Consider the following 57,130-nt stretch of genomic DNA (forward strand, 5'->3'; position numbering starts at 1 on the left):
TCGCCGGAGGCGGCGCGGCTGCAGTTCGAGCGACGCCATACGACATGGCAGCCGATCGATGCCAGCCTCGTCGCCATCCAGCAGCAGACCGCCGACTTCTACCTCAAATCCGGATTGCTGAAGCAGCGGCTCGAAGTGGCATCGACGTTCGACACCCGCTTCGGACTGCCCGCCTGACAGCGATCCGGGGCAGCGCCCTACTTCGTCGGCCGCTTGGCGAGCAAGGGCTCGCTCACGCCTTCCACGCCGACCAGCCCGAGCACCGTGGTGAGTGCCCACTGCGCACCCTCATGGGCATTGGTCGGATCGAACCATTCGTCGCGCGAGTGGGAACCGCCCGACTTGCCGCCGCTGCCGAGGATAACCGCCGGAATGCCGAGCGACATCGGCACATTGGCATCGGTGCTGCCGCCGCGCAGGCTGGGCGCTTCCTTGCTGTTAGCCTTGATCACGCGCACGGCCGACTGCACGATGACCGAGTCCGTGGCGGTCTGGCCTGCCGGCCGGTCGCCGATCTGCTTTGCCTGGAAGGTGATCTCATTGCCCTTGGTGGGCGACCAGCGGCCGTTCTCGTCAGCCACACCCGATGCGATGGCGGACATGATGTGCTTCTCGGTTTCGAGCAGGGCCGGCGTGCCGTTGGAGCGGATGTCGATGGCCATCTTGGCGTCTCCGGCAATGGCGTTGACCGATGTGCCACCCCCCACCGTGCCGACCGTGAACGTGGTCTTGGGGTCCGTCGGCGTGCGGACATCGCTGACCTTGCCGATCGCGCGGCCCATCGCGTGGATGGCACTCGGCAGGCCGAACGCGCCGAAGCTATGGCCGCCCGGGCCACGGAACGTAATTTCGTAGCGATGGCTGCCGGTGCCTTGCGTCAGCACGCGCTCGCCGGTGCCCGGTTCGAGGCCGATCATGCCGTCGATATCGGGATGATCGCGGAACACTGCCTTCATGCCGCGCAGGTTGCCGAGTTCCTCCTCGCCGACGTTGCCCACGAACACGATGTCCCCCACCGTGCGGACGTTGTTCTCGTTGAGCACCTTGAGCCAGGACAGCAGCACGGCCAGGCCGCGCGTGTCATCGCCGATACCGGGCGCATAGAGCTTGCCGTCGCGCGATTTCACGGTGACGTCGGTGCCCTGCGGGAACACGGTGTCGAGGTGGGCGGAGATCAGCAGCTTGGGCCCGTTGCCAGTGCCCTTGCGGATACCGATGGCATTGCCCTCGGCGTCGATGCGCGCATCGGTCAGCCCCAGCGCCTTCAGGCGCGATACGAAATACTGCGCGCGCGCGGACTCCTTGAACGGCGGCGCGGGAATCTCCGTCATCGTCTTCAGTTCGGTCAGCGCGCGGGCGTCGTCTGCCTTCACGTCGTCGAGCAGCTTCTTCACCACCGGCGAGGCCTCGAGGCGCGTATAGGTGCTGTCAACCTGGGGCGAGACCTGCGGCACCGTCAGCGTTTGTGCGGAGGCGACCCCGACGAAGGCCAGCGTGGCGAACGGGACGACGTGACGGGCGAAGACGGTACGGCAACGGGCTGGCATGGCGACAGTATCCTCTGGCAGTGATACGACACAAAAACCCGGCCCGGGACCTGCTCGGTACCGCGAAGCCGGGGAGCGATCACATTCTGCCAGCGAATGCGGCGATGTGCTCGCGGGACCGTCTCCAAAAACAAACGGGACAATCGCCCGACGCGATTGTCCCGTTGCATCCTGCCATGACCTGATGTGGCTTCAGAAGCCCAGGCTTGCCAGCAGATCGTCCACCTGCGACTGGTCCGACACCACGTCGGCCTTGCCCTCGGGGTTGATCTGCGGACCGTTCATCAGCGTGGGCGGAGCTTCCACGCGACGATCGGCCGGTACGTTGTCGATCAGTACCTGCAGCAGTTCCTGCTCCAGCGAGCGGATCATGTCCATCATCTTCTTGATGACCTGACCCGTCAGATCCTGGAAGTCCTGGGCCATCATGATCTCGAGCAGGTGGCTGCCCGTGGCCTTGGCCTTCTGCGGCACCTCGGTCAGGAACTCGCGCGTGTCGAGCACCAGGGCCCGGGCATCGCCCAGTTCCACCGGCGTCTCGAACCACGCGTCCCAGCGCTTGTCCAGCGCGTTGGCGCGGGCTTCGAGGTCTTCCTGCAGCGGCTGCGCCAGTTCCACGGCCGTGAGCGTACGCTCGGCGGCCTGCTCGGTCATGGCGGCGATGTAGCTCAGGCGGTCGCGCGCGTCAGGAATGGCCTGTGCGGCCCGCTCGATTTCCTTGTCGAGCCCCAGCTCCCGCATGTTATCGCGCAGCATCCGCGTGAGGTTGCCGATGCGATGGATGATCTGATCGGCTGATTCATTGCTGAAAGTCTGAGTCGTCGACATGTCGTGCCCCTCTTACTGACCCAGCTTCTCGAAGATCTTGGTGATCTTCTCGTCCAGCGTCGCCGCGGTGAACGGCTTCACCACATAGCCATTGGCGCCAGCCTGCGCTGCAGCAATGATGTTTTCCTTCTTGGCCTCGGCGGTCACCATCAGCACCGGCGTCTTGGCGATCTCGGGAATCGCGCGGATCGACTGCAGCATGGTCAGGCCGTCCATGTTCGGCATGTTCCAGTCGGACACGACGAAATTGAAGCTGCCGTCCTTCACCTTCTCCAGGCCGGCGGCGCCGTCCTCGGCTTCTTCCACGTTGGTGAAACCGAGTTCCTTGAGCAGGTTACGGATGATCCGACGCATGGTCGGGAAGTCGTCGACCACGAGGATCTTGATGTTCTTGTCCACTATACGGCTCCAATACGGTTGTGGATAACAAATACGAAAACTGCGCCCGGCGCGTGCCCAGGGTCGGTGCCCTACACGCGCTGCGCCCGCGCACCGAAGGTGGCCAGGTGCGCCATGACGCGCTGGCTCATCGAATGCAAGGGCACTACTTCATGCACGCCGCCGGTGGCGATGGCCTCCTTCGGCATGCCAAACACGATGCAGGACTGCTCGTCCTGCGCAAGGTTGTAGGACCCGGCCTCGCGCATGCGCAGCATGCCGCGCGCGCCGTCCTTGCCCATCCCGGTCAGGATCACGCCCGTGACGTTCTTGCCGCCATGCACGGCGGCGGAGTCGAACAGCACGTCGACTGACGGGCGGTGCCGGTTCACCGGCGCTTCCTGCGACAGGTGCGCCACGTAGTTGGCGCCGCTGCGCGCCAGCAACAGGTGCGAGTCACCCGGCGCGATGTACGCATAGCCCGGCAGCACGCGCTCGCCGTGCTCGGCCTCCTTGACCGTGATGCGGCACAGGCCGTTCAGCCGTTGCGCGAACGACTTCGTGAAGCCGGCCGGCATATGCTGGACGATCATCACGGCCGGGCAGTCCGGCGGCAGCGGCATCAGGAATTCCTTGATGGCCTCGGTGCCGCCCGTGGACGCGCCCACGATGATCAGCTTTTCCGTCGACAGCAACGGCGTGCGCAGCAGCGGCGCCGGCGAGGCGCCTTCGGCCGCGCCCTCGGCGCGGGGGGCCCGCACCCGGGCGCGCGACGCCGCGCGGATCTTGTCGGCGATGGTGTCCGTGTACTCCATCAGCCCGTCGCGGATGCCCAGCTTGGGCTTGGTGACGAAATCCACCGCGCCCAGCTCCAGCGCGCGCATGGTGATTTCGGACCCGCGCTCGGTCAGCGACGACACCATCAGCACCGGCATGGGCCGCAGGCGCATCAGGCGCTCGAGGAAGTCGAGGCCGTCCATGCGCGGCATTTCCACGTCCAGCGTCAGCACGTCCGGGTTCAGGCGCTTGATGAGGTCGCGCGCCACCAGCGGGTCGGGGGCGGTGCCCACCACTTCCATGTCTGGCTGGCTGTTGATGATCTCGGTCATCAGGCTGCGGATAAGCGCGGAATCATCCACGCACAGCACCTTGATCTTCGCGGCGGTCATATCTGGTCTCTACGTCTCATTTTCAGGTCGGCACCCTTGCCGTGGCCTGCCGCGTGAACAATTCCACTGCGCCTCGTACGGGCGCCTTCGTGGAGGTGGAAATCGCGCGTGCCAGCGCACGCTCCTCGCGTTCCACGCCTACCGTATCGTCTTGTCGTGTCAGCCGGCGCACCAGCGCCAGGCCACTGCGCGGGAAATAACTCACCCGTCGCGCGTGCGGGCCACGCAGATCCTGCGCCGCCAGTCGAATCTCTTCGGTCTTCAGGTACTTCAATACAAAATCGGCATTCCGATCCCCAATATTGAGGGTCGTCATGTTCGCCAGCACCGCGCCGCCGCCAAAAACCTTGGCTTCCAGGCGCTCGCGTCGGGCGCCCATCTTCAGGAGTTCATTGATCAGCACTTCCAGCGCGTAGCAGCCGTAGCGCATCGAGGCGGACAGCATGCGGTCCGGCCCGGCGTTCTCGTCGTCCGGCAGCATGAAATGGTTCATGCCGCCCACGCCCGCCACTTCGTCACGGATACAGGCGGCCACGCAAGAGCCGAGCACCGTGGTCAGCACCACGTCCTCGCCGCTCACGTAGTACTCGTTCGGCAGCAGCTTGATGGCCTGCTTGCCGAACTCGCGGTCGAAATACTTGCGCGTGGCAATGGCTTCCGGCATCTGGGGCGTACGCATCATGCACCTCCGCTGCCGCCCTTGCCGGCCAGTTCGTATACCGTCTGCCCACGCAGCTGGAACGCGCGCGTGACATACGAGAAATTCTCGGAATGGCCGGCGAACAGCAGGCCATTCGGCTTGAGCAACGGGGCAAACCGTTCCAGGATGCGGCCCTGGGTCGGCTTGTCGAAGTAGATCATCACGTTGCGGCAGAAGATGGCGTCGAACTTCTCGCGCAATCCCCATTCCGGCGCCAGCAGGTTCAGCGGCTCGAACGCGATCGTCGACGCCAGGTCCGGCTTGACCTTGACCGAGCCCGAACGTGCGCCGGTGCCCTTCAGGAAGAAGCGCTTCAGCCGTTCCTGCGAGAGCCGACCCACCTGCTCGGCCGTGTACACGCCGGCGCGGGCCTTGGCCAGCACCTGTGTGTCGATGTCGGTGGCCAGCACCGAACCGGCGCGGTCACCGAGTGCCTCGGCCAGGGTGATGGCGATCGAGTACGGCTCCTCGCCCGTCGAGGCCGCCGCGCACCACACGCTGTAGGGCCGGCCAACCTTCTTGGCATGCTCGGCCAGCAGCGGGAAGTGGTGCGCCTCGCGGAAGAACGAGGTCAGGTTCGTGGTCAGCGCGTTGGTGAAGAACTCCCATTCCTGGGAGCGATCATCGGACTCGAGCAGGGCCAGGTAGCTGCCGAAATCGGCGAGCCCCAGCGAGCGCAGGCGCCGCGCGAGCCGGCTGTAGACCATCTCGCGCTTGTGACTGCCGAGCGAGATGCCCGCGCGCTTGTGAATCAGCGCGCGCACCTTCTCGAAATCATGCTCGGTGAGCAGGAAGTCACGCATGTCGTCGCGCAGCGGCGCCAGCACCGGCGCGGCGGGGGCGGCAACCGCGCCTGGCTTCCCGATGGCGCTGGAGGAAGAACGGAGCGGCGTCATGGTGTGTATCTTCGTGGAGTGCCGGGTCGCGGCGGGTAAATCTAATGAGACTTCGGGGGCGATCTGCCGGCTGGCCCGATCAGGCCAGTTCGGCTTCCACCAGCTCCATCTCGGAACTGGTCATCATGCGTTCGATATCGATCAGGATCAGCATGCGCCCTTCCACCGAGCCTAGGCCGGTCAGGTGCTCGTTCGACACCGACACGCCGAACTCCGGCGCCGGCTTGATATCGTCACCGGTCAGCGTGAGCACGTCCGAGACGCCATCCACCACGATGCCGACCACACGGCCCGCCACGTTGAGGATGATCACCACGGTCTGGTGGTCATAGCGCACGTTGCCGAGGTCGAACTTCAGGCGCAGGTCCACGATCGGGACGATCACGCCGCGCAGGTTGGTCACGCCCTTGATGAAGCCGGGGGCGTTCGCGATGCGGGTGACGGTCTCGTAACTGCGGATCTCCTGCACCTTCAGGATATCGATGCCGTATTCCTCGGTGCCGAGCGTGAAGACCAGGTATTCCTGGCCAGAGGCTTCGCCCGCCTGGGTATCGATGTGTCCGATGCCGGCCATGTCAGTGCTCCTTTGCTGTCGCTATGCTGTCAGTTACTGTGCAACCGCGTCCTGGCGGCGCACGCCGGTGCGCTGCAGCGCGCCCACGTCCACGATCAGCGCCACGCTGCCGTCGCCGAGGATCGTGGCGGCCGAGATGCAGGGCACCTTGCGATAGTTCGTTTCGAGGTTCTTCAGCACCACCTGGTGCTGGCCGATCAGCTGGTCCACCAGCAGCGCGAAGCGCTTGCCCTCGGCGGCCAGGATCACGGCGATGCCCTGCGTCGGCTCCTGCAGCGCGCCGGTCACGTTGAAGACCTTGTGCAGCTCCAGCAGCGGCAGGTATTCGCCACGCACGTTCATCACGCGCTCGCCGTTGGCGGCGGTGTGCACGTCCTCGGACTTCGGCTGCAGGGACTCCATCACGCAGTTCAGCGGCAGGATGAAGGTTTCCTCGCCCACGCGCACCGACATGCCGTCCAGAATCGCCAGCGTCAGCGGCAGCACGATGCGGGTGGTGGTGCCATTGCCCGGGCGCGACGCGATTTCCACGTGCCCGCCCATTTCCTGGATGTTCCGCTTGACCACGTCCATGCCCACGCCGCGGCCGGACACATCGGTGACCACCTCGGCCGTCGAGAAGCCCGGCGCGAAGATCAGCTGCCAGACTTCCTCGTCGCTGATGTTCTCGGACACCGGCAGGCCGTTCTGGATCGCCTTGGCCAGGATGCGCTCGCGGTTCAGGCCGCCACCGTCGTCGCTCACTTCGATGACGATGTTGCCGCCCGCGTGCTGCGCGGAGAGGATCAGCTGGCCCGTCGGCTCCTTGCCGGCGGCCACGCGCTTTTCGGGGGTCTCGATGCCGTGATCCAGGCTGTTACGGACCAGGTGGGTCAGCGGGTCGATGATCCGTTCGATCAGGCTCTTGTCGAGTTCCGTCGCCTTGCCGAACGTGACCAGGTCGATCTGCTTGCCGAGCTTGCTGGCCAGGTCGCGCACCAGGCGCGGGAAGCGCGAGAACACGTAGTCCATCGGCATCATGCGGATGGACATCACCGCTTCCTGCAGGTCACGCGCATTGCGCTCCAGCTGGCCCATGCCCGAGAACAGGCGGTCGAACAGCACCGGGTCCAGCGACGAAGCGGTCTGTGCCAGCATCGACTGCGTGATGACCAGTTCGCCCACGAGGTTGATGATCTGGTCGACCTTCTCGGTCGGCACGCGAATCGAGCCGGAATCCGGCGCGGCGGCGCCGGCGGCCGGCTTGGCCTTCTCTTTTTCTTTGTCCTTGGCAGGCGCGGCGGCGGCCGGCGCAGCGGCTACAGGTGCCGGCGCGGCCACCGGGGCCGGGGCGGGTGCTGCGGCGGCGGCCGGCGCAGCACCAGCAGCCACGGTTTCTACGGTGATCTGCTTGTCGTCGATCACGAAGCAGCAGACCGCGATGATGTCGTCGGCGCTGCACTGGCTGTTCAGCCAGATGACGAGGTCGCCATCGGCTTCCTGCTGGCCGGTGATCTCGCCCAGGTTGGCGATTTCCTCGCGCAGCAGCGCCTGGTCGCCGGCCGATACCTTGAGCAGGCTGATCTTCAGGTTACCAGCGCCACCACCGGCAGCGGGTGCGGCGGCCACGGGGGCCGGAGCGGCAGCGGCCACCGGCGCATGGCCCGGCTCGCCGCCGGCTTCCTCGGCCAGCTGCTGCAGGACGGCGCAGATGCGCGCCAGCGTTTCCGGATCGGGTTCGGTGCCGTTGCGGTAGGCGTTGAGCTGATCTTGCAACACGTCCTTGGTTTCCAAAAAGGTGTCGATGATGACCCGGTTGAGGGCCAGTTCCCGCCGACGCGTACGGTCAAGCAGGTTCTCGAAAATATGGGTGGTCGCGGTCAGTGCCGCGAAGCCGAAGGTGGCGGCGCCGCCCTTGATGGAGTGCGCGGCACGGAAAATGGCGTTCAGCTCTTCCGAATCGGGGGACTCGATGTCCAGCCCGAGCAGCAGCTGCTCCATTTCCACGAGCAGTTCTTCCGCCTCTTCAAAGAAGGTCTGATAAAACTGCGTGATATCGATATCGACAGACATGACCGTCCTGACTCGCTAAATTGCTCTGGAAGATGTGCCGCCCTGTGACGGGCGGCACGCCTCATTCGATCTTGCCCTTGCCTGCAGCGCCGCTGCCGGACGGCCTGGCCGCCGGCGCGGATGCTGCCTGCGCCTGCTCCACCTGTGCCTGCAACTCCTCTGCGGCACGGCCCTTCTGCGCCTGCACGGACACTTCGGCCGCGCTCGCGTTTTCGGATTCGAACTGCGCCTGGGCCCGCTTGTTCAGCACCACGATGCTGATGCGGCGGTTCACCGGGGCCAGCACGTCTTTCTTCTCCAGCGGCATGGTGTCCGCCAGGCCCAGCACGCGCAGCACCTTGCCTTCCTGCATGCCGCCGGCAATCAGCTCCTGGCGGGAGGCGTTGGCACGGTCCGCCGACAGCTCCCAGTTGCTGTACGCGCGCTCGCCCATCATGTACGTGGCCGAGTCGGTGTGGCCGGACAGGCTCACCTTGTTCGGCATCTCGTTCAGCACCGGGCCGATCTCGCGCAGGATGGTGCGCATGTACGGCTCCACCGCGGCGCTGCCGGTGCGGAACATCGGCCGGTTCTGCGTATCCAGGATCTGGATGCGCAGCCCTTCGCTCGTGATGTCCAGCAGCAGCTGCGGACGGAACTGGCGCAGCACCGGGTTGTTCTCGATGATCTGTTCGAGACGGCCCTTCAGGGCGCGCAGGCGCTCGGTGTCCATCTGGTCGCGCCGGCGCTGGGCGTCGGACGGATCGTTGGTCTGCGCGCGCATCACCTCGCCGTCCTTGGCCTGCACGTCCTTGCCGCCGCCGGGAATGACGCTCTTCGACATGCTGCTCTTGTCGCCGCCGGCAATCGCCACCTTCAGCGGCGTGCGGAAGTACTCCGCTACGCCTTCCAGCGTCTTCGGCGAGACCGAGCTCAGCAGCCACATCACCATGAAGAAGGCCATCATCGCCGTCATGAAGTCGGCGTAGGCAATCTTCCAGCTGTGGTTGCCATGCGGCTTGGCGTGCGACTTGGCCTTGCGGATGATGATCGGACGCAGATCCTGGGCGCTGCTCATGACGTCTCTCCGGTCAGGTCAGGCTCTTGACTTCGCGGACGTGGTCATCGAGCTCGAGGAACGACGGCCGCACCGTGGAGTACAGGACCTTGCGGCCGAATTCCACCGCCACCAGCGGCGCGTAGCCATTGAGCGAGGCGAGCAGCGTGACCTTGATGCACTCGTACATCTTCACGCTCTCGGACACCTGGTGCTCCACGCGGGAGGCCAGCGGCGAGACGAAGCCGTACGCCAGCAGAATGCCGAGGAACGTGCCGACCATGGCGTGGGCCACGAGGGCGCCCAGCTCGGCCGGCGGCAGGTCTGCCGAGGCCAGTGCGTGCACCACGCCCATCACCGCGGCCACGATGCCGAAGGCCGGCAGGCCGTCGCCAACGCGCGACAGCGCATGGGCGGGAATCTCGGCCTCGTGGCGGTACGTTTCGATTTCGTGGTCCATGAGCGCCTCGATCTCGAAGGCGTTCATGTTGCCGTTGACCATCATGCGCAGATAGTCGGTGAGGAATTCCATCATCACCGCATCGGCCAGGATGCGCGGATACTGGCTGAACACGCTGCTGGCCGCCGGGTCGGCGATTTCCTTCTCGAGGAACAGGATGCCCTCGCGGCGGGCCTTGGAGAGCAGCACGTACAGCAGTGCCATGATGTCGAGGTACAACTCCTTGTTGTACTTCGAGCCACGCAGCAGCATCGGCATGGCCTTCATGGTGGCCTTGATGGCCTTGCCGCTGTTGGAGCTCACGAAGGCGCCCAAGGCGGCACCGCCGATAATGATGAGCTCCGCCGGTTGATAAAGCGCGCCCATGTGGCCGCCGGTGATGGCATAACCGCCCAGCACCGATGCCACCACGACGACATAGCCAATAACTACTAGCACGATCGGATCCCCGTCTGAAAAACACGCGTCAGGCACGCACGGGCATCCTGTAGGGGCGAGCGGGGTCACCGCTCACCCGTCCCGGGGAGCCCGATTGCCGCGCGGACGTCTGGCCCGATGGATCAGGCTTCAGTCTGCGTGGCTGCGGCGTCCTTCGAGAGCTTCTTCACTTTCCCAGCACGCGACGGCGGACGGCACAGGCTGCACACGAAGTTCGCGTGCGGCTCATAAGCGTGCGTGACGAACTGTCCGCCGCAACATGTGCACGAGGAAAGCTGCAGCATATTGCTCTCGAAAAACCGTACTAACGTCCAGGCACGGGTGAAACTTAAGACAATTTCGCCGCCCAGCAGCGAAACGTGCTCGAGGTACAGACGGTAAGCGGCCACTACTGCACGAATGCCCGACGTCTCGCCTTCCTGCACCATGAACTGGTACGCGGAGAAGAACAGGGACGAATGGATATTCGGCAGCCAGGTGGTGAACCAGTCTGTCGAGAACGGGAGCATGCCCTTGGGCGGCGAGGCGCCCCGCAGCTCCTTGTAGAGGCGGATCAACCGGTCGCGCGAGAGCGTAGTCTCGGCTTCCAGCACCTGCAGGCGCGCGCCCAGGCCAATCAGCTCGATGGCGAGCTGGGTCTGGTTCGCGTCCTGCAGGACGCTTTTCCGGTTAGGTGCCGGTGTGGCCGTAAAGCTGCGGGCCGGCTGGGCCTGTAGGAGCGCGGTCAATTGAGCGACTCCACAGGTTGCCGGGCAAGCAGGATAGCAGCGTGGATCTGCTGCATATCATGGCTCTTGGCCGTGTGGGTGAGCGTGGACAGCAGCGCATGATCGTCAAAGCGGAAACGGCACAGCACCATGTTCGATGCTGCCAGCTTGACGAGTTGCGCCGAGGTCAGTTTGGCAAGAATGTCGGCAATTTCCTTGCTGACGCCAAGCCTGAACATGGCTTCCACCTGGTTTTCGCGCACCAGTCTTTGCGCGAGCAGAAGATAGGCGAGATTGACCTCCCTGATCTCCTGGAGAACTTCACTGCTTTCCAATTTTTCCCCGCTACCAAAACCCTTCGACCGCTTGTCCGGCGCTTACCAGCTTCGTGTCCGTGAGGACCCTTGCCGGCGACCAGATCGTTTAGTGCGTGTTCGATGGGTACGACGTACTACGAAAGAACTTCGCCCGGTTACACCTTCTCTCAGAAACGTTACATCTGTTACAGAGTGTAAGTGAAACTGTTACGTTTATATCGGCAATCGGCCCGGAATGCCAATCCCTACTTGAGTTGGGGTCCAGCAAATGTCGCATGGAAAAGACATGGCCCGCCGAATTTGTAACACCAGCACACGCCTGCTTGTGGTTTACATCAAGCGTGCTCAAGCACGTAACGCATCGTGTACCAAACGGATACACGCCTTGTGCGGTGGACATGACATGGCCAAACAGCGCCCCGCAGATTCCACTATTGACGAACCATCGCGCCTTGGCTAAACACGCGCCGCAACCATGCGGCAAGCCGCGCGAAGACGTCGTCAGGCGCCTCGCGGAACAGCTGGGGTCGCGCACGCTCCACTTGCTCGAGCATGCGTGCGGCCTCATCGGCACTGACCGAGCCGTACTCCAACGCAAGGCCCAGCAGCGCGCGCATCTCGCCCACCTTGCTGCGGCCCAGCGCCTCGCTCTGCTCAGTCTGCAACGCGTACATGACGTCATACGCGCGTTGGCGAAGACTGTCGGATATCCGCCACGCCGGGGTGCGCATGCGTTCCTCCAGCGTGCGGATGTCGATGGCGGAGGCAGAAATCTGCGCGGCCAGCGCTTCGGTGAAGGCGGCGTCGGCGCCGGCCTCGGTGAGGATCTGCGTGGCCCACTCGCGCGCGTGCTCCACGCGCTGCTGCGGCGTCCAGTCGGGCTGGATGGCCAGGCCGAAGCCGAAGCGCTGCGCGTCGCGCATCAGCGCCGCCAGCGCGTTGGGGAGCTGCTTGTCGAAGACCTTCTTGGCCCAGCCGTACTCGCCGCTGGCCAGCAGCCGCATCACGGCGCGCTCGGTCAGCGGGCCGTCCTGCTGCATCAGCCGCGCCCGCAGGAAGTCATCGAACGCGGGCGGCACGAACTGCGGATCGATGCCGGTGGAAACTTTTACAAAGGCGTCGAAGTCCGCGCGCAGCCTTGCCGTGGCTTCGGCCGACAGCGACAGGTTGATATCGGTAGTCATGATGTCATCGCATGCAAACGCGCCCCGGCGCAGCTTTTACAACGCTGCAGCCGGGGCGCACGGCGCGACTGGGCACGGCAATCAGAGCGGCGTGGCGCCGGTCAGAATGCGCTCCAGTCGCCGTTGTCGGATCCATTACCGGCCGCCGTGGCGGACGGACGCAACAGCTTCGGCTCGGTCGCTGCCGTGTCGTCGGCGGCTTCCGCTGCCGCCGCACCGGCACCGGCCACGACCAGCGCCGTGCCAGCGGCCTTGTTACGCGCGCCACGGGCCTTGGCACCCTTCAGCGCCGAGGTCACCGCCTTGACGCCGGGCCGGACCGCCGAACGCGCCGCAGGGGCGGCCGACAGGCCAAGCGCGGGCGCCGACGGCGCCACATCGTCATGCGACAGCTTGTAGCCCGACACCGAATCCTGGAGCTTCGACGCCTGATCCTGCAGCGAGCCGGCCGCCGCAGCGGCCTGCTCCACGAGCGCCGCATTCTGCTGCGTCACCTCGTCCATCTGCGCCACGGCCTGGTTCACCTGTTCGATGCCCGAGCTTTGCTCGGCGGAGGCCGCGCTGATCTCGCCCATGATGTCGGTCACGCGCTTCACGGCCTGGACGATCTCGCCCATGGTCGTGCCCGCCTGGCCCACCAGCGCTGCGCCGTTGTCCACGCGCGCCACGGTGTCGCCGATCAGGCCCTTGATTTCCTTGGCCGCATTGGCGCTACGCTGCGCCAGGCTGCGCACCTCGCCAGCCACCACGGCAAAGCCGCGGCCCTGTTCGCCGGCACGCGCCGCTTCCACGGCGGCGTTCAGCGCCAGGATGTTGGTCTGGAAGGCGATGCCTTCGATCACGCCGATGATGTCGACGATCTTGCGCGAGGCCTCGTTGATCTCGTCCATCGTCTTCACCACGCGACCCACCACCTCGCCACCGCGCACGGCGGTCTCCGAGGCATTGGCGGCCAGCCCGCTGGCCTGACGCGCGTTGTCGGCGTTCTGGCGGACCGTGCTGGTCAGCTCTTCCATGCTCGATGCGGTTTCCTCGAGCGAGGCCGCCTGCTGCTCGGTACGCTGCGACAGGTCGTTGTTGCCGGCCGCGATCTCGCGCGATGCCGTGCCAATCGATTCCGCCGATTCCTTGAACTCGCGCACCATCGACGACAGCTGCTCCTGCATCTGGCTCATCGCCAGCAGCAGGCTGCCACGGTCGCCGTTGCGCAGCGCCACCTTGCCCGAGAAGTCGCCATCGGCGATCTGCGAGGCGATCGACGCTGCGTAATCGGGCTCCCCGCCCAGCTGCTTCGACAGCTGACGCGCCAGGAACCAGCCCAGCAGCACGGAAAGCGCCAGACCGCCGACCACCAGGATCAGCATCAGCACGCGCGAGCTGTTATAGACGCTGGTCGATTCGTCCATGTTGAGCTTGGCGCGCTCGTCGCGGCGCTTGACCATCTTGAACAGCACGTCTTCCAGCGCGCGGCTGTCCTTGAGCAGGTCCGCGCTCTCGGTGAACACGGTGGATTCGAACTGCGACGTGTCCAGCGGCTGCTTGCCGACCAGCGCCACGTACTTCTCCATGCGTTCACGGAAGGCCGGCACCAGCGTTTCATACTGCTTGACCATCGCCTGGCCTTCCGGCGAGGTGAACGAGTCCTTGGCGGCCTTCACGCGCGCTTCCATGGCGGCCAGCGATTTCTCGATGGTCTCGCGCTCGGTGGCGCGCTCGCCCATCGTCGAGGCGGACAGCAGCGCGATCTGCGAGCGGCTGGCGTAGACGAGGTTGATATTGCCGTCCTGCACGGCCTTCAGGGCCTGCAGATCGCTGTTGTAGATCTTGCCGGTCCATTCCGCCATGCGCCCCATATTGACAACGCCCAGCAGGCCGATGATGGCGCCGATCACGGAAACGACCAGGAAGCCGGCAATAAGCCTGGTCGTAACGCGCAGTTGATTGAACCACTGCATAGAACTACCCCCTTCTGTCAAAAAAGACCGGGATGGGCATCGGTTGCCGCCTCCCGCGTTGTTATCGCGGCCGCTAGGCCGCTCTTACCCCGTTCCTGGCGCCACGTTGTGCCCGCGGCGTCTTGACGTTCAGATACTTGCGTACCCGGCTCCGCTTCCCACTTCCGGCGCCGGCAAACCCTTGCGCGGGCGCGCCGGCCGGACTTCGGCCTGCATGCTGACGCGGAAGGTGGATACCGACTCGCGCAACCGGTTGGCCTGTTCTTCCAGTGCGCCGGCCGCGGCAGCGGCCTGCTCCACCAGCGCAGCGTTCTGCTGCGTCACCTCGTCCATCTGCGCCACGGCCTGGTTCACCTGTTCGATGCCAGAACTCTGCTCCGCCGATGCCGAACTGATCTCGCCCATGATGTCGGTCACGCGGCGCACGGCCTGCACGATCTCGTCCATGGTCGCGCCTGCGTCGCTCACCTGCGCCGCGCCGTTCTCCACGCGCGCCACGGTGTCGCCGATCAGGCCCTTGATTTCCTTGGCCGCGTTGGCGCTGCGCTGCGCCAGGCTGCGCACCTCGCCCGCCACCACGGCAAACCCCCGACCCTGCTCCCCGGCCCGCGCCGCTTCCACGGCGGCATTCAGGGCCAGGATGTTGGTCTGGAAGGCGATGCCTTCGATCACGCCGATGATGTCGACGATCTTGCGCGAGGCTTCGTTGATCTCGTCCATCGTCTGCACCACGCGGCCCACGGCGTCACCGCCGCGCACGGCGGTGTCCGAGGCATTGGCGGCCAGTCCGGTCGCCTGGCGGGCGTTGTCCGCGTTCTGGCGGACCGTGCTGGTCAGCTGCTCCATGCTCGAGGCGGTCTCTTCGAGCGAGGCCGCCTGCTGCTCGGTACGCTGCGACAGGTCGTTGTTGCCGGCCGCCACCTCGTGCGTGGCCGTGGAAATGCTCGCCATGCCTTCGTGGATGTCGTGCACCACGGACAGCAGGCTGCGCTGCATCGTGCGCATGGCCCGCGCCAGCGCGCCGATTTCATCGTTCGATTCGTGGTCGAAGCCAGTGGTCAGGTCGCCCGCGCCCATGCGCAGGGCGAAGTCGAGCATCTCGCCGACCGGGCGCTCCACCCGCGTCACCAGCATCGAGCCCGCCGCGAACGAGGACAGCACGGCCAGCCCGAAGGCGCCCCACAGCCACGGCCACAGTTGCGCAGCGGCCTCCGGCGCGAGCCAGTGCGCGCCGCCCGCAGCCGCCAGGAACCAGACCAGTCCGGCCAGCTGGGCCCAGAGGATGCGGCGCTTGAGGTCCACGCGCGTCAGGCGGCCCAGCAGCCCGGCGAGGCCCGTGCGCACCACCGCGCCATCGCGAATCGCCAGCCCGCGCGCCCGGTTCTCCCGGAAGCGCTGGTACAGCGCGGCGGTGGCGTCGATCTGCTCCCGGCTGGCCATCGCCCGGACCGAGGTGTAGCCCACCACACGATCTGCCACGCGCGTGGGCGTGACGGTGGCCAGCACCCAGTAGTGGTCGCCGTCCTTGCGGCGGTTCTTGACCACGCCGGTCCAGGACTGGCCGGCCTCCAGGGCGCGCCAGAGATCGGCGAACGCTTCCGGCGGCATGTCGGGATGGCGCACGAGGTTATGCGCCGCGCCAAGCAGCTCCTCCGCCGTGAAGCCGCTGGTCTCGATGAACGCCCGGTTCGCGAACGTGATCCGTCCCTTGAGATCGGTTCGCGAAATCAGGTAGTCGTTCGGCGAGAGCAGGTGCTCGCGTTGGGTTACAGGCTGGTTGTTGCGCATGTCTCGTTGCTGCGTGAAAGCCGTGGGCGCCAGCGCGCTTTGTCAGGCGTACGCGCCGTGGGCCGGTGTGAAGTGGGGATCAGTGGCTGCTGGCCGCGGCGTCGATGGCGGCGAGGTCGTCGATGTTCATCAACTTCTCGATGTCCGCCAGGATCAGCATGCGGCCTTCGAGCGAGCCCAGCCCGCGGATGTATTCGGTGTCCACGCCGCCGGAGAGTGCCGGGGCGGGCTTGATCTGCGCCGGCGCCAGCGTCAGCACGTCTGACACGCCGTCAACCACGATGCCGGTGGTGCGTTGATGGAGATCAACGATGATCACCACGGTGTACTGGTCGTAGCTGACCTCGGCCTGATTGAACTTGATGCGCAGGTCGATGATGGGAACGATGATGCCGCGCAGGTTGATCACGCCCTTCAGATAGGCGGGCGCGTTGGCGATCTGCGTCACCGATTCGTAGCCGCGAATCTCCTGCACCTTCAGGATGTCGATGCCGTATTCTTCGCGACCGAGGCGGAACGCGAGGAATTCTTCACCCGCGCCGTCTGCCTTGTTGATGCTCGTATTCATGGTTGCCCCCGCTGGCTGGATGGGTCGAGGCCGGGGTTCCGTGCCCCTTGGCTTGTGGCGACCCGCGATTTGCGACCCACAATATGCGGCCAGAGGCAGCCGGCGCGCGCCGGACACCTGCTATGGCCCTCCAGTATTTACGGCAGCAAACGGGGTGAATGAAGGGCGACATGGCCCACGACATTACCCCTCCGTGGGAGGGGTCGGCAAGGCCAGCAAGGCTTCCACCGACGCCATCAGTTCTTCCGGATCGAACGGCTTGGCCAGGAAACCGGACGCGCCAGCCTCGCGGGCCTGATCGCGGATGCGGTCGTCGTGCTCGGTGGAAAGCATCAGGATCGGCACGCCGGCATAGTCCGGCAGCGCCCGCAGCGCGCGGATCAGCGCCAGGCCGTCCATGCCGGGCATCACCTGATCGGTCACCAGCATCCCGAAGCGCCCTTCCAGCGCCACCTCGTGGGCCTCCTTGCCGTCGGCGGCCTCCGTCACCGTGTAGCCGCCAGCCCGCAGGCAGGCGCCGATCATGCGGCGAAGGGAAGGCGAATCGTCGACGACGAGAATGCTCGGGAGGGACATGGGGGGACTCCGGGGTAAAAGTTGGTCCGCCTGCGTGCGTGCAAGAGGCGCGCGCGCGCCCAGGCTGCTGGCGACGGACGGGCCAGCCGTGTGCACGCGGTACGCGTGCCACTGCCTGTCTTCAGCATATCGACCCGTTCGTGCCCGGATTTGAGGCAACAACGCGTCGATTAGAGGAAAACTTCTAATCCGGGGATCCCGGCGCGAGGTCAGGCGCGCAGCGGTTCAGCGCCGTGCAGGGTGTCGGCGAACGCCGACGGCTCCAGCGGCAGCGCCATCAGGAAGCCCTGCACTTCGTCGCAGCCCATGCCGTGCAGGATGTCCAGCTGCGAGTTCGACTCCACGCCCTCCGCCACCACCTTCATGCGCAGTTCGTGCGCCAGCGCCACCATGGAGCCGACGATCGCGCGGCCCTGCGGGTCCGTATCGAGCCCGCCGATCAGCGTCCGGTCGATCTTGAGCGTGCCTACGCGCAGCCGCTTCAGGTAACCCAGGCTTGAATAGCCGCTGCCGAAGTCGTCCAGCGCCACCTGAATGCCCAGCGCCTGCAGTTCCGCCAGCGTCTCCAGCGACTTGCCGATGTCCTTCATCGCCGCCGTCTCGGTAATCTCCAGCGTGATGGCCGAAGGCGGAATGTCGTGCTGGTGGATCTGTTCCAGCAGGTACTGCGGGAAATTCCGGCTCGCGAAGCGCAACCCGGACACATTGATCGCCACCGGCACGATGGGCAGCCCGGCATCGTGCCACTGGCGCACCTGCGCGCAGACCGTGGCGATCACCCAGTCGTCGAGCTTGTCGATCTGGCCCGACTGCTCGGCCACCATGATGAATTCGGCCGGATTGACCGCGCCCAGCGTGGGATGGCGCCAGCGGCACAACGCCTCGGCGCCCACCACGCGGCGGGTCTTCACATCGAACTTGGGCTGGTACATCAGCCGCAGGCCGTCGTCCTGGATGGCCAGCCAGAGGTCGCGCCGGATCACGCGCATACGGCGCGCGCGCTCGCCGGCGGCGGAATTGAACACGCGCACCTGGTTGGAGCCGCTCTCGCGCGCCTCCGCCAGGCTCACGCGGGCGGCCTGCATCAGCGCCTCGGAGGTCTGCGCGTCGCGCGGATAGATGGCGATGCCGATATTCACGCCGATCTGCATCTGCAAGCCCCGCGCCGCCACGAACTCCGCCAGAGAGCCGAGCACGCGCGAGCCCAGTTCATGCGCCCGGCTGTGTTGCACCAGTTCCGGCACGCCCACGGCGAATTCGTCGCGCGCCAGTCGGGCCAGGAAGTCGTGCGGCTCCAGCGCGGCCTGCGCCAGCGCGCCGGCATCCTGGGCGAGGATGTCGTCGGCGCGCACCTCGAATACTTCGTCCACCTCGCGGAAATCGGCGATATGGATCAGCAGCACCGCGCAGCCGGTGTCGGAGAGCCGCGCATGGGCGATGGTCTGGTCGAGCCACCGCGCGAACGCGTTGCGGTCCGGGAGGTCGGTCGTCACGCTGTACTCGCCGACCGGTGCCTGTCCACGCGCGGCGGGCCGCACGGTCAGGCCGGGAATGCGCGACAGGCCGCGCCGCCCTGCCCGCTGCTCCTGGCGCGAGACCATGCCGGCAGGCAGTTCGTCGATGCCATCGCCCGCCAGAACCGGCTCGACGCCAGCCGGCAGCCAGCCGCGCGACTGCGCGCGGTGCACCGCGAACATCGCCGCGCAGAGCAGCGCCAACCCGCCGGCCAGCCAGGCCGGTGCGGGCAGCCCGGTCGCTTCCACGCAGGCGCGGGCGCTCAAGCCCGTGCCGCCGCACACGCCTCCCAGGCGCGCGCCAGCCACGGCCACCAGGCCGGCGCCGGACGCCATCGCCAGCGCCACGGCCACACCCCAGCCGCGTCGGCCTTGGCGGAACCAATGGAAGATGGGCGGAATCACTTGCGCGACGATGGCCGTCGCCGCCAGCGTCGCCACGAACGTGGCGGCCATCTTCACGCCGTCATTGGCGGCGGTGAGCGTGCCGGAGGCGATGGCCACCCAGACCGGCATGCCGAGCGTGGCCTGCGACATCAATGCCGCCGACCACGTCAGGCTGCGCGCGGCCTTGCGGCCCGGCGTGCGGTCGCCCGATGCCGTGCGGCGCGCGCGCGCGGCGGCAAGGCCGAGCACGGACGCAAGCATCAGGAGGCTGTAAGTCGTGGCAGTCATGGGGGCGGCGCGTTTGTGGCGGGCACGGATGCCGGCATACCCTCGATGCGGGCCATCGGGCGGCCCGTATCACGGCATCGTGTCTCCGCCATGGGAACAGTCAAGCGCTTACTTCAAACGATGATTGGGCGATCAGAACGCGGCCCAGTCGTCGTCCGCGCGCGAGGCAGGGGCCGCCCCCGACGCCGACAACTGCGGGCGCACCAGCTGCGACTCGCGTGACTTGCGCACCACCGGCGGCCGTGCGCTGGCGGGGCGGGCGGCAGCGCGTGCCGGGCCCGACGCGGGCGACGACATGGCCAGCTTCGGCGCGGCATGCACCGGGGCCGGCGCGGCGGCGCGACGACCGTCCTCGCCACCCAGCGTGAACACCGACACCACGTTCTTGAGCTTCTGCGCCTGTTCCTCGAGCGCACCGGCGGCAGCCGCCGCTTCCTCGACCAGCGCCGCGTTCTGCTGCGTCACCTGGTCCATCTGGTTCACCGCCTGATTCACCTGCTCGATGCCGGTGGTCTGCTCCTGCGACGCCGCGCCGATCTCGTTCATGATGTCCGTCACGCGACGCACGGCCTGGACGATCTCGCCCATGGTCTGGCCGGCCTCGGCCACCAGACGCGTACCGCTTTCCACGCGCTGGCCCGATTCGCCGATCAGCGTCTCGATTTCCTTGGCGGCGTTGGCGCTGCGCTGCGCCAGGCTGCGCACCTCGCCGGCCACCACGGCAAAGCCACGGCCCTGTTCACCGGCCCGCGCCGCTTCCACGGCGGCATTCAGCGCCAGGATGTTGGTCTGGAAGGCGATGCCTTCAATCACGCCGATGATCTCGACCACCTTGCGCGACGCGCCGTTGATCTCGTTCATCGTATCCACCACGCGGCCCACCACGTCGCCACCCTTCATGGCGATCTGCGACGCCTCGCCAGCCAGCACGCCAGCCTGGCGCGCGTTGTCGGCGTTCTGGCGCACCACCGTGGTCAGTTCCTCCATGCTCGCCGCGGTCTGCTCCAGCGACGACGCCTGTTCCTCGGTGCGCTGCGACAGGTCGGTGTTGCCGGCGGCAATCTGCTGCGTGGCCGAGGCAATCGAATCGGTACCGCCGCGCACTTCGGCGACGATGCCCGACAGGCTCTCCTGCATCTTCGCCAGCGCCTGCATCATCCGGCCGATCTCGTTCTTCGACATGCTGACGATGCGCGAGGTCAGGTCACCGCGCGCCATGCGCTCGAACACGTCGAGCGCTTCCTCCACCGGGCGCACGATCGCACGTTGCAGCATCACGGCCGCCAGGATGGCAACGACGGTTCCGGCCACAATCAGGACGATCGACAACAGGCGAATGCTCTCAAAACGGGCCTGGGCGCCTTCGAAGCTGCCCTTGGCCACGTTCATCTGGAATTTCTCGAGCTTCTCGTGGGCCGTGGCCATCGTGCGCTGGAGGTCGGGCAGCACGTCGCGGGCCAGGCGCAGGGACTCTTCGCGGTTACCGGCGACCAGCGCCTGCTGGAGCGGCGTCACGCCCTTCTCGAAGAAAGCCTGGCGCGCGACGCCCAGCGGGGTGGCGAGCGCCTTTTCCTCATCGCCCTGGGGCAGCGCCGAATAGCGCTTCCAGCCGGCGTTGGACGACTCGACGAAGATCATGGAGCGGTCCACGTTCTTCTTCATGTCGTCGCTTTCGCTGCCGGGCATGACGCCACGGTCCAGCGCCAGGCGCACGCGGGTGGTGCCCAGCATCGCCTCGCTCAGCGCAAGCGCCGAGGCAAGCTGGTTCGAATAGGTTTCCTTCAGCGCATCATTGGTTTGCGAGATGCCATGCAGCCCGGCCCCGCCCACCAGCAGCAGGATGGCGGTGAGCACGACCATGGCGCCCCGCAAAAGGGTCTTGATCTGAATATCGTTGTGAAAGGACATGATTCGCTGAATGAATAGGAGGAAACCCGGCGCCCTCCCGGCACCGGTCCGGCAGGCGGACACCCCTGGCAGCCTGCTCAAGACACGATAACGGCGCGGTCTCAACCATCCTTGAGGCAACCGGCAAATCGAATTCACTGTGCGGATAAGGCACCCGAGGCAAATGCGCAAAATGCGGTGGCATACACCGCACATATGCCCCGGATGCACTGCACAAAACGGCCGACTCAAACAGGCGAATCGTCTCAAATGCGGCAGAATCCGAAACGCGTCGGCAGGCCAGTTCAGCGTCCGCCGAATATCGCGCCGTTTTGCATCTACGGGCCGCGCGCTGCCGTGCCGAATCGATGGTTATCCTGACCACCCGGGTATTCGCGCTGGCGTTACTCGATTGCCCCGGCAAATGCCGGCGGCGACAGCCCTCCCTGATAAAAGTTCAGGAGATTAAGTGATTTGAGACTTTTCGCAAATTGGCCCCTGGCGCGGAAAAGGGATTTGCAGGGCGGGGTGCAGCGGTTATAATGCCCTCGACAATTCGCGGACCCATCTATAAATAGAGGCTTGGAAATGGCGACCTATCAGGAAATCGTTCAGAAAATCAGCGAACTGCAGAAGCAGGCGGAAGAGATCAAGTCGCGCGAGCAGGCGACTGTGATTGCCGATATTCGCGAAAAAATCGAACAATATGGCCTGACCGCCGACGATCTCGGATTTGGCAGCGGCAAGGCCGTGGCCAGCAAGAAGGCCGCGCGCAAGGTGCCGGTGCGCTATCGCGACAGCGCCGGCAATACCTGGACCGGCCGCGGCAAGCGCCCGGGCTGGCTGACCCAGGCCCTGGCCAACGGCAAAACGGTGGAAGATTTCCTGATCCGCTGATCGCCGCGTCACCGCACCAACAAAAAACCGGGCCAAGGCCCGGTTTTTTGTTGCGCGTCGGTTATCCCGCTGCCGCAGAAACGGGTACGCGCCCCGTCATCGCTCAGCCGGTAAACCCGTTCGGATTCATTGACTGCCAGCGCCACGAGTCCTCGCACATGCGGTCGATGTCATGCTGGGCGCGCCAGCCAAGCAACTCCTGGGCAAGCGCCGGATCGGCATAGCAGGAAGCGATATCGCCGGGCCGCCGCGCCACGATTTCATAAGGAACAGGCCGGCCGCTCGCACGTTCGTAAGCCTTCACCACCTCCAGGACGCTGTAGCCACGGCCGGTGCCAAGGTTCACGGTCATGCCGCGCGGCTGCTCGCGCAAGTATTTCAGCGCAGCCACATGGCCGTCGGCCAGGTCGCAGACGTGGATATAGTCGCGCACGCCGGTGCCATCCACGGTGGGGTAGTCGCCGCCATAGACGCTCAGTTTCTGCCGGCGCCCGCCCGCCACCTGGGCCACATACGGCATCAGGTTGTTGGGAATGCCGCCCGGGTCCTCGCCAATCAGCCCGCTGTCATGGGCACCAACCGGATTGAAATACCGGAGATATCCGATTCGCCAACTCGCATCCGAAATCTCGATATCGCGCAGAATCTGCTCGCCCATCAGCTTGGTCTGGCCGTACGGATTGGTCGCGGACAGCGGAAAATCCTCGAGGATCGGCACGGCATGCGGATTCCCGTAAACCGTGGCCGACGAACTGAATACCAGTTGTTTCACGTTGGCCGACTGCATCGCGGCGCAAAGCGTCAACAATCCGTTGAGATTGTTGCTGTAATACTCGATCGGCTGGCTCACCGACTCGCCCACCGCCTTCAACGCGGCAAAATGGATCGCACCGGAAATCTTGTGTTCGGCGAACAGCTTGTCCAGCAGCGCGCGGTCACGCACGTCGCCTACGACGAAATTGGGCGTCGCGCCGGTAATCTGCGCCAGGCGTTCGACAACTGCACGGTTGCTGTTACAGAGATTATCGATACCGACAACGTTGTAGCCTGCTTCGTGCAGTGCCACCCAAGTGTGGGAAGCAATATAGCCGGTGGCACCGGTCAGCAGTAAGGTCTCAGCCATGGAAAGGATCAGGGTCAGAAATAGGAATTCGGGGGCGATGCCACGCGCCGGATCGGGCGCATTTGCGCGGGGCGCTCATCATAGCCGGCGCGGGTTACGCCCAACATATCACGGCTGCGTCACAGCGCCATCGTCAAGACGGCTGAGGCGCGGCGGACCGGGTCGGCGGCAGGCCGGCACGTGCCTGCCACGCCTCATAGGCGGCGTGCAGCCGCCAGCCGGACTCCAGATCGCGCATGCCGAGCACCTGGGCCACCTTGGCCGGTGCAGTACCGGCATCGAAGTGCATCGCACCGCACGTATTGCGCAGCGTCTGCGGCGACGCCCGCTCGCGCCGCCCGGCCAGCACGCCGGCCTCTTCTAATAGAAGCTCCACGCGACGGTAGATCGAAGCCGCATGCATCGGCCGGCCATTGGCCATCGCCGGAAAGACCAGTTCGCCGAGCGTGCCGGCGGCCGCGCGCAGCGCCAGCCAGTGGCGCAGCGGCACCTCGGCGAACGGGAACAGCGGCACGGTATAGGCGCGACCGTTGTCCGGGCGCACCATGCGCAGGGCCAGCACGGCGCCCTCTCCACCATCGCCAGCCCCTTCCTCCAAGCCGTCGATGGTTTCCACGCGCAGCGCGCGCACCTCTGCCACTTTCAGGCCGCCACCCAGCAGCACGGCGATCAGCGCCACGTCGCGCGCGCGCTTCCACTGCGTAGGCGAAATGCCGCGCGACAGGTCCGGCCGCTCGAGCCCATCGGGCGACAGCACGCGCGCCACCAGCAGATCGCGCTCGCCCGGCAGCAGGAATGCCGTGGGGTCGTTATCCCCCTCCGTCAGATGATTCTTCACCGCCTGACTCGCGGGATTGTGCAAGTTCTGTTGCAGCAGCGAGAGATGGTGGAACACGCGCTCGATCAGCCGCGCATAACGATAACGATGGCGCTTGTGCAGGTCCTGGGCATCGAGAAACGCGCCAATCTGGCCCGCCGACCACGTCAGCGGCGGCAAACCCTGCTCGCCGGACCAGCGCAGCAGCTTGCCCCACATCGCCCGATAGACAACGGCGGTGCCGTGCCGGAAACCATGGCTGGCCAGCCAGCCATCGAAGGCGCGCTCGGGTTGGCGGCGCCAGGCGTCGAGGTCGGCGTCGAACAGGGCATCGGGTTGCGGGTCGGCCCCGGAAGGCGTGGTCAAGAGTGCTCCTGGATGACGCGCCGCGAAAAACGGCGATGCGTGCATTGTAGACAACCCGGCACACGAAGCTGCCTGCCGCTTGCAAAACGCCTCCGCGTCGTGATACCTTGCCACTCACTATGCAACCAGTTGCATAGAGCAGATTCCACTACGACTTTCGACGTGATCGGAGGAGACCCGATGCGAAACCTCTCACTCGCGCCCGCCGCGGCGCAATCGCTGGACACGTGGCACACGATGATCGCCACCCACAATATGGACGCGCTCGATAGCATCGTCGCCGACGAAGTGGTGTTTCGTTCACCCGTGGCGCACACGCCCTACCCAGGCCGCGCCGCCATCCAGCTGGTGCTGACCACGGTGAACGAGGTCTTCGAGGACTTCCGCTACCACCGCAGCTTCGTCGGCGACGACCAGGCGAGCGTGGTGCTCGAATTCAGTGCCAATGTGGCCGGCAAGGCGCTGAAGGGCATCGACATGATCCGTTTCGATGCCACCGGCAAGATCGTCGAATTCGAAGTCATGGTGCGCCCGCTGAGCGCATTGCAGGCGCTGGGCGAGGCCATGGGCGCCCGCCTCGGCGCCCAGAAACACATCTTGCGGGGCGCCTGAGCGACTCGTATTTCCACGCCCCATCTATTAGAGATCAGAGGAATCCCATCATGGCCCTTCCCGCCCTGCTCCAGAACCTGTCACTGCCGGCCGTCTGCTCGCCGCTGTTCATCATTTCCAATCCCGACCTCGTGATCGCCCAGTGCAAGGCCGGCGTGGTCGGCTCGTTCCCGGCGCTGAACGCACGCCCGGCCGAGAAGCTCGAGGTATGGCTGGACCGCATCACCACGGAACTGGCCGAGCACGACGCCAGGCACCCAGACCGTCCTTCCGCCCCGTTCGCGGTGAACCAGATCGTGCACAAGTCCAACGACCGCCTGGAGCACGACCTGGAACTGTGCGTGCGCTACAAGGTGCCCATCGTCATCACCTCGCTCGGCGCGCGCAAGGAAGTCAATGACGCCGTGCATTCCTACGGCGGCATCGTGCTGCATGACGTCATCAACAACACCTTCGCGCGCAAGGCGATCGAGAAGGGCGCGGACGGGCTGGTCGCCGTGGCGGCCGGCGCGGGCGGCCATGCCGGCACACTGTCGCCGTTCGCGCTGCTGCATGAAATCCGGGAATGGTTCGATGGCCCGCTGCTGCTGTCCGGCGCCATCGCCAGTGGCAACGCCGTGCTGGCCGCGCAGGCCGCCGGGGCGGACCTTGCCTATATCGGCTCGGCCTTCATCGCCACCCAGGAAGCGAACGCGCAGGACGCCTACAAGCAGATGATCGTCGACAGCTCGGCGGACGATATCGTCTATTCCAACCTGTTCACGGGCGTACACGGCAATTACCTGCGCAACAGCATCGTGCGCGCGGGGTTGGACCCGGAAGCCCTGCCGACCTCCGATGCCTCGAAGATGAATTTCGGCTCGGCGAGCGTCAAGGCGTGGAAGGACATCTGGGGCGCAGGCCAGGGCGTGGGCGCGATCAAGCGCGTGGTGCCGGCCGGTGAACTGGTGCGTCGATTTGTGGAGGAGTATGCACTCGCTCGCCGTCGCCTCGGTCTGGCCGAAGCCGCCCCGGCCAGCGCGGCCTCCGCGCTCGACGTGGCCTGACGGTAGCAGTTACGTGTTGTCGCTGGCGGCGGGAGCCGCTAGCAGCGGCAGCAGGTCCTTGGCCCACTTCACCCAGTCTTCCTCATAGCGGATGCCGCGCCTGAGCAGCGCATGATGAATCTGCCGCGTGCGGTCGGCCTGCCCGGCCGCGAAGTCCTTCTGCTCGATCTTGAGAAACGTCTCAAGCCGCGCCTCATGCAGCGCGATCAGCCGTGCCATCTCGTCGGCCAGTCCCAGTGGCCCGATTGCAGCATCTGCACGTAGCTTCACCAGAATTTCCTCACGCTGATCGATCCCCAGCCCGGGGGCGAGCACCCAGCGCGCCAGTTCGTCGCGACCAGCCGGCAACACGCGATACACCTTCTTGCGACTCTTCTTCTCCACGCCATCGGCCTCGGCGGGCTCGCCGCCGTTGGTGCCATTGCTCGCGCCATTGCCCTGCTCATCGGCCGCAATCCAGCCGTGATCGGCCATGCGGCCCAGTTCCCGATAGATCTGCTGGTGCGTGGCGTGCCAGAAATAGCCGATGGACCTGTCGAACCGGCGCGCGAGGTCGTAGCCGGAGGACGGCTTTTCGATCAGCGAAATCAACAGGGCGTGCTGGGTAGACATGAGGCGGGATCTGGGTGCGGGAGCCTGGCATGAAGGTTGCGACCCTGCCCCGCGATGAGCGGGTGAGGTCGCGGCGAAGCTGCCCGGTATGGTAACGCGCAAGTCACGCGGCGTCATGCCGTTAACCCATGGGATACGCGCTTGTTGCGCCCCAGGCATCGGCAATGCGCGCCGGCGTCTATTTATGACAATTTAGTCAATTGTCTCGAAACAGATCTAAAAAAAACGAAATGGCATTTCCCGACCGCTTGCAATACATTCCAGACATTGCCACCCGCATGCGCGCGCCCCTTTGCCGGCCCAACGTTCCGCGTCATGCGTCTCCCGGGAGTTGTCTATGAACGCAAGACCGGAATTCACCGAAGGCTCCGCCGCTGGCGAGGCCGCCGCGCCTGTCCTCGCGGCCCGCGCCCGCGCCGGTTCGGCCCCGATCTACTACCGGCTGCCCGACACGCCGGAAGGGCATCACATCAAGGAATACGCGAGCGGGCTGCGCCAGCTCGTGCGCTTTGTCGGTGTCGAGGAACAAGTGGTCAAGTACAGCCTGGCCTGATTTCCCGCACACCGGCCCGTGTCGGTTGTCTCCTCCTGTCCCTCCGGGACCTGGGATTTCTGCCCGCAACTGGTTTGCGGGCTTTTTCTTGGGCATAAAAAAACCGGCCCATCGGGCCGGTTCCCAGTACTGCTTACTGCGTACTGCGTGCTTCAGTGCTGCAACGATCAGTCCACCGTCGCGCCGGAGGCCTTCACGACCTTGGCCCACTTGGCGGACTCGGACTTCATGAAGGCGGCGAGCTGGGCCGGCTTTTCCGGGTTCGGCTCGGCGCCTTGTTCGGCCATCTGCTTCTTCACTTCCGGCATGGCGAGGATCTTCACCACTTCGGCGTTCAGGCGGTCGACGATCGGCTGCGGCGTGCCGCCCGTGGCGTACAGCGCGAACCACGACGTGGCTTCATAGCCGGGCACGCCGGCTTCGGCCACCGTCGGCACGTCCGGCAGGGCCGGCGAGCGCTTGCCCGAGGTCACGGCGATGGCGCGCAGCTTGCCGGCCTTCACGTGCGGGTACGACGACGGCATGTTGTCGAACATCAGGCCGATCTGGTTGCCCAGCAGGTCGTTCACGGCCGGGGCGCTGCCCTTGTACGGAATGTGCTGGATGTGCAGGTTGGTCATCGAGTTGAACAGCTCACCCGAGAGGTGCATCGACGAGCCGCTGCCCGACGAGCCGTACGACAGCTTGTCCGGGTTGGCCTTCACGTAGGCGATCAGTTCCTTCACGTTGTGCACCGGCACCTTCGGGTTCACCACGACGATGTTCGGCACCATGGCCACGCGCGTGATCGGCGCGAAATCCTTCACCGGATCGTACGGCAGCTTGGAGTACAGCGACTGGTTGATGGCGTGCGTGCCGATGGTGCCCATGAACAGCGTGTAGCCGTCGCCCGGGGCCTTGGCGGCCAGCGAAGCGCCGATGTTGCCGCCCGCGCCCGGACGGTTGTCCACCACCACGGGCTGGCCCAGGGCCTTGCCCAGCTGCAGGCTGACGATACGCGCCAGGATGTCGGTGGTGCCACCGGCCGAGAACGGCACGATCATCGTGATCGGCTTGGTCGGATAGGTGCCCTGTGCCTGCGCGCCGCCCACGGCGGCAATGCCGGCGGCCAGTGCCACGCCAGCGGCCAGCAGGCGTCTGCGCGCCTTCGAAGGTTGATTGGTCATGCTCATCTTGTGCTCCAGGAATGAAATGCTCGCCAGCGGCTGGGATAGGTGCCGCCGACGCCAAGCTTTGAATCGCTATTTCCGCCCCGTGCCAGGGCGGGCATCTTTCTTATACGGGCGCCACGCCCAGCGTGGTTCCGCCGCAGACGTACAGCACCTGTCCGGTCACGAAACCATTCTCGGGCGAGAGGAAGAAGAGCGAGGCACGCGCCACGTCTTCCGGCGTTCCCATTCGTTTCACGGCGATGCTTGCCAGGATGCGCCGTGTTTGTTCGCTGCCCTCCGGATTGCTCCGGCGGAACAGCTCGGTGGCGATGGGACCCGGTGCCACGGCGTTGACGGTGATGCCGTCGCCGCCCAGCTCCATCGCCAGCGTTCGGGTCATGCCAACCAGCCCGGCCTTGACCGCGGAATACACCACGCGGTCGGGCTTGCCCAGCGCCGCGCGCGAGGCCATGTTGACGATGCGGCCAAAGCCGGCCGCACGCATCGCGGGCAGGCAGGCCTGGGTGAGCAGCATGGTGGCCTGCAGCGTCAGGCCCACTACGTAGTCTAGGTCGGCCGTGGTGGCCGTGTCGGCGGTACCGGGGCGGGTGGCGCCGGCGTTGTTCACCAGCCGCGTCACGGCGAAGCGCGACGTCACCTGCGCCGCCGCCGCGCGCGTGGCGTCGGCGTTGGTCAGGTCGGCCTGGAAGAACGTCATGTTGGGGTGCGACCACGCGGGTTCCGCGTAATCGACATTGACCACCTGGGTCACGCCATCGGCAAGCAGCATTTCGGCGATGGCGCGGCCGATACCGGAACTGGCGCCGGTGATAAGCGTGGCAACGGGAAGGGACATCTCGGTACTCCGTACCGGCAACTTCAGCCGGGTCCGTCAGAAAAAGATGCGGCCAGCCGGCGAGCCCGTCGGCCCGGCCGCATTGCTCTACCTCGTTGGGGAAGAGACACCACTGAAACTTCCCATCCGGGTAAACGGCAGGAAGCGGACGAAACTTGAGGGGCGCCCGGCGCCCCTCAAGCCCGTCAGGACACGTTCAGCAACGGTCAGACGCGTTCGATCACCATGGCGATGCCCTGGCCCACGCCGATGCACATCGTGCACAGCGCGTAGCGGCCGCCGGTGCGATGCAGCTGGTACATCGCCGTGGTCACCAGGCGGGCACCGCTCATGCCGAGCGGGTGGCCCAGCGCGATGGCGCCGCCGTTGGGGTTCACGCGCTTGTCATCGTCGGCGATGCCGAGCTGGCGCAGCACGGCCAGCCCTTGTGCAGCAAACGCCTCATTCAGTTCGATCACGTCGATCTGGTCCAGCGACATGCCCAACTGCTTCATCAGCTTCTGGGTAGCCGGGGCCGGGCCGATGCCCATCACGCGCGGCGCCACGCCGGCAGTCGCCATGCCGACGATGCGGGCACGCGGGGTCAGGCCGTGCTGCTTCAGGCCGGCCTCGCTGGCCAGCAGCAGGGCGCAGGCGCCGTCGTTCACGCCCGAGGCGTTACCGGCGGTGACCGTGCCGTCGGCGCGGACCACGCCGCGGAGCTTGGCCAGCGCTTCCATGCTGGTGGCACGCGGATGTTCGTCGCGCTCCACCACGATGGCGTCGCCCTTCTTCTGCGGAATGGTGACCGCCGTGATTTCCTGGGCCAGCGTGCCGTCGGCCTGGGCGCGGGAAGCCTTCTCCTGGCTGCGCAGCGCCATCAGATCCTGGTCTTCGCGGCTGATCTTGTAGTCGGTGGCGACGTTCTCGGCGGTCTCGGGCATCGAGTCCACGCCGTAGGCGGCACGCATCGCCGGGTTGATGAAGCGCCAGCCGATGGTGGTGTCGAAGATCTGCGCATCGCGCGAGAAGGCCGAGGTGGCCTTGCCCATCACGAACGGGGCGCGGCTCATGCTTTCCACGCCGCCGGCGATCATCAGCGTGGCTTCGCCGGACTTGATGGCGCGCGCGGCCGTGCCGGTGGCGTCCATGCCGGAGCCGCACAGGCGGTTGATGGTGGCGCCGGGCACGGCGTCAGGCAGGCCCGCCAGCAGCGACGACATGCGCGCCACGTTGCGGTTGTCCTCGCCAGCCTGGTTGGCGTTGCCGTAGATCACGTCATCGATGGCGGACCAGTCCAGGTTCGGGTTACGCGCCATCAGGGCGCGCAGCGGCACGGCGCCGAGGTCGTCCGGGCGCACCGCGGACAGGCTGCCGGCATAACGGCCGATGGGGGTACGGATGGCGTCGCAGATGAAAGCGTCAGTCATGTTCTGTCTCACTCGTCTTTGGTATGGGTCAGGCGGCCACGGGCTGCAGCAGCGGCACGCCGGTCAGGCGCTGGAGTTCGTCGAAGCTCAGGCCGTCGACGAGGTCGCGGGCGACCAGACCGTCCGGCGTCACGTCGATGGTCGCCAGGTCGGTGTAGATCCGCGTGACGCAGCCGATACCCGTCAGCGGGTAGGTGCACTCGCGCACGACCTTGCTTTCGCCCTGCTTGGTCAGGTGTTCCATCATCACGAACACCTGCTTGGCGCCGATGGCCAGGTCCATCGCACCGCCCACGGCGGGGATGGCGCCCGGCGCGCCGGTGTGCCAGTTGGCCAGGTCGCCGGTCTGCGAGACCTGGAACGCGCCCAGCACGCAGAAGTCGAGGTGACCGCCACGCATCATCGCGAACGAGTCGGCATGGTGGAAGTAGGAGCCGCCGGCCTTGATCGTCACCGGCTGCTTGCCGGCGTTGATCAGGTCGCCGTCTTCCTGGCCGGCCGCGGGCGCGGGGCCCATGCCGAGCAGGCCGTTTTCGCTCTGGAGCAGGATTTCACGGTCGGCCGGCAGGTGGTTGCCCACCAGGGTGGGCAGGCCGATGCCGAGGTTCACCACGGCACCGTCGGGAATGTCTTGGGCCACGCGGGCGGCCATCTGGTCGCGGGTCAGGCGGTTCATTGTGATCTCCTTGGCTTCAGGCGGCTTGATCGGCGTTGGCGGCTTTGGCGGCCTGGGCGGCGCCTTCGATCTTGACCACGCGCTTGACGAACAGGCCCGGCGTGACAATGTGCTCGGGGTCCAGCTCGCCCAGTTCCGCGATGTGGCTCACCTGCACGATGGCGCATTTGGCGGCCATGGCCATGATAGGCCCGAAGTTGCGGGCGGTCTTGCGGTAGGTGAGGTTGCCCCAGCGGTCCGCCGTGTCGGCCTTGATCAGCGCGAAGTCGGCGTGGATCGGCGACTCGAACACATAGCCCTTGCCGTCGATGATGCGGGTTTCCTTGCCTTCGGCCAGCGGGGTGCCGTAGGCGGTGCGGGTGAAGAACCCGCCGATGCCGGCGCCGGCGGCGCGGATGCGCTCGGCCAGGTTGCCCTGCGGCACCAGTTCCAGCTCGATCTCGCCGGCGTGGTAGAGCGAGTCGAACACGTACGAATCCACCTGACGCGGGAACGAGCAAATGATCTTGCGCACGCGCTTGGTCTTGAGCAGCGCGGCCAGGCCGGTGTCGCCGTTGCCGGCGTTGTTGTTGACGATGGTGAGGTCGCGTGCGCCTTGTGCGATCAGCGCGTCGATCAGCTCGGCCGGCATGCCGGCCATGCCGAAGCCGCCAATCAGGATCGTGGCGCCGTCGTGGATACCGGCCACTGCCGCTTCCACCGAGTCATATAGCTTGTTGATCACTTGCGTTCCAGTACGGAAAAGTCCGGCAGCGAGGGCCGGGACCAGCCGCAAGGGGGCGGCACGCAAAACTGTCTCCGGCGTCATGCAGGACGGGGCGTCCGCGCCGTCTGTCCCATGCCTGGGGCATGGTGGCGGGCGCAGACCGGGTCCAACAATCTTGGTGTTGTCTTGGCGGCCGTCTGTGTGCGGCCATGAGTGCATCTGAAACCTGCGAATCCTGCTGAAAGTTCGCTATTCGAACTCCAATTCGCAGACTGAACAAAGGTTACACCCGGCGCGGAAACAGGGTCAAGGCGGCCGGTCCCGTGGCGGGCGATAATCGCACCCGCCCGCGAGGGGTGGCCGCCATCCCTTCAGGGTAGACGCAGCACGGCCTGACTGCCGCTCACACCGGGGCGTACCTCCAGCCGCACATCGATGCGCTCGCGCAACTCGGTCACGTGCGAAATGATGCCGACCAGCCGGCCCGCCTGCTGGAGGTCCAGCAGCGTGCGGATCGCAAAATCGAGGCTTTCCGGGTCCAGCGTGCCGAAACCTTCGTCCACGAACAGCGTGTCGAGCTGGATGCCGCCGGCGCGCGACTGCACCACATCGGCCAGCCCCAGCGCCAGCGACAGCGAGGCCAGGAACCCCTCCCCCCCAGACAGCGTATTGGCGGGCCGCGCGCTGCCGGTGTCATGGTCGAACACTTCGAGATCGAGCCCGCCCGCCACGCGCTGGTCGCCCTGCTCGCGCACGCGCTGCAAGGCGTAGCGGCCCCGGCTCATGCGCATCAGCCGCAGCGACGCCGCCTCGAGCACCTCGTCCAGCAGGGTCGCCAGCACAAAGCGCTGGAACGTCATGCGGCGCGGATTGTTGCCGTTGGCCACCTCCGAGAGCCGGCCCAGCACGGCGTAGCGCGCCTCCACATCGCGGCTGTCCTCGGCCAGCGCATCGAGCAGGGCCTGGCATTGCAGCAGCGCGTCGCGCGCGGCGGCGAGTTCGGTGCGCTGGCGGATGGCATCCTCCAACTGCACGGCCGCCGTGTCACGCGCAGCCAGCAGCGCGGGCAGGTCCGGCGCGGCGATGGCCTGGGCGATGGCGGCGGTGCGCGCGCGGTGCTCGGCAGCGGTGGCCAGATCGATATCGAAACGGCGCACGGCTTCGTCGAGTGTGGCGATGGCGTCCGGCGCGAGCGTGGCGGCGGCATAGGCCGTGACATCGGCGAACCCGGCCTGCGCCAGCGCATCGGCCAACTCGGTGTCGCACTGGACCGTACGCGCGTCGGCCTGGGCCACGTGCTGCTGGGCCGATGCCAGCGCGGCCTGGCTGCCGGAGAGCGTCGCCGCTGCCTGCCGGTCCGCAGCCTGTGCCACTTCCAACGCCGCTTCCAGCGCGCCGGCATGGCGGCGGGCCGCTTCGAGCGATGTGGCGATCACATCGGGATCGCGCGATTCGGCTGGCACCTGCGCGCTGGCGGCTTGCCATTCGCCCTCGCGCTTGGCCTGATCCTGCGCGGCGGCGCGCGCCTGCGCATCGGCGGCGCTGGCGGCAGCCTCGCTGGTGGCGAGCGCCGCCCGGCCCTGCGTGGCCGCCGCTTCCAGTTCCTGCGCTCGGCGCGCTGCCGCCTCCGCCTGCGTCACGGCGGCGGACAGTGCAGCCACGTCGGCCTCCAGCCGGCGCGCGCCGTCTTCCGAACCATCGTCGATCGATTCAGCGATATCGGCCAGTCGCTGCTGGGCCTGCGCCACGTCCGCATCGGCCTTCTGGCATGCCGCCGTGGCCTCGGCGAGTGCCTCGTCGGCACGCTGGAGCGCGGCGCGGCTCGCGTCGAGGTCGTCATCGGTCACCAGCGCCAGCACCTGCTGCGCCAGCGCCGGGTGATCGGTGCCGCCGCACACCGGGCAGGCATCGCCACGATGCAGCCCGGCAGCCAGCCGCGCGGCCTGTCCCACGCGCCAGGCGGCTTCCGACTGCGCCAGCGCGGCCCGCGCGTTGTCGCGTGCGGCGGTGGCCCGGGTCCATTGCGTCTGGGCAGCCGTCTGCGCCGCGCGCAGCGGCGGCAGGGCAACTTCCACCTGTCGATATTTGCCGATGCGCGCCAGGCGCTCGCGCGCGTTGTCGCGCTGCAGCCGCGTGACGTCGAGCGGGGCCGCCGTGGCGCGCGCCTGCGCCAGCGCCTCGTCCAGCGCCTGCTGGCGCTTGGTGCCGGCATCCAGCGCCGCCACAGCCTTGGCGTGCGCCGCCTGCGCGTGGGTCAGGGTGGCATTGGCCTGCGCCAGCGCGTGTTGCAGCAGGCCAAGCTGCCGCGCACGCGGCAGCAGGTCTTCCAGCGTCCTCGCGCTCCGCTGCGCCGCCTGCCGTTCCTCGGCGCGGGCCAGTTCGGCACGCAGGGCGACGGTGGCGGCATCCGCCTCGAGCCGGGCGCGCGCGGCGGCGGCCTCGGCCCGGGCCAGCGCCTCGCGGGAGGCGCCCTGCTCGCGGCGCGCCGCCTCAGCATTGCGCGCCACCGGGGTCATGTGCGCCGCGCGCTGGGCGGCCCGCAGCCGGGCGCGCTCCAGATCCATGGCCGGCGTACGGGCGCTCAGGCGCGCGTGCGTGGCCTCGGCCTCCTGCCACGCCGTGCGCTGCGCCTGTTCCATCTCGCCCTTGCGCAGCGACGCCTGCGCCGCTTCGCTCGCGGCGCGCGCCAGCGCTTCACGCTGCTGCAAGCCCAGCAGCGCCTCCTGCTGCGTGGCGATGCGCTCCGCGAGCGCCTCCGTCGACGGCAGCGTGTACTGCTCCAGCAGCGTGCGGCGGCGCAGCCCGATCTCGTCGGCCTCGCGCCGGATGCCTGCCGCCTGATCCTTGAGGTGCTCCTCCACGCGGCGATACAGCTCGGTACGGAACAGCCGCTCCAGAATCGCCTGCCGCGCGCGCGAGTCCGCCGTCAGCAGTTCGCGGAAGCGCCCCTGCGGCAGCACGATCACCTGCCGGAACTGCGCGCTGTCGAAGCCGAGCAGGTCGCGCACGGCATCGCCCACGCGGTTCGGCTGGGTCGCCTTGCTCCGCCAGCCGTCGTCCATCATCACGTCGAGCTGCGCCTTGGCGGCCTCCTTGACGAAGCCGCCGGCCGCGCGCTGGCTCGGCCGGTCCTGCGTGGGCGAGCGCGTGACCCGGTAGCGCGTGGCGCCCAGGCAGAATTCCAGCGTGACTTCGGTACGCAGCGCCGGATCGGCGTTGGCGCTGCGCATGTCCTGCGGGTTGCGCTCGCCGCCCGAGGTGTCGCCGTACAGCGCGAAGCAGATCGCGTCGAGCAGCGTGGTCTTGCCGGCGCCCGTGGGGCCGTGGATCAGGAAGAACGCCTGATCGCCCAGCTTTGTGAAGTCGATGGTCTCCGTGGCCGCGAACGGGCCGAATGCCTGGAGCGTCAGGTGCAGCGGTTTCATGCCGATTCCCTTTCCGCCGCGGCCATGTCGGCCAGCAGGTCGTCCAGCGTCCGGCGCTGATCGCCGTCAAGATCCGCGTCCGCTACCTCGCGGAAGAAGTTGGCGAACAGCGTGCCCGTATCGAGTTCCCGCAACTGCCGCCCCGCCGCGCTGGCCTGCCCGGTGCGCGCCAGCACCGTGCGCTCCATCGCCAGCGCATTCGGGTAGACCTGGCGCAGCCGCGCCATCGGGTCCAGCAGCGCGCCGGTATCGGACAGCACTGCATAGATATAGTCGTCGCGGCGCGGGTCGTCCATGCCCTGCGCCAGCAGCGTGGCCAGTTCGCCCTGGAGCACGCGCAGGTCGCGCAGCGGCTGGAGGGCGATCGGCTCGATCGTCACCTGCCCGGCGCCGTCGATCTCCACCAGCGACACCGACTTCATGTGCTCGGTTTCCGACAGCGAGTACTTGAGCAGCGAGCCCGAGTAGTGCACCCGCTCGCCGATGGTCTGGGGCCGGTGCAGGTGACCGAGCGCGACGAAATCGAAGCCGGCGAACACCTCCGCCGCCACCGCCCCGCTGCCGCCGACGGAAAGCGGCCGCTCCGACTCGCTCACCGTCCCGCCCACCACGAAGGCGTGGGCCACCGCCACGGCGCGCACACCGGCCGGATGGGTGGCGCGGATGGCCGCCAGCTGTGCCTGAAGCGCCGCTTCGTGGCTGGGCAGGTCCAGCCCGAGCGCATCGCGCACGGCGGCCGGCTCCGCGTAGGGCAGCGCATAGATGCGCACTTCGCCATCGGCGTCGTGCAGCGTCACGCAACTGGCCTGCGGCCCGGTGCGCCCCGCCACGTGCAGCCCCTGCGCGGCCATCAGGCGGGCGCCGAAGCCGAGCCGGTGCGCGCTGTCGTGATTGCCGGCGATCATCACCACGGGCACGCCCGCCTCCACGACGATGCGCGCCAGCACGTCGTCCAGCAGCGCCACGGCCTCGGGCGGTGGCACGGCGCGGTCGTAGACATCGCCCGCGATCAGCACGGCGTCTGGCCGTACGTCACGGACCAGCGCGACGAACTGGTCGAGCACATGGGCCTGGTCTTCGAGCAGGCTGCGGGCGTGGAACAGCCGACCAAGATGCCAGTCGGCGGTGTGGAGAAAACGCAATCTGAATCCTTCGGCGCCGTGGCGCGAGAAGCACGGCCGGGCCGCGCGGTCCCGCATCATAACGTTGCAGCCCCCGGCGCCGCATCCCCCTGTATCCCCTCCCCTGTGTGGTCGCTGCCTCAGGCCGGCTCCGCTTCGCTGTCGGCGATCTGGTACTTGCGCATCTTCTCCCACAGCACCTTGCGGCTGATGCCGAGGCAGGCGGCGGTGTCCTGCCGGCGCCAGCCGTTGGCGTCCAGCGCCGCGATGATGCGGCGGCGCTCCTCGGCGTCGCCACGCGGGTCGGCGCGCTCGGTGCCGTCGAAGGCACCCGGGCGCAGCGCGCGGAACAGCGGGCGGATGCGTTCCTCGTCCCAATGGCCGCACTGCTGCACGGTGATGCCGATCCGCTCGGCCAGGTTGCGCAGCTCCCGCACATTGCCGATGAAGAACGCCGTGCCTACGGCGCCGCGCAGCCAGTCCGGCAGCGGCGGCAGGGCGTCGAAGCCGGCCGGGCCGAGCATATGGCGCAGGAAGGACACCAGCAGGCCCACCTTGTCCGCCGCGCCACGGTCCTCCAGGCTGGGGATGCGCAGCTCGATCACGGCCAGCCGGAAATAGAGGTCGGCGCGGAAGCGGCCCTGGCTCACCGCCTCGCGCAGGTCCTTGTTGGTGGCCGCCACGAGCCGGAAGTCCAGCTTCACCGGCATGGTCGATCCCAGCCGCGTCAGCGCGTTTTCCTCCAGAACCCGCAGCAGCTTGACCTGCTGGAACAGCGGCAAATCGCCGATTTCATCGAGGAACAGCGTGCCGCCGGTGGCCTGCTCGAAGTAGCCCCGGTGGGCGAACATCGCCCCCGTGAACGCGCCCTTGGCGTGGCCGAAGAACTGGGACTCGAACAGCCCGTCCGGAATCGCCCCGCAGTTCACGGCGACGAACGGCCCCTTGCCGTAGCGGGTATTGCGCTCGTGGAACAGCCGCGCGATGCGCTCCTTGCCGGCGCCAGTCTCGCCGTACAGCATCACGTTGCTGCCGAAGTCCGCGTAGGTGTCGACGTGCGACATCAGCTGCAGCATGGCCGGCGAGCCGGCGACGAGGTCGGCCACGTCCGGGCCGGTAGCGGCGGCGGCCAGCAGTTGCGGCATCAGCTTGCCGATCTGCGTGCGCAGGTCGGCGCCGGTGAAGTCGTGCGGCAGGATGTGCGCGTACTCGGGCGGAAAGCGGCCGGGGTCGACTTCCCGGTCCGGCGCGCCCACCCAGATCACCGGCATGCCGTGCGCGGCCTCCCAGTCGAGCGTGAACTTGGCCGCGCCGATGGCCGAGGCGCTGATGACAGCGATGCACGGCTTCACGCGCGGCTCGGCGGGCAGCGCGTCCAGCGCGCCGGCGCGGATCACCTCCACGCCCAGCGGCGTCAGGAAGCGCGCCACGCGGTCGGCAATCTCGTATTTGCCTTCCCAGACATAGACTTCCAGGGTCTCGTAGGCCCAGCGGTCGGCTTTCATGATGGTTCGCTTCAGTAGACCTTCAGTAGACCAGTTCGGCGTTGTTGCAATCGACCCCGTTCAGCCACAGGTCGGCATTGCCGAGCCGGATGCCGAGCGTGGACGTCAGCGGGATAAGCAGGGCGTCCAGCAGGCCCGCGATGGGAGGCAGCAGGGCATCGAGCAAGGCCCCGACGTTCAGCGGGATGCCCAGCACGCCAAGGCCCACCGTCACATCGGGGTTGAGGTTGCGGACCATGTCCGTGATGGCGCGGGACAACGGCTTGGTCGATGACGTGGTGGCGCTGCCGCCCGGCGCCAGCACCACGTCGTTGAGCGGGTTCATCGGCGTGACATCCGGCTTGGGATTGGCGACGACCCTGGTCGACAGCACGCCGGCAAGCACCTTCACCGAGGCCAGCTCCACCACCGTCGCCGCCGGCGCGCACTGCGGCTTCGCCCCATCGGCCACGCAGGTGGTCAGCACGTCCGGGATCACGTTGACCGTGGCGCGCCGCTGCGCCGGGTTGGCCGCGCACTGGACGTTGGTCAGGTCGCCCCGCGCCTGCCCCACGCGCACCCAGACCGGCAGGTTGACGTCAGCGCTGGCCAGCCCCAGCACGGGCAGATTGGCCTTCACCGCCAGCCACAGCCCCAGTTGCGCCGTGGTGGCCGTGGTCTGCCACGTGCCGCCGGGCAACTGCCGCGCCGGCCCCACCGCCACCTGCGGCGGCTGCACGATATAGAGCTTGCCGCCCACCGAGCCGAGGCTGACGTTGACCGAGATCTTGTCCAGGTCGATCGCACTGGTCCCGCGCGCCACGTAGGCCGCCGTGGTCAGCAGCGAGGCCACGTTCACGGCCACCTCCGCCGCCGACGAGGCCGCCGGCGTGAGCACGCCCAGATCGAGCATCTTCGCCAGCGTCACCGTGGTGCCGATGCTGCTCACCCCCAGCTGCGTCACCGGGCTGCCAAGCGCCGCGTTCAGCAGCGCGCTCTTGCCCGCCGCGCCGAGCACCAGCGCGTAGAACTGCTGGATCGACAGCGTGGCGTTGAGCAGCTGGTCGATGGTGCCCACGCCGGCCCGCAGGCGAAGCTGCTCCAGCGTGACATTGGCGCCGACCAGCCCGCTCCAGTCCAGCACGGACAGGGTCACCGTGTTGCCGAGCAGCAGGCCGAGCATGCCGCTGGCCGTGGAGACGTCGAGCACGCCGCTGCCGAGCGTGAACGACGCCACGGGCGGGCTGCCGGCCGCGATGGCCTCCGCGCGCAACTGCCGGGATGCCGTGCCAGGCAGCACGAACAGCACCGGCACCGTGTAGGTGGCCTGCACGCGCACCGCGTTGGGCGAGACGGTGGCGGCCGGATAGGCGGCGTTGAAGTGGCGCACGCTGTCGCCGTTGGCCGGGTTGGACGGGTCCCACAGGCCCAGGCAAGCGCGCAGGCCATCGGCGCCGCCGCCGGCCACATCGGCGCAATTGGCGCTCACGCCCGACGCATAGCCGTTCTGCGCCGCCGCCGCCGTCACGCTGCCGAGCACGCTGGCCGTGGTGGTGGGCAGGTCGGCGGCCCGCTTGAGTTGCTGCGCGCCCGAGAGCGCGGCCAGATCGACCATCTTCTGCAACTGGCGCTGGCTGTAGAACACATGGCCGACGTCGATCGACACCAGCGCGGCTACGCCGACCGTGGCGATCAGCAGCGCCGCCATCAGGCTGACGGCGCCGCGCGCGTGGCGATGGGCTCGGAGCGGACGCATGGCCGTGGCCTTACTGCCCGTTGGGCACGGCGGGCGTACCGCTGCCGGCGCCGCCGCGCAGTGGGCTGCCGGTGGCCTGGCTGGTGAAAAACTCCGGCAGCTCGTAGCGGAAGCTGCGCATATATCGCTCATAGCCGATGGCGGCCTGCTCGCCGCCGAGCGGGATCGCCGCGCCGGCCTGCGAGCCGTTGCGCTGGATCTCCAACAGCGTGCGCGTCTGCTGGCCGACCGGGAGTTGGGCGGTCGTTGGCTGGGGGTCGGCGGGCTGGGCCGATACCGGCGCGGCGATCAGCAGCGCCAGCAGCGCCACGACACTGGAAAATCGGCGGATGGTCATTGTGCGGCTCCTGAAGCAGCGATGGCGATGGCGTTGGCCGGGGCCAGCAGCGCCAGCGGCTTGGTGGCGGGCGTGCGCTCGCGGGCCAGCGCCGCGCGGGCGACTCGGTCGCCTTCCTTGCGGATGGCGGTCCGCGTGGTCTCGGGCATGGCGGCGCGCTGCATCATCGCGTTGGCCTCGGCGCGCTTGCCGCTCGCCCACAGCCATACCGCCGCATTGCTGACGATGCGGGGGTTGCTGCCGTCCAGCTGCAGCGCCTGCATCACCGGAATGCGCGCGTCCTGCAGCGCGCCGCCGCGCATCAGCGCGTAGCCGAGGTCGTTGGCCACCTGCGGGTTCACCGGATCGAGCGTGGCGGCCTGCCGCAGCGAAACGGCGGCGCGCACGAAATCGCCCTGCCGTCCCAGCACCAGTCCGATGCCGTGATGCGCGGCGGCGGCGCGGTCGGTGCTCAGCAGCTCGCGGTAGGCGGCCAGCGCCGCGTCGTCCTGGCCGGTCTCGCGCAGCGCGGCGGCGCGCATCAACTGCACGCCCGGCTGGGTGCCGAAACGCTGCTGGAACGCGTCGATATGCGCCAGCGAGGCGAAATACAGCCCCTCCTGCTGCATCCGGGCGATCAGGCCGAGGTAGACGGCCTGGTCGTTGTACTCGGCGCGGGCCTCCTTGTCGCGCAGCTTGGCCAGCGCGATCTGCGCCTCCGCCTGCTGCGCCAGCGCCTCGGCGCTCTGCTGGCTCTGGCTCGCGCAGCCCGCCAGCAGCAGTGTCACGACCATGGCGATCATCGGTTTCGTCATTCAGTGCCCTCCGTTCATGCGCGCCAGCATGCGAATCACGCCCAGGAAGCCCGGGCCGGCGGTGAGGATCAGCAGCACCGGCAGCAGGCTGACCACCATCACGCCGGTCATCTTCACCGTGAGCCGGCCGATCTTGTCCTTCATGCGCGCCTTGCGCGCGGTCTGCAGCCGCTCGCCGAACTGGCGCAGCGGCTCCTGCACCGCCCCGCCGTGGCGGTCCACCTGCGTCAGCAGCGTGATCAGGCCCTTGAGGTCTTCATCGTCGAACAGCTTGCCGATGCGCTGCAGCGTCTGCTCGCGCGAGCGGCCCGAGGCGAACTGCTGGTTCGCGCGCTGCAACTCGGGGCCGAGCACGTGCAGCATGCTGCCGAACTCGACCACGATGATCTGGAGGCTCTGGTCGATAGACAGCCCCACGCCCTGCAGGAGCCGCAGCATGTCGATCAGCACCGGCAGTTCGTCCGCCACCCGCGCCAGCCGCTGCTTCGCGCGGCGGCGCAGGGCCAGCTTGGGCAGCAGGAAGCCCACCGCGAAGGTGACGAAGCCCCAGCCGATGGCCCCCGCCAGCGACACCGGCAGCCGCCAGGCGAAGACCGCCATCGCCAGCGCAACGGGCACCGCCACGCGCAGCCCGCCAAACACTGCGCGCGGACGCACGCCGTAGTAGCCGCACTGCTCCAGCAGCCGCTGTTCCTCGGCGGTGATCACGGCGCGGCCCAGCTTCGAGCTGAGCCAGATCTCGCCGAAGCGTGCGCCCGGCGTAGCGGGATCGGGCGATGCGGCAGGCGCTGTCGCGGGCGCGGCGGCCGGTGGCGAAGTTGGCGTGGCCGCTGCGCGTGCCGCCTGCCGGTCCAGCGCGGCGTCCAGCGTGCGCGTGGTGGCGCGGCGCTGGCGCCATTGCCGCACCAGCGGCCACGCGAGCAGCCCCGCCGCCCCGGCGGCGGCCAGCAGGCTCATCGAGAGCAGGGTCGTCATGTCGATCGTCATGCCCATGCGCGCGCCCTCATATCGACTTGGCCAGCCGATACAGCAGGAGGGCGCCGACCACCTCCAGCCCCAGCGCGGTCAGCAGCATCGCCTTGCCCATCGGGTCGCGCCACATCAGCAGGATGTAGCCGGCGTTCATCACGAACAGGCCGCCGGCCACCACCAGTGGCAGCAGGCCCAGCACCCACGCCGACAGGCGGGTCTCCGCCGATAGCGCCATCAGCTCGCGCTGCGCTTCCTCGCGGTCGCGCATGAAGGTGGCGGTGCGCTCCATCACCACATCGGCCCGGCCGCCGTAGCGCACGGACAGGCGCAGCACCGACGACACGATCACCAGTTCGGACAGGTCATAGGCGCGGCCCACCATCAGCACCGCCTGATCGAGTTCCTTGCCGGCGCGCTGGAGGTGGATGGCCTGCACCAGGCACTGGCGCAGCGGCGCCTCGGTGTTCGCCACGGAGTTCTGGAAGGCGGCCGGCACGCTGCTGCCGATGGTCATCAGCCGCACCACGCCATCGAGAAAGCCCGGCAACTGGCGCAGCATCTTCTCGCGCACGCGCCGGATGCGCACCCAGAGCAGGAAAGCCGCCAGCGCCACGCCTGTCACCAACATCGCCCCCGCGCCCAGCGCGCCGCCGATCAGGCCGCCGAACAGCACCAGCGTGGCCACCGGGGTGCCCCAGCGCAGCGCCGTGGCGCGGGTCGGCGCGAGGTCGGCGCGGCGCAGCAGGTCGGTCCCGCGGCGGCGCAGGTCGCGCGCGCCGGCTTGCGGGGCCGGGTCGGCGGCGGTGGCGTAGCGCGCCCGCACCTGCTCGGTCTGGGCGGTGAGATGGGCGCGCGCGTGCTCCGCCTGCCCGCGCGCGCGGGCCGTGGCGAGCAGCAGCAGCCCGGTGCCGAGCAGCACCAGCGCGATGGAGGCGATGAGCAGGCCGGCGACCGCCATGTCAGAGATCGAACCGGTCATCGAGCCCGAAGTTCGCGGGCCGCATGCGCGCGAGCTTGGGCGAGTGCGGCAGGATGCCGAGCGACTGCCAGCGGTCGCCCTCGGTGCCGTCCGCGTTCTGCACCGGCTCGTGCCGGTAGAGTTCCTGCGTGGAGATGATGTTGTCGCCCAGGCCGGTCACCTCGGTAATCGACAGGATGCGGCGCTTGCCGCTCGACAGCCGCCCGATCTGCACGATGAAGTCGATGGCGTTGGCGATCTGCCGGCGCAGGCTCACCTCGCTGCCCTGGAAGCCGGCGAAGCCGGCCAGCATTTCCAGCCGGTACAGGCATTCGCGCGGGCTGCTGGCGTGGATCGTGCCCATCGAGCCATCGTGCCCGGTGCTCATGGCCTGGAGCATCTCCAGCACCTCGCCGCCGCGCACTTCGCCCACGATGATGCGGTCTGGCCGCATGCGCAGGCTGTTGCGCAGCAGGTCGCGGATGGTGACCGTGCCGGTCCCCTCGAAGCCGCCGGGCCGGCTCTCCAGCCGCACCACGTGCGGGTGGTTGAGCGCCAGCTCGGCGGTGTCCTCGATGGTGATCACACGCTCCGTGGCCGGCACGAAGGTGGCCAGCGCGTTGAGCAGCGAGGTCTTGCCCGAACTGGTGCCGCCGCTGACCAGGATGTTGCAGCGGGCGCGCACGGCGGCGTCCAGCAGCTCGCTGATCTCCGGGCTCATGGTGCCCAGCGCCTGCAGGTCGGCCGGCGTCAGCGGGTCCTTGCGGAACTTGCGGATGGACACCACCGGGCCTTCCAGCGCCAGCGGCGGGATGATCACGTTGATGCGCCCGCCGTCCGGCAGGCGCGCATCCACCATCGGATTGGACTCGTCCAGCCGCCGGCCAATCGGCGCCAGGATGCGGCGCACGATGCGCAGCAGGTGTCCGCCATCGGCAAAACGCACCGGAATCCGCTCCAGCACGCCGTGGCGCGACACGTAGACGTCCAGGTGCCCATTCACGAGGATGTCTTCCACGGCCGGGTCGTTGAGCAGGTCCTCGATGGGGCCGAAGCCGGCCAGCTCCTTGGTCAGCGCCTCGGCCATCTGGCGCAGCTCGGCCTCGTTGATCGGGATGCGGCGCAGCCGGGTGAAGCTCTCCAGCTCCAGGTCCACGAACCGATGAATCGCCGTGCGCGACCATCGGCCGAACTCGGCGCCGAGTTCCTCGATGCGCGTGAGCAGGTGTTCGTGCGCCGCCTCCTTGATCGTGTGGAACTCCTGCGAGACAGGAAACGGTGCGGCGGCGTTGTCCGAAAATTCGATCGCTTGGGTCATGTCAGTTCCAGCTTGATTCCAGCTTCCTGATCAGGTGCCGGTGCGGACGGCGCGCAGCGCCTCCGGCAGCCTGTCCTTCATCCGCGCCAGGATGCTGCGTGCCTCGCCCGGCGCGGCGGCGTAGCCCAGCCGCGCCATCAGCGTGCCCAGCGCGCGCACGTAGGGGTCTGCCGCGTCGTCGTCCGCCAGCACCGCGCCCCGGTTGGCCGCGCGCAGCAGCGCGCCGCGCCGCTCCGGCAGGGTGCCGACCGATGCCACACCCACCCGTTCGGCCACCTGCGCGGCGTCCACGCCCAGCTGCGGGTCGAAGCGGGACACCAACAGGTGCAGGTCGTCCCGCTCGATCTCACGCTTGCGCAGCTCCTGCACCAGCTCCACGGCGGAGACGATGGCGCCCACGCTCTGCTCGGTGACGATCACCACGGCATCGGCCGCCTTGACGATCTGGGCCATGAACTCGGCATTGGAGAAGCCGCCGAGGTCCACCACCTGGAGGTCGAAGAAGGCGCGCAGGCGGTCCAGCAGGGTCAGGGCCTCCGAGTACGAGACATCGCGCAGCTCGGACAGCGTGCCCGGCAGCGGCAGCACGGACACGCCGTTGGCGTGGCGCGCCAGCGCGGTGCGCACGAACACCTGATCGAAGCGGCGCAGGTTGCGCACCGCCTCGGCGAAATGAAATTCGGGGGCGATATTGAGGTACAGCGCGCCGTCGCGCGCCGGCAGGCCGAGGTCGAGCAGCAACACCTCGCTGGCCCCGCGCTGGCGCACCGCCGCCGCGAGGTTCACGGCGGCGCTGGTCACGCCCACGCCCTGACGCGCGCCCAGCATCGCCACCACCTTGCCGTGCCGCGCCGGCTCCACGGCACGCACGTCGGTGCGCAGCGCGGCGCGCGGCACCATCAGCCGCTGCACCGCGCCCTTGGCCTGCGTGGTGGCGCCGTGCAGGTCGATAAAGTCCCGCACGCCGGCGCGCAGCGCGGCCAGCATGGTGTCCGGCTCGGTGGCGTGGCCCACGGCCACCAGCGGCACCTGCGGGAACAGGCGCGTCACCTGTTCGGCCAGGCGCGTCGAGGCCACCGCGTGCGGCGCCGTGAAATCGAGAAACACCAGTCCGGGCCGGAGCGCGCTGATCTGGTCGGCAACCGCCTCTTGCGAGCTGGCCTCCACCACCAGCGTGCCAAGCCCCACCAGCGCGCCGGCCAGCCAGTGGCGCACGTCGTCGCGCGCGGTGTTGAGCAGGAAGACCTCGGTCTGGGCGTCCATGGTCTTACCTCGAGAAGCCGGGCAGCGTGGGGTCGGCGAACTCGCCGAGCATGAAGCGGCCCCAGACGTTGGGGTCGCTGCTGGTGCGGCCGTCGTCGCCACCCACGCCCGCCACCGCCGGCGCATCCTTGGCCAGCGGCTTCACCAGATGCGGCGTGACGACGATCATCAGCTCGCGGTCCTCCTGATGGAAGTTCAGGTTCTTGAAGAAGCTGCCGAGGATCGGCAGGTCGCCCAGAAACGGAATCTTGCTGACGTTGCTGACCGTGTTGCGGCTGACCAGCCCGCCGATGACGAAGCTCTCGCCATCGCCGAGCTCCACGGTGGTGTCCGCCCGGCGCGTGACGATGGCCGGCACCGACGCGCCGTTGATCTGGATGCCGCGCGAGGGGTCGAGGTCGCTGGCCTCGGGCGCCACCTTCAGCGCGATGCGCTGGCCGGACAACACCGTCGGCGAGACCGTCAGCCCGATGCCGAACGGCTTGAACTGGATGGTGGTGGTGCCCAGCGCCTGCGGCACCGGGATCGGGATCTCGCCGCCGGCCAGGAAGCTGGCGCTCTGCCCGGACAGCGCCACCAGGCTCGGCTCGGCCAGCACGCGCACCATGCCGTTGGCCTCCAGCAGGCTCAGGTTGGCGAAGATACCCTTCGAGGCCGATGCGGCGATCAGGTTGAAGGCGCTGCTGATCGGCGACACCATCTCGCCGGCCGTGCCCACGCCGGACGTGAAATCGACCTTGGTCAGCGACGACGGGCTGAACTGCGCGAACGTGAAGCCGCCCTTGTTGCGGATGAAGTTGAGGCCCACCTCCTTGAGCACGGTCTTGCTGATCTCCACCACCTTCACATCGACCTGCACCGTGCCCGAGACCGGCAGCGTGGAGCGATCGACGACCACGCCACCCGGCTTGCCGTCGGCTCCGCTTGCTGTCCCACCTACTGCGGCGCGGGCGGCCTGCTGGGCCCGGTACGCGGCGGCGGCGTCCGGCGACTGGCCGCTGATGGTGGCGCCGGCCGCCGAGACATCGACCTGCGCGCCATCGGCGTCGGCCGCCACGGCGTCCACCCGCACCGTGTAGCTGACCGGGGCGGCGTTGCGGGTCCAGAGCTTGAGGTCGGTGGCGCCGGGCTTCTTCGCCACCACGAGCACGCTGGGCGGGCCGTCGCGATGCTTGAGCAGCAGCGCGTCCGCCACGGCGGGGTTGCCCACCGCCACGCGCTCCAGCGGCTGGCCGGGGCGGATTTCCTGCTGCGCGCCGGCCAGCAGCCGCAGCGTGCGGGGGGCTGGCGGCGACTCCTGCGCCGGGGCGCGGGCGGGCAGCAGCGCCGCGCCGGCGGCCAGCGCGAGCGCCATCGCCAGAATCATCCGTCTATATAGATAGGCCTCGGGGCGTGCGAGGGCGCGGTAACGCGTGGGGGTGGGCATGCCGTGGGGTCCGTTATTCGATGTCTCGGCGGCCGGCGCGGATCATCTCCACGCCGCTTCGGGTGTCGTTCGATGCCGGCCGCGCCACGGCGGGGGCTGGCATGGAGGGGGCAATGGGTGCCACGGCCTGCGCCGCAGGCCGCACCGGCCCCGTGCCGACCAGTCTTGCCAGCGGCTCGGCGAGCAGGCCATCGCCTGGCATGGTCTCGTCCCTGGGGTTGCGCAGCGCCAGCGTCAGGCGTCCGGCCTGCTGCGCCATGACCAGCTTGCTGACCTGTTCCAGCGGCACCGATAGCACCGCCGTCTTGGCGCCCTCGCGGCGGGCCATCATCTGCTCGCCGCCCTCGGCTCGCTTCGCCTCGTTGACCGCGCTGGCGCCGTAGGCCAGCACGCGCAGCCGGGAGAGCAGCATGCGCGCCTGGCTGTCGGCAATTTCCTGGCTGTCGCGGCGCAGGACGACGAAGACATCGACATAGTCGCCCGGCTGCACCTGATGGCCGACGCCGATCACCTCGTCCACCGCCACCGCCATGGCGCGCTGGCCCTCGGGCACCTGACGCGCCAGCCCGGCCAGCAACTGGCCTTCGAGCACGGGCACATTGGCGCCGAGCGCCACCACGGGCACCTGGCCGGTCACGCGCGCTACGTCCTGGTAGGCGCCGGTCGGGTCGATCGGCAGTTGCATGACCTTGAGCGCGTCGGCGGGCAGCGGCTTGCCGGCCTCCACCGCGCGCGTGGTGACCACCACGGCATGCATGGGCGCGGCGCCCTGCACCGGCTGCGGCACCGCGGCCTGACGCGCCACCTGCCAGGCCAGCAGCGCCAGCAGCGCCGCCAGCACCAGCAGCGCGACGGCCGCCATCCGTATCTGCCTGCTGTTCATGTGGGTGCTCCGGGTGTCATCGACATGGCTGGGTTCTCGGAATTCTTCTCGGCGATCGTTCTCAGATGTCTGGGGAGATCTGCACCACGGCCGAACCGGTCAGCGTGGCGGGCACCGGCACCAACGGCACGCTGGGCAGGAGCGACGTAGTGGGCAGGTTCAGCGTGACGCGCACGCAGGTGGTACCGGCCGGGGCGGAGCAGGCGACGGCCTGCGCGACATCGGCGGCGGGCACCAGCGTGGCGAGGGAATCGGGCAGCGTGGCGCGCGCGGCCTGCGCCGCGGCGGACACCCGCAGGTCGATGGTGGTGGCGAGCGTGCCCCCGTTCGACGTCAACGGATAACGCAGCGCGGCCCGCGCGCCTTCCTCGGCGGCGAGCGTGAGCACCTGCTGCAGCGCGAGCACCATGCCGTAGTACACGATGCCCAGCACCAGCGTCAGCAGGAGCGGGAACACAATCGCGAACTCGAGCGCCGCCACCCCCATGTGGCCGCGTCGGGTCGCCTTCGCCCGTAATGACATGCTTCACCCGGTCTCTTCTGTTAGCGCCAAACCGGAGGCGCGGCCTCCCCCGTTGCCGGGGGAGGTTCGCCGACAGCCATTTCGCGACTTGGTACCACTCTCACTGTTGCTTGCCCGGCCGTCCGTGTGCTGCCCGCGGCCGGTGCATTGCCATGACGATCCACGCCGATGCGATCGGCGTGGCCAACAGGGGTCGAGGATTGCCGGCGGCTGCTAGCTGCCGCTCTTCACGCCGAACAGCGTGGTGACCTTGGTGGAAAGTTGGGTGAAGCCCTGGCTGAGGCCGTCGCCGAGGGCCGTGGCCCCCGTGACGATGCCGAGGGCAATGAGGCCCACGATGAGGCCATATTCAATGGCGGTGGCGCCGCGTTGGTAGCGGCTGAAACGTGCCAGCACGTTCTTCTTCATGATGCACTCCCGAAGCGACAAAAAAGAAGTTCCGATCCCGATGGGTGTTGCGCGTGACCGCCAGCGCCACTGCCCGGATGCCGGTTGTGTTCGCCGCTTCATTGAGCGGCGATTTTGTTGTTTTTGGCGCTGGTAGAACATTTATAAGACATGCTATGTCTCCAGCCATACCCCCCATAGGAACTAAGGGAATGCCAATGGGGCCTAGCTTAAAGTGGGACAGACGTTTGAAACAACGCAACCCCGCGCAAAGCGTGATCCGAATTGTTCGCGCGCTGGCAATAAAAGCGAATGTGCCGTGCGGCGTCCTGCACGTTCTGATGCGGGATGCTGCACGGCACGAAATAAAAGGATGCGCCGCGCGGGGTAAGGACGACAGCGCACCATAAAGTAGCCGGGCGATGGCTAGGGAAAGTCCCGAGCCACCTTCAGGCTCGGGGGGGTCAGTGTTGCGTCAGGCCGCCCAGCAGGCCGGTGACGCCATTGAGCGGGGAGCCGGCATTGCCGCTGGTGGCGGTGCCGTTGGTCGCATTGGTCAGCGCGCCGGTTACCGTGCCGACGAGGCCGGTCACCGGGGCCAGCGGATTGGTGCCGCCGCTGCCGCTGGCATTGGCGACCGGCAGGCTGTTGAGCAGCCCGCCAAGCGGATTGCCGCCCGTGCCGCCCCCCGTGCCGTTCCGGTTGTTCAGCAGCACGCCGGCGGCGGCCACGGTCTTGCCGGTCTCCGTCACCACGCCGCCCAGCGGCGAGACGATCGGCTTGTCGGCGTTGGTCAGCATGCTGCCGCCAGTCGCCACGGTGTTACCCAGCTTGGTCAGCAGGTTGTCGACCGGGACGCCCAGGCCGGTGGCCCCGCCCACGGTCTGCGTGGTATCGGTCAGCTTGGTCGTCAGCGGCATGATGGCCTTGCTCGCGCTGCCGGTGAGCTGCGCCACGGGGCCGGTGGACAAGGTGTCGCCAAGCTTGCCGCCCACCTGCATGACGGTGCCGCCCACGGTCTGCACCACGCCTCCCACCGGCTGGGTCACGGGCGCCAGCGGCGAGAGTTGTTCCGTGCCGAGCGACTGGACCAGATCGCCCGCGCTGACTACAGTCTTGCCGGCCTGCGTGACCACGTTGCCGGTGTTGCCGACAGTGACGCCGAGCGGGTTGTCCACGCTGCCGATCTTGCCCAGCCCCTCCCGCACGCCCACGCCGAGCGTGGCCACGGTGTCGCCGGCCTTCATCACCACGTCGCCGGTAGCGTTCTGCGCGGCATCCGGCACCACCGGCAGATTCGCGTCCTTGACCTGCTGGCCGATCTGGCTCACGGCATTGCCGGTGGCCACCACGGTATTGCCGGCGCCTTCGGTCACCTTGGCGGTGGGCGTGGTGTCCACCGAGGCAGCCGGGGTCGGCGTGGCCGGCGGCGGCGTGACGTTGTTGTTCCCGTTCGGCGAGGCGCCGCTGCCGGAACCTCCCGACGAGCAGCCGGCCAGCAGCGCCAGCACGGCGCCACAGGCGATGGTGATGACCGACACCGAACGTTCGCGTTGCATCGTTGACCTCATGATCTGTCTCCTATGGTGTGCTGGTGTGGTGTGCTCGAATCCCTCGGGCTTGCCGATGCGCGCAAGCGGTGTGCCAGCATCAAGCGCACGTTCAATACGGGCGCTCCGCACGCCCTCGCCACCGCCCGGAGACCGTTGCCCGGCGCGGCGCTCCGGCCATCGCGTCGCGCCCCGGCGTGCGTTGCCGAACGCTGCCGGAACGCCGTGTGGCGTGTTACGTGCTACGTAACGTGTTCCCGCCCACGCCACACGCCGCCGCCGCGCGCCAGCCCCGCCCGCTTCATGCGGGCGTTTGAGCCCGCCGCCCGCAAACGCTTGCCTGACGCGCCTCTCCGCGCCCCCTTCCCTCCCTTCGCATGGCATGCCCGCAGGCCGTTGCCGGCCATTCCCGGCCATGGCACACCGTTTGCGCCATGGCATGTACCGCCACGCATTCGTGGCAGGTCGGGAAAAAACCAAAAGGGAAAAGGTCATGCGCAATCAAACGTTCGCGAAGCACATCGCCCTGTCGGCATTGCTCGGGTCGCTCATCGTGCTGGGCGGCTGCGCCAGCGGCAGCGGCTCCACGTCGATGGGCACCAGCGGCTCAGGTGGCTCGAATGGCTCGGGCAGCAACAACGCCGGCCTCGGCGGCACGGGTGGTACGGGCGGCACCGGCACGGATACGGCCAACAACGGCGGTGGTGGTGGCGGCGGTGGCGGCGGTGGAGGTGGAGACAACGGCGGCGGCGGCGGCGGCACGGTGGCGCTCACGCCCACCAGCACCATCGTCAGCAACGCCGGCGGCGTGGTGAAGGGCGTGGGCGATACCGTGACCGACGTCGGCACGGCCATCAAGGATGCGAACCTGCCAGTGGTGTCGCCGGCCACGCAGAACGGCCTGGCCGGCGTGGTGACCTCGCTCGGCAGCGCCGTGAACACGCTGGGCAACGGCGTGCAGGCCGGGCTCGGCAATATGCCGAACGCCACCAACCCGCTGGGCACCACGGTGGCCAGCACCGGTGGCGTGGTCGCCCAGGTCGGCAACGCGGTGACGAACGCCGGCGGCGCGGTCAGCGGCCTCGGCAGCGGCCCGCTGGCGCCGCTCGGGGCGCTCACCAACCCGCTCGGCGGCGTGGTCTCGCAAGTCGGCGGCGCCGTGACCGATACCGGCGGCAAGCTCGGCACCGCGCTTTCCACCGGCCCGGTCGAGCAGCTGACCAGCGGCGTGAGCAAGGCCATCGTGCCGCTCACGTCCACGCTGACCAGCAGCACCCAGACGCTCGGCGCGGCCACCGGCCTCGGCCAGCCGGTCAGCAATCTGCTGACCACGGTGGGCGGCGCGCTGGCGACGGCCGGCACCTCGCTGCAATCGACGCAGAAGCCCGTGGTGTCCGGCGTGGGCGGCATCGTCACAGGCACGGGCAACACGGTGGCGTCCCTCGGTGGCGCAGTGAACGGCCCGGCCAGCGGCGGCGCTGGCCCGCTGGCGCCGGTGACGGGACTGGTCAGCGGCATCACGTCTGGCCTGACGGGCGGTAACGCTGGCGGCGGCTCCGGGACGTCCGGCCCGCTTGCGCCGGTGACGGGCCTGGTTGCCGGGCTGACCGGCGGCAACGCGCCGGCGACGACCACCCCTGCGCCGACCACGCCGACGCCCAGCGGCGGCACGGGCGGAAGCAAGCCGGCAAACCCGCTTGCCCCGATCACCGCCCCAGTCACCGGCCTCGTCGGCGGGCTGGTCGGCGGCCTGACTGGCGCCCTCGGCGCGGGCGCCGGCGCGCGGCGCTGACGGCCTCCCATCGACATCGCACTGCACACACAAGCGTAGCGGCCACCGCAAGGCGGCGGGGATAGCGGCATCCCCGCCCGCCGTGGCACGCCACGCATAGCCGCGAAGCTGTGCTTTCTTGCCTTGGGGTATTGCCATGCGACCACGCGTCCGTGTTGCCGCGCTGCTGCTCAGCGCCGGCGCCTGCCACAGCAGTCTCACTTTTGCCGAACGGGGCCCGGTACAAGGCGACCCGACCCAGACCCTGCCGCGCATAGCGCCGAGCAAGCCGGCCGACAGCAACGTCACGGTGCAGGTGGAGCGGCCCGACGCCGCCCTGCAGAACCTGCTGGCCTCGCGCCTGACGCCGCGCCACTTCCGCATCGAGGGCGCCAGGACGCTGCCCTTCGACCAGATCGCCGCCAAGTTTGCGCCGCTGGCCAACCGCGAGATCACCGTCGCCGAACTGCTCCAGGCCGCCGAGTCCGTCACGCAGCTATACAAGGAAGCCGGCTACCCGCTCTCGTTCGCCTTCGTGCCGGCGCAGTCCTTCGAGCATGGCGATGTGCTGGTCACCGTGGTGGAGGGCTACGTCGCCAACGTCACGGTGCGAGGCAAGCCCGGTCCCGCCGAAGCGCGGCTGCGCAAGATCGCCGAGCAGCTCAAGCAGGACCGGCCGCTGCGCCAGGAGCGCTTCGAGCACTACGTCAACGTGCTGGCGCAGCAGCCCGGCATGCAGGTGGCGGCCACCGTGCAGCCGCCCACCACCACGGACGGCGCCTGCGAGATGGTGCTTGAGGTCAAGCGCAAGCCGTTCACGTTCGGCACCGGCGTGGAGTGGATGTCCCCCGGCGTGCGGGCCATCGCCACGGCCACCACCAACAGCCTGACGCCGCTGGGCGAGCAGCTCTCGGTCTCCACGCTGTTCCCGAAAGGGCGCGATAACGAGGAGTACTACGCGGCCAGCTACGCGCAGCCGATCGGCACCGAGGGCATGCTCGCCAAGCTCACCGCCTCCCACTACCGTGGCGTGCCCGAGAACGCCGCGCTGGCGCCAATCGGCTTCGAATCGCGCTACGTGAACGACTCGAAGCGGCTCGGCGGCACGCTGAGCTATCCGCTCATCCTCAATAACCGCCACGCGCTGACGCTGACCGGCGGGATGTACGCGAACAGCCAGTTCGAGCGCTACACCCAGGCCGTGCAGCCGGGCGCGGGCCGCCAGGTGGAGCTGTCCACCAGCGTGCGCGTGGCGAGCCTGGAGATGGGCTACGTCCAACGCGCGGAGGGTGTCACGCGCAGCGCCACGCTCGGCCTCTACAAGGGCTTCGACGCGCTCGGCGCGAATCGGGAAAACAATCAGAATGATCTGAACTTCCTGCGCACCCGGCTGCTGGTCTCGCAGGCCAACGACCTGCCGTTCGGCTTCGGCATCGCGCTCTCGGCGGCCGGGCAGTTCAGCGACCAGCGGCTGGCGTCGAGCGAGCAGATCAGCTTCGGCGGGCGCTTCTTCGGCCTCGGCTATCCGGCGGGCGAGGTGGCCGGGGACAAGGGCTGGGGCGCCTCGGCGGAACTCAACCGGCTGTTCACGGTGGATTTCACCTACCTGAAGACGCTCCAGCCGTTCCTGGTGGCGGACATGGCGCGCGTGGTTTCGAACAGCGTGTCGCTCTCGCACCGGACGCTGCAGTCGCTGGCCATCGGCCTACGTTTTTCGGACCGGCGCTACTACACGATGGACGTCTCGGTGGCCCAGCCGGTGGGCGACAAACCCACCAATGCGAGCCATCGCTCGCCGCGCTTCAACCTGCTGTGGTCGTACCAGTTCGATTGAGTCACCGCACCAGCCGCTGAGGCGGTTTGGTGCAGTTCGATCCTTGACCCCCGCGTCACCCGCAAATGAGAATGGCTCGCATTTGTACACATCAGCACGTACCAGGGGGTTGTCATGCAGGTCTCACGCGTCGTGGCCGGATCGGCCACATTGTCCCAATCCGACGAAGCATCAGAAGGCCGTGCCGGGGCGTCGTTGCCCCGGCTGACGCAGGCCGTGGGCGTGGCCCTCGCCGCCGCACCCGTGGCGGCGCTGGCGCAGGTGGAGCTGCCACCGGTCACCGTCAACGAAGACCGCCACGACGGCTTCCGCGCCGCGTCCACCGGATCGCCCAAGGACCCCGAAGCGCTGCGCGACACCGCGCGCTCGGTCAGCGTGATTCCGCAGGAGGTCATCCGCACGACGGCCGCCACCAGCCTGACCGAGGTGCTGCGCACCGTGCCGGGCATCACGTTCGGCGCGGGCGAAGGCGGCAATCCCATCGGCGACCGGCCGTTCATCCGTGGCTATGACGCGCAGGCCAGCACCTTCCTCGATGGCTTCCGGGACATCGGCGCGCAGTCGCGCGAGATGTTCAACGTGGAGTCGGTGCAGGTCAACAAGGGGCCGGCCGGCGCCTATGACGGACGGGGCGGCGCTGGCGGCACGATCAACATCCAGAGCAAGGCACCCCGGCTGGAGCGCTTCGCCGAAGGCACCCTCGGCGTGGGCAATGCCGAGTACGTGCGCGCGACGGTGGATGGCAACTGGCGCATCGGCGAGCATGCCGCCGTGCGGCTCAATGCGATGTCCCACAGCAGCGACATCCCCGGGCGCGACGCCGCGCGCGTGAGCCGGTGGGGCGTGGCGCCGTCCGTCGCCATCGGGCTGGGCACCGCCACGCGCGTCACCGCCTCCTGGTATCACTTGCAGACCGACGACCAGCCCGACATCGGCATTCCCTACAACAACGCGCCCCACACCGCCCGCAAGGACGGGCGGCCCCGGGTGCGCCCGACCGGCGATGGCCGGCCGCTCGACGTGCCGCGCGAGACCTACTACGGCCTGCTGAACCGTGACTTCCAGAAGGAGCAGAACGACACCGGCACGCTGCGTATCGAGCACGATTTCAGCCCCGCGCTCAAGCTCCGAAACCAGACGCGGCTCGCGCGCACCCAGCAGGACTTCATCTGGACCCAGCCGGACTCCAACCTCGGCAACACCTACTACAACCTGCTCTGGCGGCGCGCCAACACCCGCGTGGGCACCGTCGACACGGTGGCCAACCAGACCGACCTGTCCGGCACCTTCCGTACCGGCGCCATCGGCCACAAGTACGTGGCGGGCGTCGAATTCTCCGAGGAGAAGGCCAACTGGGATACCTACAAGGTCGATACCGGCGACCGCCGCTGCGCCAATGGCGCCGGCGCGGCCAGCGGCTACAACTGCACGACCGTGTTCGATCCCAATCCGGCCGATCCGTGGGCAGGCGCGATCCAGCGCAACCACCGGCCGACCGATGTGCGCACCCGGACGCTGTCTGCCTACCTGTTCGACTCAGCCGAGATCACGCCGCAATGGCTGGTCAATGCCGGCCTGCGGCTCGATCGCTATGACACCACGCTGACGCAGGCGCCCAACGCCAGCGGCGTGCGCAACCAGTTCTCGCGGCAGGACACGCTGGTCAACTACCAGCTCGGCGCGGTCTACAAGCCGGTGACGTGGGGCAGCGTGTATGCGAGCTTCGGCACGTCGTCCACGCCGGCGGGCTCGTTCCTCGGCCAGGGGGCGGAATCCAATTCGCTGGCGACCGACGCCGCCGGCAATCGCGGCGACCAGCTCGCGCCCGAGAAAAGCCGCGCTTTCGAGTTGGGCACCAAGTGGGATGTGCTGGGCGAGAAGCTGGCCCTGACCGCCGCCGTGTTCCGCATCGACACGGACAATACGCGGATCCTCGAGCAGGACGGCACGGCGCGCATGGCCGGCGAGCGGCGCGTGGATGGCGTGGAACTTGGCTTCGCCGGCAACGTCACGGCCAGATGGGCCGTGTACGGCGGCTACACCCACCAGAAGGCCACGCTGCGCCGGAACGGCGGCAAGGGCACGGCGAACGGCGCCACCGACGGCAACGCGTTCCCGAACACCCCGGCTGACAGCTTCAGCTTCTGGTCCACCTACGAGGTGCTGCCGGGCCTGATCCTCGGGGGCGGCGCCAACTACGTGTCCAAGGTCTGGGGCAACGAGGCCAATACGAAGTGGGTGCCGGCCTACTGGCGCTTCGACGCGATGGCCGCGTACCGGCTGAGCAAGTTCGCCAGCGTGCAGCTCAATCTGCAGAACCTGACCGACAAGTCCTACTACGCGCAGGCGCACCGCAACCACTACGCCACGATGGCGCCGGGCCGCGCCGCCACGCTGACCCTCACGCTGCGCTACTGACAGCCGGAGACGGAGGATGGATACGCTGCCATTCCGCGTGGCCTCCGCGCTGGAGTTGGGCCAGCTTGCGCCCGATGCCCTGCGCGACGTGCTGGCTGGCCCGCCCGGACCGGCGCTACGCTGGCTCGGCGCGGCAGCCGTCAGCGGCCAGCTCGATGCGCAGATGACGCTCGGCCAGTGGTTCCTCGCCGGGCGGGGCCTGCCGCCCGATGCCGCCCGCGCGCACTACTGGTTCAAGCGGGCGGCGCTGTGCGGGCACGCCGGCGCCGCCAACCTCGTCGGCCGCTGCTACGAGAACGGCTGGGGCACGGCACCCGATGCGCGCGCCGCCACGCACTGGTTCCACACCGCCGCCCTGCGCGGTTCCGATTGGGGGATGTACAACTTCGCCACGTCGCTGGCGCTCGGGCGCGGCATGGCCGCCAGCCGCGCCGCCGCCTTCACGTGGTTCGAGCGCGCGGCGGCACGCGGCCATGCCAAGTCGCTCAACGTCGTCGGGGGCTTCTATGAAGATGGCTGGCACGTGGCGCGCAACCTCGCCTGCGCGGCGGACCACTACCGTCGCGCCGCGGCGGGCGGGGACTTCCGCGGCTGCTTCAACCACGCGCGCATGCTGGCGCTGGCCGGGCACGAGATACCCGCGCGCGCATGGGTCCGGCGCGCGGCCCTGACGGCCAACGCGCCGTTCGTCGACAAGATGCTGGCCTGGCTGGTGGCGGCACCGCAACCCGCACTACGCGCGCTGGCGGATGCGGTGCAAGGCGCCCCGGGCGCACGGGGCGCCCAGGCGGTGCGCCTCAGTTCACCCGGAACCCCACCTTGATCATGACCTGGAAG

General features: G+C 68.1%; 52 protein-coding genes (2 of these 52 cut by a window edge). 9 read left to right on the plus strand and 43 right to left on the minus strand.

All coding sequences use genetic code 11. From position 1 onward, the window contains the following. On the plus strand, nt 1-177 hold the final stretch of the coding sequence (locus BM115_RS16415; RefSeq protein WP_092296241.1) for an ABC transporter substrate-binding protein. It extends 774 nt beyond the left edge of the window; the window shows 177 of its 951 coding nt (coding positions 775-951); the start codon falls outside the window, past its left edge; it ends in the stop codon at nt 175-177. A 20-nt stretch (nt 178-197) separates the two neighbouring features. Here the strand turns inward: BM115_RS16415 and BM115_RS16420 are convergent, their stop codons facing one another. The 19 genes from BM115_RS16420 to BM115_RS16510 form a co-directional block, all read right to left on the minus strand. Next, nucleotides 198-1,547: a M20/M25/M40 family metallo-hydrolase gene (locus tag BM115_RS16420; RefSeq protein ID WP_092295912.1), complete on the minus strand. Its 1,350-nt coding sequence runs from the start codon at nt 1,545-1,547 to the stop codon at nt 198-200. Between the two features lie 192 nt (nt 1,548-1,739). Further along, nucleotides 1,740-2,375, minus strand: coding sequence for a protein phosphatase CheZ (cheZ, locus tag BM115_RS16425; protein ID WP_092295916.1), 636 nt, complete (start codon nt 2,373-2,375; stop codon nt 1,740-1,742). A gap of 12 nt (nt 2,376-2,387) precedes the next feature. After that, nucleotides 2,388-2,774, minus strand: coding sequence for a chemotaxis response regulator CheY (gene cheY / locus BM115_RS16430; protein ID WP_144199859.1), 387 nt, complete (start codon nt 2,772-2,774; stop codon nt 2,388-2,390). A gap of 71 nt (nt 2,775-2,845) precedes the next feature. Continuing rightward, on the minus strand, nt 2,846-3,922 hold the full coding sequence (locus tag BM115_RS16435; RefSeq protein ID WP_092295922.1) for a protein-glutamate methylesterase/protein-glutamine glutaminase: 1,077 nt from the start codon (nt 3,920-3,922) through the stop codon (nt 2,846-2,848). Between the two features lie 22 nt (nt 3,923-3,944). Continuing rightward, the gene (gene cheD / locus BM115_RS16440) at nt 3,945-4,601 is read right to left on the minus strand and encodes a chemoreceptor glutamine deamidase CheD (RefSeq protein WP_092295925.1); all 657 of its coding nucleotides are present in this window, start codon (nt 4,599-4,601) and stop codon (nt 3,945-3,947) included. Beyond that, complete coding sequence (locus BM115_RS16445) at nt 4,601-5,518, minus strand: CheR family methyltransferase (RefSeq protein WP_092295928.1); 918 nt, start codon at nt 5,516-5,518, stop codon at nt 4,601-4,603. Before BM115_RS16445 ends, cheD begins: the two co-directional genes overlap by 1 nt. A gap of 79 nt (nt 5,519-5,597) precedes the next feature. Then, nucleotides 5,598-6,092: a chemotaxis protein CheW gene (locus BM115_RS16450; protein ID WP_092295931.1), complete on the minus strand. Its 495-nt coding sequence runs from the start codon at nt 6,090-6,092 to the stop codon at nt 5,598-5,600. A gap of 33 nt (nt 6,093-6,125) precedes the next feature. Continuing rightward, on the minus strand, nt 6,126-8,144 hold the full coding sequence (gene cheA, locus BM115_RS16455) for a chemotaxis protein CheA (protein ID WP_092295934.1): 2,019 nt from the start codon (nt 8,142-8,144) through the stop codon (nt 6,126-6,128). A gap of 61 nt (nt 8,145-8,205) precedes the next feature. Next, nucleotides 8,206-9,201, minus strand: coding sequence for a flagellar motor protein MotB (gene motB / locus BM115_RS16460; RefSeq protein WP_092295937.1), 996 nt, complete (start codon nt 9,199-9,201; stop codon nt 8,206-8,208). A gap of 13 nt (nt 9,202-9,214) precedes the next feature. After that, nucleotides 9,215-10,078, minus strand: coding sequence for a flagellar motor stator protein MotA (gene motA / locus BM115_RS16465; protein ID WP_092295940.1), 864 nt, complete (start codon nt 10,076-10,078; stop codon nt 9,215-9,217). 122 nt (nt 10,079-10,200) lie between these two features. Further along, nucleotides 10,201-10,806 (minus strand): flagellar transcriptional regulator FlhC, encoded by a 606-nt coding sequence (gene flhC, locus BM115_RS16470; protein ID WP_092295943.1) that lies wholly within the window; start codon nt 10,804-10,806, stop codon nt 10,201-10,203. Beyond that, nucleotides 10,803-11,120: a flagellar transcriptional regulator FlhD gene (gene flhD / locus BM115_RS16475; RefSeq protein ID WP_010812713.1), complete on the minus strand. Its 318-nt coding sequence runs from the start codon at nt 11,118-11,120 to the stop codon at nt 10,803-10,805. Before flhD ends, flhC begins: the two co-directional genes overlap by 4 nt. 413 nt (nt 11,121-11,533) lie before the next feature. After that, the gene (locus tag BM115_RS16480) at nt 11,534-12,286 is read right to left on the minus strand and encodes a DUF4088 domain-containing protein (RefSeq protein WP_092295946.1); all 753 of its coding nucleotides are present in this window, start codon (nt 12,284-12,286) and stop codon (nt 11,534-11,536) included. A 101-nt stretch (nt 12,287-12,387) separates the two neighbouring features. After that, entirely contained in the window at nt 12,388-14,241 is a 1,854-nt protein-coding gene (locus BM115_RS16485) for a methyl-accepting chemotaxis protein (protein WP_092295949.1), read from the minus strand. A 129-nt stretch (nt 14,242-14,370) separates the two neighbouring features. Next, a complete protein-coding gene (locus tag BM115_RS16490; RefSeq protein ID WP_092295952.1) occupies nt 14,371-16,029 on the minus strand; it encodes a methyl-accepting chemotaxis protein in 1,659 nt (552 codons plus the stop codon). 79 nt (nt 16,030-16,108) lie between these two features. Continuing rightward, a complete protein-coding gene (locus tag BM115_RS16495) occupies nt 16,109-16,597 on the minus strand; it encodes a chemotaxis protein CheW (protein WP_092295955.1) in 489 nt (162 codons plus the stop codon). Between the two features lie 183 nt (nt 16,598-16,780). Then, a complete protein-coding gene (locus tag BM115_RS16500) occupies nt 16,781-17,173 on the minus strand; it encodes a response regulator (RefSeq protein ID WP_092295958.1) in 393 nt (130 codons plus the stop codon). A 209-nt stretch (nt 17,174-17,382) separates the two neighbouring features. Continuing rightward, nucleotides 17,383-19,362 carry a putative bifunctional diguanylate cyclase/phosphodiesterase gene (locus BM115_RS16505; RefSeq protein ID WP_092295961.1) on the minus strand — a complete coding sequence of 660 codons (1,980 nt, stop codon included), beginning with the start codon at nt 19,360-19,362 and terminating at the stop codon, nt 17,383-17,385. A 132-nt stretch (nt 19,363-19,494) separates the two neighbouring features. Further along, a complete protein-coding gene (locus tag BM115_RS16510) occupies nt 19,495-21,270 on the minus strand; it encodes a methyl-accepting chemotaxis protein (RefSeq protein ID WP_092295964.1) in 1,776 nt (591 codons plus the stop codon). A gap of 567 nt (nt 21,271-21,837) precedes the next feature. On the opposite strand from BM115_RS16510, the gene BM115_RS16515 reads away from it, so the two are divergent. Then, nucleotides 21,838-22,146, plus strand: coding sequence for an H-NS histone family protein (locus tag BM115_RS16515; RefSeq protein ID WP_092295967.1), 309 nt, complete (start codon nt 21,838-21,840; stop codon nt 22,144-22,146). A 103-nt stretch (nt 22,147-22,249) separates the two neighbouring features. Here the strand turns inward: BM115_RS16515 and galE are convergent, their stop codons facing one another. Beyond that, on the minus strand, nt 22,250-23,269 hold the full coding sequence (galE, locus tag BM115_RS16520) for a UDP-glucose 4-epimerase GalE (RefSeq protein ID WP_092295970.1): 1,020 nt from the start codon (nt 23,267-23,269) through the stop codon (nt 22,250-22,252). Between the two features lie 133 nt (nt 23,270-23,402). Continuing rightward, complete coding sequence (locus BM115_RS16525; protein ID WP_143093908.1) at nt 23,403-24,497, minus strand: tyrosine-type recombinase/integrase; 1,095 nt, start codon at nt 24,495-24,497, stop codon at nt 23,403-23,405. Between the two features lie 135 nt (nt 24,498-24,632). Between BM115_RS16525 and BM115_RS16530 the strand changes: the two genes are divergently transcribed. Then, on the plus strand, nt 24,633-25,064 hold the full coding sequence (locus BM115_RS16530; RefSeq protein WP_092295976.1) for a nuclear transport factor 2 family protein: 432 nt from the start codon (nt 24,633-24,635) through the stop codon (nt 25,062-25,064). A gap of 50 nt (nt 25,065-25,114) precedes the next feature. Next, complete coding sequence (locus BM115_RS16535) at nt 25,115-26,110, plus strand: NAD(P)H-dependent flavin oxidoreductase (RefSeq protein WP_092295979.1); 996 nt, start codon at nt 25,115-25,117, stop codon at nt 26,108-26,110. 9 nt (nt 26,111-26,119) lie between these two features. On the opposite strand, the gene BM115_RS16540 is transcribed toward BM115_RS16535, so the two are convergent. Next, nucleotides 26,120-26,722, minus strand: a complete 603-nt coding sequence (locus BM115_RS16540; RefSeq protein WP_092295982.1) for a PadR family transcriptional regulator — start codon at nt 26,720-26,722, stop codon at nt 26,120-26,122. 337 nt (nt 26,723-27,059) lie between these two features. Here BM115_RS16540 and BM115_RS16545 point away from each other — a divergent pair, with 337 nt between their 5' ends. After that, nucleotides 27,060-27,275: a hypothetical protein gene (locus BM115_RS16545; RefSeq protein WP_092295985.1), complete on the plus strand. Its 216-nt coding sequence runs from the start codon at nt 27,060-27,062 to the stop codon at nt 27,273-27,275. A 167-nt stretch (nt 27,276-27,442) separates the two neighbouring features. On the opposite strand, the gene BM115_RS16550 is transcribed toward BM115_RS16545, so the two are convergent. The 20 genes from BM115_RS16550 to BM115_RS16645 form a co-directional block, all read right to left on the minus strand. Then, nucleotides 27,443-28,447 carry a Bug family tripartite tricarboxylate transporter substrate binding protein gene (locus BM115_RS16550; protein ID WP_092295988.1) on the minus strand — a complete coding sequence of 335 codons (1,005 nt, stop codon included), beginning with the start codon at nt 28,445-28,447 and terminating at the stop codon, nt 27,443-27,445. 103 nt (nt 28,448-28,550) lie between these two features. Beyond that, a complete protein-coding gene (locus tag BM115_RS16555; RefSeq protein ID WP_092295991.1) occupies nt 28,551-29,282 on the minus strand; it encodes an SDR family NAD(P)-dependent oxidoreductase in 732 nt (243 codons plus the stop codon). A 206-nt stretch (nt 29,283-29,488) separates the two neighbouring features. Then, nucleotides 29,489-30,691 (minus strand): 3-oxoadipyl-CoA thiolase, encoded by a 1,203-nt coding sequence (gene pcaF / locus BM115_RS16560; RefSeq protein WP_092295994.1) that lies wholly within the window; start codon nt 30,689-30,691, stop codon nt 29,489-29,491. A gap of 28 nt (nt 30,692-30,719) precedes the next feature. Continuing rightward, the gene (locus BM115_RS16565) at nt 30,720-31,367 is read right to left on the minus strand and encodes a 3-oxoacid CoA-transferase subunit B (RefSeq protein WP_092295997.1); all 648 of its coding nucleotides are present in this window, start codon (nt 31,365-31,367) and stop codon (nt 30,720-30,722) included. A 16-nt stretch (nt 31,368-31,383) separates the two neighbouring features. After that, complete coding sequence (locus tag BM115_RS16570) at nt 31,384-32,091, minus strand: 3-oxoacid CoA-transferase subunit A (protein WP_092296000.1); 708 nt, start codon at nt 32,089-32,091, stop codon at nt 31,384-31,386. Between the two features lie 353 nt (nt 32,092-32,444). After that, entirely contained in the window at nt 32,445-35,498 is a 3,054-nt protein-coding gene (locus BM115_RS16575) for an AAA family ATPase (protein WP_092296003.1), read from the minus strand. Next, nucleotides 35,495-36,640, minus strand: a complete 1,146-nt coding sequence (locus BM115_RS16580; protein ID WP_092296244.1) for an exonuclease SbcCD subunit D — start codon at nt 36,638-36,640, stop codon at nt 35,495-35,497. The genes BM115_RS16575 and BM115_RS16580 overlap by 4 nt, the downstream gene beginning before the upstream one ends. Before the next feature lie 119 nt (nt 36,641-36,759). Continuing rightward, entirely contained in the window at nt 36,760-38,124 is a 1,365-nt protein-coding gene (locus tag BM115_RS16585) for a sigma 54-interacting transcriptional regulator (RefSeq protein WP_092296006.1), read from the minus strand. 22 nt (nt 38,125-38,146) lie between these two features. Continuing rightward, nucleotides 38,147-39,859: a TadG family pilus assembly protein gene (locus BM115_RS16590; protein WP_255370856.1), complete on the minus strand. Its 1,713-nt coding sequence runs from the start codon at nt 39,857-39,859 to the stop codon at nt 38,147-38,149. Nucleotides 39,860-39,869: 10 nt separating this feature from the next. Then, nucleotides 39,870-40,196, minus strand: coding sequence for a DUF3613 domain-containing protein (locus BM115_RS16595; protein WP_092296009.1), 327 nt, complete (start codon nt 40,194-40,196; stop codon nt 39,870-39,872). Further along, a complete protein-coding gene (locus tag BM115_RS16600; protein ID WP_255370857.1) occupies nt 40,193-40,990 on the minus strand; it encodes a tetratricopeptide repeat protein in 798 nt (265 codons plus the stop codon). The genes BM115_RS16595 and BM115_RS16600 overlap by 4 nt, the downstream gene beginning before the upstream one ends. Then, a complete protein-coding gene (locus BM115_RS16605; RefSeq protein WP_092296253.1) occupies nt 40,991-41,971 on the minus strand; it encodes a type II secretion system F family protein in 981 nt (326 codons plus the stop codon). A 22-nt stretch (nt 41,972-41,993) separates the two neighbouring features. Next, nucleotides 41,994-42,920, minus strand: coding sequence for a type II secretion system F family protein (locus tag BM115_RS16610; protein WP_092296012.1), 927 nt, complete (start codon nt 42,918-42,920; stop codon nt 41,994-41,996). Between the two features lies 1 nt (nt 42,921). After that, entirely contained in the window at nt 42,922-44,238 is a 1,317-nt protein-coding gene (locus BM115_RS16615; RefSeq protein WP_092296014.1) for a CpaF family protein, read from the minus strand. A 30-nt stretch (nt 44,239-44,268) separates the two neighbouring features. Further along, nucleotides 44,269-45,501, minus strand: coding sequence for a MinD/ParA family protein (locus BM115_RS16620; RefSeq protein WP_092296017.1), 1,233 nt, complete (start codon nt 45,499-45,501; stop codon nt 44,269-44,271). 4 nt (nt 45,502-45,505) lie between these two features. Further along, nucleotides 45,506-46,867: a type II and III secretion system protein family protein gene (locus BM115_RS16625; protein WP_369823445.1), complete on the minus strand. Its 1,362-nt coding sequence runs from the start codon at nt 46,865-46,867 to the stop codon at nt 45,506-45,508. A 73-nt stretch (nt 46,868-46,940) separates the two neighbouring features. Next, a complete protein-coding gene (cpaB, locus tag BM115_RS16630; RefSeq protein ID WP_092296023.1) occupies nt 46,941-47,810 on the minus strand; it encodes a Flp pilus assembly protein CpaB in 870 nt (289 codons plus the stop codon). A 61-nt stretch (nt 47,811-47,871) separates the two neighbouring features. Further along, complete coding sequence (locus BM115_RS16635; RefSeq protein WP_092296026.1) at nt 47,872-48,333, minus strand: TadE/TadG family type IV pilus assembly protein; 462 nt, start codon at nt 48,331-48,333, stop codon at nt 47,872-47,874. Nucleotides 48,334-48,546: 213 nt separating this feature from the next. Next, the gene (locus tag BM115_RS16640) at nt 48,547-48,741 is read right to left on the minus strand and encodes a Flp family type IVb pilin (RefSeq protein WP_092296028.1); all 195 of its coding nucleotides are present in this window, start codon (nt 48,739-48,741) and stop codon (nt 48,547-48,549) included. Nucleotides 48,742-49,184: 443 nt separating this feature from the next. Beyond that, a complete protein-coding gene (locus BM115_RS16645; RefSeq protein ID WP_255370858.1) occupies nt 49,185-50,279 on the minus strand; it encodes a collagen-like triple helix repeat-containing protein in 1,095 nt (364 codons plus the stop codon). A gap of 484 nt (nt 50,280-50,763) precedes the next feature. Here BM115_RS16645 and BM115_RS16650 point away from each other — a divergent pair, with 484 nt between their 5' ends. The 4 genes from BM115_RS16650 to BM115_RS16665 all read left to right on the plus strand — a co-directional run bounded on the left by BM115_RS16650 (nt 50,764) and on the right by BM115_RS16665 (nt 57,116). Continuing rightward, complete coding sequence (locus BM115_RS16650; protein ID WP_092296034.1) at nt 50,764-52,062, plus strand: collagen-like triple helix repeat-containing protein; 1,299 nt, start codon at nt 50,764-50,766, stop codon at nt 52,060-52,062. Between the two features lie 136 nt (nt 52,063-52,198). Then, entirely contained in the window at nt 52,199-53,875 is a 1,677-nt protein-coding gene (locus BM115_RS16655) for a ShlB/FhaC/HecB family hemolysin secretion/activation protein (RefSeq protein ID WP_092296037.1), read from the plus strand. Nucleotides 53,876-54,025: 150 nt separating this feature from the next. Beyond that, the gene (locus tag BM115_RS16660) at nt 54,026-56,293 is read left to right on the plus strand and encodes a TonB-dependent receptor (protein ID WP_255370859.1); all 2,268 of its coding nucleotides are present in this window, start codon (nt 54,026-54,028) and stop codon (nt 56,291-56,293) included. 16 nt (nt 56,294-56,309) lie between these two features. After that, nucleotides 56,310-57,116, plus strand: coding sequence for a tetratricopeptide repeat protein (locus tag BM115_RS16665; RefSeq protein ID WP_092296043.1), 807 nt, complete (start codon nt 56,310-56,312; stop codon nt 57,114-57,116). On the opposite strand, the gene BM115_RS16670 is transcribed toward BM115_RS16665, so the two are convergent. Continuing rightward, nucleotides 57,091-57,130, minus strand: partial view of a dodecin gene (locus BM115_RS16670; RefSeq protein ID WP_092296046.1) — the 3' end only. The gene runs 167 nt beyond the window's last position; 40 of the gene's 207 nt are visible here — the last part of the coding sequence; its start codon lies beyond the right edge, outside the window; it ends in the stop codon at nt 57,091-57,093. The genes BM115_RS16665 and BM115_RS16670 overlap by 26 nt on opposite strands.

Source organism: Cupriavidus sp. OV096, from assembly GCF_900115455.1.
Classification (GTDB): domain Bacteria; phylum Pseudomonadota; class Gammaproteobacteria; order Burkholderiales; family Burkholderiaceae; genus Cupriavidus.

Excerpts from the sequence above, each read along its gene's own strand:
- BM115_RS16510 (WP_092295964.1), bottom strand. The coding sequence starts at position 21,270 with ATGTCCTTTCACAACGATATTCAGATCAAGACCCTTTTGCGGGGCGCC.
- BM115_RS16555 (WP_092295991.1), bottom strand. The coding sequence starts at position 29,282 with ATGTCCCTTCCCGTTGCCACGCTTATCACCGGCGCCAGTTCCGGTATC.
- BM115_RS16495 (WP_092295955.1), bottom strand. The coding sequence starts at position 16,597 with ATGAATACGAGCATCAACAAGGCAGACGGCGCGGGTGAAGAATTCCTC.
- BM115_RS16530 (WP_092295976.1), top strand. The coding sequence starts at position 24,633 with ATGCGAAACCTCTCACTCGCGCCCGCCGCGGCGCAATCGCTGGACACG.
- BM115_RS16535 (WP_092295979.1), top strand. The coding sequence starts at position 25,115 with ATGGCCCTTCCCGCCCTGCTCCAGAACCTGTCACTGCCGGCCGTCTGC.
- BM115_RS16635 (WP_092296026.1), bottom strand. The coding sequence starts at position 48,333 with ATGTCATTACGGGCGAAGGCGACCCGACGCGGCCACATGGGGGTGGCG.
- BM115_RS16450 (WP_092295931.1), bottom strand. The coding sequence starts at position 6,092 with ATGGCCGGCATCGGACACATCGATACCCAGGCGGGCGAAGCCTCTGGC.
- motB (WP_092295937.1), bottom strand. The coding sequence starts at position 9,201 with ATGAGCAGCGCCCAGGATCTGCGTCCGATCATCATCCGCAAGGCCAAG.
- BM115_RS16575 (WP_092296003.1), bottom strand. The coding sequence starts at position 35,498 with ATGAAACCGCTGCACCTGACGCTCCAGGCATTCGGCCCGTTCGCGGCC.
- BM115_RS16540 (WP_092295982.1), bottom strand. The coding sequence starts at position 26,722 with ATGTCTACCCAGCACGCCCTGTTGATTTCGCTGATCGAAAAGCCGTCC.
- BM115_RS16645 (WP_255370858.1), bottom strand. The coding sequence starts at position 50,279 with ATGCAACGCGAACGTTCGGTGTCGGTCATCACCATCGCCTGTGGCGCC.
- BM115_RS16600 (WP_255370857.1), bottom strand. The coding sequence starts at position 40,990 with ATGACGAAACCGATGATCGCCATGGTCGTGACACTGCTGCTGGCGGGC.
- BM115_RS16525 (WP_143093908.1), bottom strand. The coding sequence starts at position 24,497 with ATGCACGCATCGCCGTTTTTCGCGGCGCGTCATCCAGGAGCACTCTTG.
- BM115_RS16420 (WP_092295912.1), bottom strand. The coding sequence starts at position 1,547 with ATGCCAGCCCGTTGCCGTACCGTCTTCGCCCGTCACGTCGTCCCGTTC.
- BM115_RS16480 (WP_092295946.1), bottom strand. The coding sequence starts at position 12,286 with ATGACTACCGATATCAACCTGTCGCTGTCGGCCGAAGCCACGGCAAGG.
- BM115_RS16595 (WP_092296009.1), bottom strand. The coding sequence starts at position 40,196 with ATGACCATCCGCCGATTTTCCAGTGTCGTGGCGCTGCTGGCGCTGCTG.
- BM115_RS16445 (WP_092295928.1), bottom strand. The coding sequence starts at position 5,518 with ATGACGCCGCTCCGTTCTTCCTCCAGCGCCATCGGGAAGCCAGGCGCG.
- BM115_RS16620 (WP_092296017.1), bottom strand. The coding sequence starts at position 45,501 with ATGGACGCCCAGACCGAGGTCTTCCTGCTCAACACCGCGCGCGACGAC.
- cheZ (WP_092295916.1), bottom strand. The coding sequence starts at position 2,375 with ATGTCGACGACTCAGACTTTCAGCAATGAATCAGCCGATCAGATCATC.
- BM115_RS16435 (WP_092295922.1), bottom strand. The coding sequence starts at position 3,922 with ATGACCGCCGCGAAGATCAAGGTGCTGTGCGTGGATGATTCCGCGCTT.
- BM115_RS16500 (WP_092295958.1), bottom strand. The coding sequence starts at position 17,173 with ATGTCCCTCCCGAGCATTCTCGTCGTCGACGATTCGCCTTCCCTTCGC.
- BM115_RS16650 (WP_092296034.1), top strand. The coding sequence starts at position 50,764 with ATGCGCAATCAAACGTTCGCGAAGCACATCGCCCTGTCGGCATTGCTC.
- BM115_RS16485 (WP_092295949.1), bottom strand. The coding sequence starts at position 14,241 with ATGCAGTGGTTCAATCAACTGCGCGTTACGACCAGGCTTATTGCCGGC.
- BM115_RS16625 (WP_369823445.1), bottom strand. The coding sequence starts at position 46,867 with ATGATTCTGGCGATGGCGCTCGCGCTGGCCGCCGGCGCGGCGCTGCTG.
- BM115_RS16585 (WP_092296006.1), bottom strand. The coding sequence starts at position 38,124 with ATGAAAGCCGACCGCTGGGCCTACGAGACCCTGGAAGTCTATGTCTGG.
- cheD (WP_092295925.1), bottom strand. The coding sequence starts at position 4,601 with ATGCGTACGCCCCAGATGCCGGAAGCCATTGCCACGCGCAAGTATTTC.
- BM115_RS16550 (WP_092295988.1), bottom strand. The coding sequence starts at position 28,447 with ATGAGCATGACCAATCAACCTTCGAAGGCGCGCAGACGCCTGCTGGCC.
- pcaF (WP_092295994.1), bottom strand. The coding sequence starts at position 30,691 with ATGACTGACGCTTTCATCTGCGACGCCATCCGTACCCCCATCGGCCGT.
- BM115_RS16490 (WP_092295952.1), bottom strand. The coding sequence starts at position 16,029 with ATGCGCAACAACCAGCCTGTAACCCAACGCGAGCACCTGCTCTCGCCG.
- cpaB (WP_092296023.1), bottom strand. The coding sequence starts at position 47,810 with ATGAACAGCAGGCAGATACGGATGGCGGCCGTCGCGCTGCTGGTGCTG.
- galE (WP_092295970.1), bottom strand. The coding sequence starts at position 23,269 with ATGGCTGAGACCTTACTGCTGACCGGTGCCACCGGCTATATTGCTTCC.
- BM115_RS16665 (WP_092296043.1), top strand. The coding sequence starts at position 56,310 with ATGGATACGCTGCCATTCCGCGTGGCCTCCGCGCTGGAGTTGGGCCAG.
- cheA (WP_092295934.1), bottom strand. The coding sequence starts at position 8,144 with ATGTCTGTCGATATCGATATCACGCAGTTTTATCAGACCTTCTTTGAA.
- BM115_RS16615 (WP_092296014.1), bottom strand. The coding sequence starts at position 44,238 with ATGACCCAAGCGATCGAATTTTCGGACAACGCCGCCGCACCGTTTCCT.
- BM115_RS16610 (WP_092296012.1), bottom strand. The coding sequence starts at position 42,920 with ATGGCGGTCGCCGGCCTGCTCATCGCCTCCATCGCGCTGGTGCTGCTC.
- BM115_RS16505 (WP_092295961.1), bottom strand. The coding sequence starts at position 19,362 with ATGACTGCCACGACTTACAGCCTCCTGATGCTTGCGTCCGTGCTCGGC.
- BM115_RS16565 (WP_092295997.1), bottom strand. The coding sequence starts at position 31,367 with ATGAACCGCCTGACCCGCGACCAGATGGCCGCCCGCGTGGCCCAAGAC.
- BM115_RS16640 (WP_092296028.1), bottom strand. The coding sequence starts at position 48,741 with ATGAAGAAGAACGTGCTGGCACGTTTCAGCCGCTACCAACGCGGCGCC.
- BM115_RS16655 (WP_092296037.1), top strand. The coding sequence starts at position 52,199 with ATGCGACCACGCGTCCGTGTTGCCGCGCTGCTGCTCAGCGCCGGCGCC.
- BM115_RS16545 (WP_092295985.1), top strand. The coding sequence starts at position 27,060 with ATGAACGCAAGACCGGAATTCACCGAAGGCTCCGCCGCTGGCGAGGCC.
- BM115_RS16590 (WP_255370856.1), bottom strand. The coding sequence starts at position 39,859 with ATGCGTCCGCTCCGAGCCCATCGCCACGCGCGCGGCGCCGTCAGCCTG.
- BM115_RS16515 (WP_092295967.1), top strand. The coding sequence starts at position 21,838 with ATGGCGACCTATCAGGAAATCGTTCAGAAAATCAGCGAACTGCAGAAG.